General features: G+C 62.5%; 60 protein-coding genes and 1 pseudogene (1 of these 61 running past the window's edge). 56 read left to right on the top strand and 5 right to left on the bottom strand.

Annotation, left to right across the window (positions count from 1 at the left end):
* The 4 genes and pseudogenes from ACSYDW_RS11755 to ACSYDW_RS11740 all read left to right on the top strand — a co-directional run.
* A protein-coding gene (locus ACSYDW_RS11755) for a nitrate/nitrite transporter (RefSeq protein ID WP_438338913.1) crosses the window boundary here: on the top strand, positions 1-152 show its end. It extends 1,072 nt beyond the left edge of the window; only the last 152 of its 1,224 coding nucleotides appear in the window; the start codon falls outside the window, past its left edge; the stop codon is at positions 150-152.
* Between the two features lie 851 nt (positions 153-1,003).
* A complete protein-coding gene (rplJ, locus tag ACSYDW_RS11750; protein WP_438338912.1) occupies positions 1,004-1,555 on the top strand; it encodes a 50S ribosomal protein L10 in 552 nt (183 codons plus the stop codon).
* A 68-nt stretch (positions 1,556-1,623) separates the two neighbouring features.
* Entirely contained in the window at positions 1,624-1,998 is a 375-nt protein-coding gene (gene rplL / locus ACSYDW_RS11745) for a 50S ribosomal protein L7/L12 (protein ID WP_438338911.1), read from the top strand.
* A 193-nt stretch (positions 1,999-2,191) separates the two neighbouring features.
* Positions 2,192-3,247 (top strand): annotated as a pseudogene (locus ACSYDW_RS11740) (acyltransferase family protein); the annotation flags it as partial.
* A 104-nt stretch (positions 3,248-3,351) separates the two neighbouring features.
* On the opposite strand, the gene ACSYDW_RS11735 reads toward ACSYDW_RS11740, so the two are convergent.
* Entirely contained in the window at positions 3,352-3,810 is a 459-nt protein-coding gene (locus ACSYDW_RS11735) for an aminoacyl-tRNA deacylase (protein ID WP_438339081.1), read from the bottom strand.
* Between the two features lie 38 nt (positions 3,811-3,848).
* Positions 3,849-5,042, bottom strand: a complete 1,194-nt coding sequence (locus ACSYDW_RS11730) for an acetyl-CoA C-acetyltransferase (RefSeq protein WP_438338910.1) — start codon at positions 5,040-5,042, stop codon at positions 3,849-3,851.
* 305 nt (positions 5,043-5,347) lie between these two features.
* Between ACSYDW_RS11730 and rpoB the strand changes: the two genes are divergently transcribed.
* The 43 genes from rpoB to ACSYDW_RS11515 all read left to right on the top strand — a co-directional run bounded on the left by rpoB (position 5,348) and on the right by ACSYDW_RS11515 (position 45,680).
* On the top strand, positions 5,348-8,854 hold the full coding sequence (gene rpoB, locus ACSYDW_RS11725; protein ID WP_438338909.1) for a DNA-directed RNA polymerase subunit beta: 3,507 nt from the start codon (positions 5,348-5,350) through the stop codon (positions 8,852-8,854).
* Between the two features lie 186 nt (positions 8,855-9,040).
* On the top strand, positions 9,041-12,934 hold the full coding sequence (locus ACSYDW_RS11720; RefSeq protein ID WP_438338908.1) for a DNA-directed RNA polymerase subunit beta': 3,894 nt from the start codon (positions 9,041-9,043) through the stop codon (positions 12,932-12,934).
* Between the two features lie 199 nt (positions 12,935-13,133).
* Positions 13,134-14,162 (top strand): S66 family peptidase, encoded by a 1,029-nt coding sequence (locus tag ACSYDW_RS11715; protein ID WP_438338907.1) that lies wholly within the window; start codon positions 13,134-13,136, stop codon positions 14,160-14,162.
* A 515-nt stretch (positions 14,163-14,677) separates the two neighbouring features.
* Positions 14,678-15,052 (top strand): 30S ribosomal protein S12, encoded by a 375-nt coding sequence (gene rpsL, locus ACSYDW_RS11710; protein WP_068731493.1) that lies wholly within the window; start codon positions 14,678-14,680, stop codon positions 15,050-15,052.
* On the top strand, positions 15,052-15,522 hold the full coding sequence (gene rpsG / locus ACSYDW_RS11705; protein ID WP_387526457.1) for a 30S ribosomal protein S7: 471 nt from the start codon (positions 15,052-15,054) through the stop codon (positions 15,520-15,522). Before rpsL ends, rpsG begins: the two co-directional genes overlap by 1 nt.
* A gap of 81 nt (positions 15,523-15,603) precedes the next feature.
* Positions 15,604-17,718 (top strand): elongation factor G, encoded by a 2,115-nt coding sequence (gene fusA / locus ACSYDW_RS11700; protein ID WP_438338906.1) that lies wholly within the window; start codon positions 15,604-15,606, stop codon positions 17,716-17,718.
* Between the two features lie 237 nt (positions 17,719-17,955).
* Positions 17,956-19,146: an elongation factor Tu gene (gene tuf, locus ACSYDW_RS11695; RefSeq protein ID WP_438338905.1), complete on the top strand. Its 1,191-nt coding sequence runs from the start codon at positions 17,956-17,958 to the stop codon at positions 19,144-19,146.
* Between the two features lie 207 nt (positions 19,147-19,353).
* Positions 19,354-23,220 carry a hypothetical protein gene (locus ACSYDW_RS11690; protein WP_438338904.1) on the top strand — a complete coding sequence of 1,289 codons (3,867 nt, stop codon included), beginning with the start codon at positions 19,354-19,356 and terminating at the stop codon, positions 23,218-23,220.
* Positions 23,221-23,295: 75 nt separating this feature from the next.
* A complete protein-coding gene (locus tag ACSYDW_RS11685) occupies positions 23,296-23,424 on the top strand; it encodes a hypothetical protein (RefSeq protein ID WP_438338903.1) in 129 nt (42 codons plus the stop codon).
* Positions 23,425-24,005: 581 nt separating this feature from the next.
* Positions 24,006-24,314: a 30S ribosomal protein S10 gene (gene rpsJ / locus ACSYDW_RS11680; protein WP_003803825.1), complete on the top strand. Its 309-nt coding sequence runs from the start codon at positions 24,006-24,008 to the stop codon at positions 24,312-24,314.
* A 19-nt stretch (positions 24,315-24,333) separates the two neighbouring features.
* Positions 24,334-24,984 (top strand): 50S ribosomal protein L3, encoded by a 651-nt coding sequence (gene rplC / locus ACSYDW_RS11675; protein ID WP_438338902.1) that lies wholly within the window; start codon positions 24,334-24,336, stop codon positions 24,982-24,984.
* Positions 24,985-24,988: 4 nt separating this feature from the next.
* The gene (gene rplD / locus ACSYDW_RS11670; RefSeq protein ID WP_438338901.1) at positions 24,989-25,591 is read left to right on the top strand and encodes a 50S ribosomal protein L4; all 603 of its coding nucleotides are present in this window, start codon (positions 24,989-24,991) and stop codon (positions 25,589-25,591) included.
* Positions 25,588-25,890, top strand: coding sequence for a 50S ribosomal protein L23 (rplW, locus tag ACSYDW_RS11665; protein ID WP_071212935.1), 303 nt, complete (start codon positions 25,588-25,590; stop codon positions 25,888-25,890). The genes rplD and rplW overlap by 4 nt, the downstream gene beginning before the upstream one ends.
* Positions 25,891-25,920: 30 nt before the next feature.
* Positions 25,921-26,760: a 50S ribosomal protein L2 gene (gene rplB, locus ACSYDW_RS11660; RefSeq protein ID WP_438338900.1), complete on the top strand. Its 840-nt coding sequence runs from the start codon at positions 25,921-25,923 to the stop codon at positions 26,758-26,760.
* Between the two features lie 12 nt (positions 26,761-26,772).
* Positions 26,773-27,054 (top strand): 30S ribosomal protein S19, encoded by a 282-nt coding sequence (rpsS, locus tag ACSYDW_RS11655; protein ID WP_068731512.1) that lies wholly within the window; start codon positions 26,773-26,775, stop codon positions 27,052-27,054.
* A 57-nt stretch (positions 27,055-27,111) separates the two neighbouring features.
* On the top strand, positions 27,112-27,477 hold the full coding sequence (gene rplV, locus ACSYDW_RS11650; RefSeq protein WP_438338899.1) for a 50S ribosomal protein L22: 366 nt from the start codon (positions 27,112-27,114) through the stop codon (positions 27,475-27,477).
* A complete protein-coding gene (rpsC, locus tag ACSYDW_RS11645) occupies positions 27,478-28,284 on the top strand; it encodes a 30S ribosomal protein S3 (RefSeq protein WP_438338898.1) in 807 nt (268 codons plus the stop codon). It begins immediately after the preceding gene.
* Positions 28,285-28,701, top strand: coding sequence for a 50S ribosomal protein L16 (gene rplP, locus ACSYDW_RS11640; protein WP_438338897.1), 417 nt, complete (start codon positions 28,285-28,287; stop codon positions 28,699-28,701).
* 3 nt (positions 28,702-28,704) lie between these two features.
* Positions 28,705-29,013 carry a 50S ribosomal protein L29 gene (gene rpmC, locus ACSYDW_RS11635; RefSeq protein WP_438338896.1) on the top strand — a complete coding sequence of 103 codons (309 nt, stop codon included), beginning with the start codon at positions 28,705-28,707 and terminating at the stop codon, positions 29,011-29,013.
* Positions 29,013-29,300, top strand: coding sequence for a 30S ribosomal protein S17 (gene rpsQ, locus ACSYDW_RS11630; protein WP_438338895.1), 288 nt, complete (start codon positions 29,013-29,015; stop codon positions 29,298-29,300). The genes rpmC and rpsQ overlap by 1 nt, the downstream gene beginning before the upstream one ends.
* A 355-nt stretch (positions 29,301-29,655) precedes the next feature.
* A complete protein-coding gene (gene rplN, locus ACSYDW_RS11625; protein WP_209998446.1) occupies positions 29,656-30,024 on the top strand; it encodes a 50S ribosomal protein L14 in 369 nt (122 codons plus the stop codon).
* A gap of 2 nt (positions 30,025-30,026) precedes the next feature.
* Positions 30,027-30,371 (top strand): 50S ribosomal protein L24, encoded by a 345-nt coding sequence (rplX, locus tag ACSYDW_RS11620; RefSeq protein WP_438338894.1) that lies wholly within the window; start codon positions 30,027-30,029, stop codon positions 30,369-30,371.
* A complete protein-coding gene (gene rplE / locus ACSYDW_RS11615) occupies positions 30,371-30,940 on the top strand; it encodes a 50S ribosomal protein L5 (RefSeq protein WP_438338893.1) in 570 nt (189 codons plus the stop codon). The genes rplX and rplE overlap by 1 nt, the downstream gene beginning before the upstream one ends.
* A 62-nt stretch (positions 30,941-31,002) precedes the next feature.
* Positions 31,003-31,401 (top strand): 30S ribosomal protein S8, encoded by a 399-nt coding sequence (gene rpsH / locus ACSYDW_RS11610; protein WP_007271041.1) that lies wholly within the window; start codon positions 31,003-31,005, stop codon positions 31,399-31,401.
* Positions 31,402-31,422: 21 nt separating this feature from the next.
* Positions 31,423-31,959, top strand: a complete 537-nt coding sequence (gene rplF, locus ACSYDW_RS11605; RefSeq protein WP_438338892.1) for a 50S ribosomal protein L6 — start codon at positions 31,423-31,425, stop codon at positions 31,957-31,959.
* Between the two features lie 3 nt (positions 31,960-31,962).
* The gene (gene rplR / locus ACSYDW_RS11600) at positions 31,963-32,334 is read left to right on the top strand and encodes a 50S ribosomal protein L18 (RefSeq protein WP_387526421.1); all 372 of its coding nucleotides are present in this window, start codon (positions 31,963-31,965) and stop codon (positions 32,332-32,334) included.
* 29 nt (positions 32,335-32,363) lie between these two features.
* Positions 32,364-33,041, top strand: a complete 678-nt coding sequence (gene rpsE / locus ACSYDW_RS11595) for a 30S ribosomal protein S5 (protein WP_438338891.1) — start codon at positions 32,364-32,366, stop codon at positions 33,039-33,041.
* 3 nt (positions 33,042-33,044) lie between these two features.
* Positions 33,045-33,251 carry a 50S ribosomal protein L30 gene (rpmD, locus tag ACSYDW_RS11590; protein ID WP_209998433.1) on the top strand — a complete coding sequence of 69 codons (207 nt, stop codon included), beginning with the start codon at positions 33,045-33,047 and terminating at the stop codon, positions 33,249-33,251.
* 2 nt (positions 33,252-33,253) lie between these two features.
* On the top strand, positions 33,254-33,709 hold the full coding sequence (gene rplO, locus ACSYDW_RS11585; RefSeq protein WP_438338890.1) for a 50S ribosomal protein L15: 456 nt from the start codon (positions 33,254-33,256) through the stop codon (positions 33,707-33,709).
* Between the two features lie 265 nt (positions 33,710-33,974).
* A complete protein-coding gene (gene secY / locus ACSYDW_RS11580) occupies positions 33,975-35,279 on the top strand; it encodes a preprotein translocase subunit SecY (protein ID WP_438338889.1) in 1,305 nt (434 codons plus the stop codon).
* Positions 35,276-35,848: an adenylate kinase gene (locus ACSYDW_RS11575; RefSeq protein ID WP_438338888.1), complete on the top strand. Its 573-nt coding sequence runs from the start codon at positions 35,276-35,278 to the stop codon at positions 35,846-35,848. Before secY ends, ACSYDW_RS11575 begins: the two co-directional genes overlap by 4 nt.
* Positions 35,849-35,952: 104 nt before the next feature.
* On the top strand, positions 35,953-36,783 hold the full coding sequence (map, locus tag ACSYDW_RS11570; protein WP_438338887.1) for a type I methionyl aminopeptidase: 831 nt from the start codon (positions 35,953-35,955) through the stop codon (positions 36,781-36,783).
* 312 nt (positions 36,784-37,095) lie between these two features.
* Positions 37,096-37,317, top strand: a complete 222-nt coding sequence (gene infA, locus ACSYDW_RS11565; protein ID WP_068731548.1) for a translation initiation factor IF-1 — start codon at positions 37,096-37,098, stop codon at positions 37,315-37,317.
* A 91-nt stretch (positions 37,318-37,408) separates the two neighbouring features.
* Entirely contained in the window at positions 37,409-37,522 is a 114-nt protein-coding gene (gene rpmJ / locus ACSYDW_RS11560) for a 50S ribosomal protein L36 (protein ID WP_071894985.1), read from the top strand.
* A 149-nt stretch (positions 37,523-37,671) separates the two neighbouring features.
* Positions 37,672-38,046: a 30S ribosomal protein S13 gene (gene rpsM, locus ACSYDW_RS11555; protein ID WP_438338886.1), complete on the top strand. Its 375-nt coding sequence runs from the start codon at positions 37,672-37,674 to the stop codon at positions 38,044-38,046.
* A gap of 41 nt (positions 38,047-38,087) precedes the next feature.
* Positions 38,088-38,489: a 30S ribosomal protein S11 gene (gene rpsK / locus ACSYDW_RS11550; protein WP_387526406.1), complete on the top strand. Its 402-nt coding sequence runs from the start codon at positions 38,088-38,090 to the stop codon at positions 38,487-38,489.
* A gap of 169 nt (positions 38,490-38,658) precedes the next feature.
* Positions 38,659-39,666: a DNA-directed RNA polymerase subunit alpha gene (locus ACSYDW_RS11545; protein ID WP_209998403.1), complete on the top strand. Its 1,008-nt coding sequence runs from the start codon at positions 38,659-38,661 to the stop codon at positions 39,664-39,666.
* 85 nt (positions 39,667-39,751) lie between these two features.
* Complete coding sequence (gene rplQ / locus ACSYDW_RS11540) at positions 39,752-40,240, top strand: 50S ribosomal protein L17 (protein WP_438338885.1); 489 nt, start codon at positions 39,752-39,754, stop codon at positions 40,238-40,240.
* Positions 40,241-40,419: 179 nt separating this feature from the next.
* Positions 40,420-41,373 carry a tRNA pseudouridine(38-40) synthase TruA gene (gene truA / locus ACSYDW_RS11535; RefSeq protein WP_438338884.1) on the top strand — a complete coding sequence of 318 codons (954 nt, stop codon included), beginning with the start codon at positions 40,420-40,422 and terminating at the stop codon, positions 41,371-41,373.
* Between the two features lie 342 nt (positions 41,374-41,715).
* Positions 41,716-42,159, top strand: coding sequence for a 50S ribosomal protein L13 (gene rplM / locus ACSYDW_RS11530; protein ID WP_209998382.1), 444 nt, complete (start codon positions 41,716-41,718; stop codon positions 42,157-42,159).
* Between the two features lie 36 nt (positions 42,160-42,195).
* On the top strand, positions 42,196-42,696 hold the full coding sequence (gene rpsI / locus ACSYDW_RS11525; protein WP_387526397.1) for a 30S ribosomal protein S9: 501 nt from the start codon (positions 42,196-42,198) through the stop codon (positions 42,694-42,696).
* 174 nt (positions 42,697-42,870) lie between these two features.
* Positions 42,871-44,217: a phosphoglucosamine mutase gene (gene glmM / locus ACSYDW_RS11520; RefSeq protein WP_438338883.1), complete on the top strand. Its 1,347-nt coding sequence runs from the start codon at positions 42,871-42,873 to the stop codon at positions 44,215-44,217.
* A gap of 119 nt (positions 44,218-44,336) precedes the next feature.
* A complete protein-coding gene (locus ACSYDW_RS11515; protein WP_438338882.1) occupies positions 44,337-45,680 on the top strand; it encodes a UDP-glucose dehydrogenase family protein in 1,344 nt (447 codons plus the stop codon).
* Positions 45,681-45,785: 105 nt separating this feature from the next.
* Here the strand turns inward: ACSYDW_RS11515 and ACSYDW_RS11510 are convergent, their stop codons facing one another.
* Together ACSYDW_RS11510 and ACSYDW_RS11505 are read right to left on the bottom strand one after the other, a co-directional pair.
* Positions 45,786-47,234: an NAD(P)H-hydrate dehydratase gene (locus ACSYDW_RS11510; protein ID WP_438338881.1), complete on the bottom strand. Its 1,449-nt coding sequence runs from the start codon at positions 47,232-47,234 to the stop codon at positions 45,786-45,788.
* Positions 47,235-47,407: 173 nt separating this feature from the next.
* Positions 47,408-47,758, bottom strand: a complete 351-nt coding sequence (locus ACSYDW_RS11505) for a holo-ACP synthase (RefSeq protein ID WP_438338880.1) — start codon at positions 47,756-47,758, stop codon at positions 47,408-47,410.
* Positions 47,759-47,899: 141 nt separating this feature from the next.
* On the opposite strand from ACSYDW_RS11505, the gene ACSYDW_RS11500 reads away from it, so the two are divergent.
* Positions 47,900-48,445 carry a mycothiol transferase gene (locus ACSYDW_RS11500; RefSeq protein WP_438338879.1) on the top strand — a complete coding sequence of 182 codons (546 nt, stop codon included), beginning with the start codon at positions 47,900-47,902 and terminating at the stop codon, positions 48,443-48,445.
* A gap of 202 nt (positions 48,446-48,647) precedes the next feature.
* On the opposite strand, the gene glmS is transcribed toward ACSYDW_RS11500, so the two are convergent.
* Positions 48,648-50,519: a glutamine--fructose-6-phosphate transaminase (isomerizing) gene (gene glmS / locus ACSYDW_RS11495; RefSeq protein WP_438338878.1), complete on the bottom strand. Its 1,872-nt coding sequence runs from the start codon at positions 50,517-50,519 to the stop codon at positions 48,648-48,650.
* Here glmS and ACSYDW_RS11490 point away from each other — a divergent pair.
* From ACSYDW_RS11490 to tsaD, 8 genes are all read left to right on the top strand, one after another.
* Positions 50,518-50,670, top strand: coding sequence for a hypothetical protein (locus tag ACSYDW_RS11490; protein WP_438338877.1), 153 nt, complete (start codon positions 50,518-50,520; stop codon positions 50,668-50,670). The genes glmS and ACSYDW_RS11490 overlap by 2 nt on opposite strands.
* A complete protein-coding gene (gene coaA, locus ACSYDW_RS11485; RefSeq protein WP_438338876.1) occupies positions 50,667-51,626 on the top strand; it encodes a type I pantothenate kinase in 960 nt (319 codons plus the stop codon). The genes ACSYDW_RS11490 and coaA overlap by 4 nt, the downstream gene beginning before the upstream one ends.
* An 82-nt stretch (positions 51,627-51,708) precedes the next feature.
* Complete coding sequence (mscL, locus tag ACSYDW_RS11480; protein WP_438338875.1) at positions 51,709-52,113, top strand: large conductance mechanosensitive channel protein MscL; 405 nt, start codon at positions 51,709-51,711, stop codon at positions 52,111-52,113.
* Between the two features lie 141 nt (positions 52,114-52,254).
* Complete coding sequence (alr, locus tag ACSYDW_RS11475) at positions 52,255-53,442, top strand: alanine racemase (protein WP_438339080.1); 1,188 nt, start codon at positions 52,255-52,257, stop codon at positions 53,440-53,442.
* The gene (gene tsaE, locus ACSYDW_RS11470; RefSeq protein WP_438338874.1) at positions 53,435-54,007 is read left to right on the top strand and encodes a tRNA (adenosine(37)-N6)-threonylcarbamoyltransferase complex ATPase subunit type 1 TsaE; all 573 of its coding nucleotides are present in this window, start codon (positions 53,435-53,437) and stop codon (positions 54,005-54,007) included. The genes alr and tsaE overlap by 8 nt, the downstream gene beginning before the upstream one ends.
* A gap of 3 nt (positions 54,008-54,010) precedes the next feature.
* Positions 54,011-54,691, top strand: a complete 681-nt coding sequence (tsaB, locus tag ACSYDW_RS11465) for a tRNA (adenosine(37)-N6)-threonylcarbamoyltransferase complex dimerization subunit type 1 TsaB (protein WP_438338873.1) — start codon at positions 54,011-54,013, stop codon at positions 54,689-54,691.
* Between the two features lie 38 nt (positions 54,692-54,729).
* Positions 54,730-55,164 (top strand): ribosomal protein S18-alanine N-acetyltransferase, encoded by a 435-nt coding sequence (rimI, locus tag ACSYDW_RS11460; RefSeq protein ID WP_438339079.1) that lies wholly within the window; start codon positions 54,730-54,732, stop codon positions 55,162-55,164.
* Positions 55,165-55,231: 67 nt separating this feature from the next.
* Entirely contained in the window at positions 55,232-56,305 is a 1,074-nt protein-coding gene (gene tsaD / locus ACSYDW_RS11455; RefSeq protein WP_438338872.1) for a tRNA (adenosine(37)-N6)-threonylcarbamoyltransferase complex transferase subunit TsaD, read from the top strand.
* Positions 56,306-56,405: the final 100 nt, after the last annotated feature.

The following is a 56,405-nucleotide window of genomic DNA, read 5'->3' as shown; positions in this document are numbered from 1 at the left end:
TGGGTGCCACCTACAACCCGGTCACGAACAGCTACGGGATCGGCCTGTTCCTGCTGGCGATCACGGCGGCAGTCGCGTTGGTGGTGACCTTGTTCCTGCAGCGCAAATCGTCGGAGCAGGCCAAATCGGCTCCCGCGAACAATCCGGGATAGGTGCTTGACGCACCCGGGAAGAATCCGGAGGCCGCGGGTTTCGGAGAGCACTGTCCGGCCCACCGGCGTGGAACGGCCGCGCGGCATGCGAGTGCAAGGTCGTGTCCAGATTCAGGTTCAGGTCCGGGTAGCCTTGCCACGGAAGCGTTGCGCATCGGTGGGCCCAACCTGTCCGGCAACAGGTTCGACATTCCCTTTGATTGTGGTCAAAACCACAATTTGTCAATTTTGCTCGCCTAAACATCTTGTGTCGGAAGTCTTTGCTGATACTCTTATTACGTTGCAACATGGTTGCGGCAGGTGATCTGATCACCGGTGTTTTTAGCGGAGACCCCAAGCCCCGTTTCAAACATTTATCGCGGCAATGCGTTCCCCCAAGTTGCATTGCCGCATTCGCAGAACCCCGCTTCCGTTATCCCCCAAGTTACGGAACCGGGGTTCTGCCTTTTAATCTTCAGGGCGGAATGTTGACCCTGGGGCAGGGGTCGCGGCGTCTGGCCTGCGGCGTTTGCCGGCGCCGCCGGAATGCTCCACGGAGAAGGGGCTCCGCGGGTCGGTCGGCGGCAAGGCCAGGTGGGAACCTGCGCGCTTGACCTGCCGATTTGGTTCTTCACTCGTCGCGCTGTTAGGCTGGGTAATACCGAAGACCGTCGGTCGAGATTAGCTGCTTATTGTAGTGAGGCTCCGAAAGTCCCACAAAGGACGACCTGCGCAGGTGAACGAAGTGAAATTTTCACATACTTTTGTGTGTTCTTTCCGCCCCGTGCATCCTGCATGGGGCGTTTTTTATGCCAGTACTCCTGGCCGGGTCAGATCGACTGGTATCAGATCTATACCCCGGAAGGAGTGTTATGGCAACGCCGACTAAGGTTTCCGCAGTTGAGGAAATCACCGCCGACTTCAAGGAGTCGACCGCCGCTGTCCTGACCGAATACCGTGGGCTTACTGTTGCGCAGCTCAAGCAGCTCCGCCGCTCGCTTGGTCAGGAGACCAAGTACGCGGTTGTGAAGAACACCTTGACTGGTATCGCAGCAAAGGAAGCCGGCATCGATGCATTCGATGGCCAGCTCGCCGGTCCGACCGCAATCGCCTTCATCAAGGGCGATGCAGTTGCTGCCGCTAAGAGCCTCACGGATTTTGCTAAGGAAAACAAGCAGCTCATCATCAAGACCGGTTACTTCGAGGGTAAGGCCCTTGACGCAACCGAGGTTGCCGCTCTGGCCGCCCTTGAGTCGCGTGAGCTCCAGCTTGCACGTGTCGCTGGTGTACTGAAGGCTCCGGCTTCCGCCGCTGCCCGCACCATCGAAGCACTGCGCGCAAAGCTCGAAGCAAACGGTGGCGCTGCTGAAGCACCCGCCGAGGTTGAGGCACCTGCTGCCGAAGCCGCCACCGAAGAAGCCTAAGCTTTTTCGAACCCCTCACCCAGTAACTTGCGGTGCGCATGTGCCGCGAACGGAAAGGACGCCCTATCATGGCGAAGCTGTCCACCGAAGAGCTTTTGGAAGCCTTCAAGGAAATGACCATCATCGAGCTCTCCGAGTTCGTAAAGACCTTCGAGGAGACCTTCGAGGTCACCGCAGCTGCTGTTGCAGTTGCAGGCCCGGCCGGCGGCGCAGCTGCTGAAGCCGAAGAGCAGACCGAATTCGACGTTATCCTCGAGTCGGCTGGCGACAAGAAGATCGCAGTCATCAAGGAAGTTCGTGCCATCACTTCCCTGGGTCTGAAGGAAGCCAAGGAGGTCGTTGACTCGGCTCCGAAGGCCGTCCTCGAAGGCGCAACCAAGGAAGCTGCCGAGAAGGCAAAGGAAGCCCTCGAGGCTGCCGGCGCAACCGTTACTGTCAAGTAACTCTTCGCACCCTTCGCTGCGGGCCCGTGGAACCGATTGGTTCCACGGGCCCGCGGTCTTTAACCGCAAACAGCATGCCGGCGGAGATTTTTGGCCTCTGCAGCGTGAGAAACCACCCAGTCTCGATCCGCACGCAGTGAACTTTGCTACCGTTGATAACAATACGACAACGCAAATCGAGTAAGGGTGGGGTATGGCTTTGCCTGAATCCGGAACTTCGCTCCTGGATGTCCGGCGCCAAGACAGCGCTGCGACGCAGGCAGTGCCCCAGTCGCGGCGCGCGCCGCGGCTGGCCTTGCTGGACGGGCTTCGGTTCCTTGCCGCTGTCCTTGTCCTGCTCTACCACTACACCGCGTGGCACCACGAGTTCTGGGGAACCCCCGTGGCCAGGGACGCCTGGCCGGTACTTTCTCGGTTCACGATGTACGGCAACATGGGTGTACAGCTCTTTTTCATCATTTCAGGATTCGTGATCCTGCTTTCGGCCTACGGAAAGAGTGCGAGCAGGTTTGTGGGTTCACGGGTAGGCCGGCTGTACCCTGCATACTGGGTCGCGGTGCTTGCCACGGGATTCCTCGTGATCGTCTTGTGGCCGGCACTGGGGGACGGCCGGGGAATGAAGGAACTGCTCGCAAACCTCACCATGTTCCATCCGTTGATGGGGTTGCGGCATATCGATGGCGTCTACTGGACCCTGTGGGTCGAGTTGCGCTTCTACATGGTCATCCTTGTCATGATCATGCTGCGCATGTTGACCATTCGGCTTGTGACGGTATTTGCAGCAGCCTGGCCCCTGCTGGGCCTCGTGGCCCAGCTGACGGGCAACGAGTACGCGGCCAATTGGCTGATGGCCGAGTATGCGCCGCTTTTCGCCGGAGGCATGATGCTCTTCGTGATCTACCGTTTCGGCCACAGCGTCAAGCGATGGGGCATACTGCTTCTCAACGTAGTCCTTTCCGCGTATTTCACGGGCTTGAAGGCTCCGCTTGAGGCGATGGAACTCGTTGGCTACGACGTCGCACCGTGGACCTATTGGCTGATCGTCGTCGGAATGTTTGCCGTAGTTGCGGCGCTGAGCCTGACTCCGCTGCGCAACGTCCAGTGGAAATCCATGGCGATTGCCGGGGCCCTCACTTACCCGGTCTACCTACTCCACCAGGTGTGGGGCTGGTGGCTGATAGACCAGCTGAACCCCATTTTTGGCCAGTACCTGACACTGCCGATCGTCATGGGAACGGTGTTTACCGCAGCGTACCTGGTGCATCGATTCGTTGAGCGGCCTTTGGCCAAGCCGCTGGCTACGGGTACGACGAAGGGTCTGGACTTCCTCGGATCGTGGGGGGAGGAAGCTGCTCAGTCCGGTGCTTCAACGTCGCTGATGTCCGCGACCGTCGCGTTGAGGGCAGAAACCAATTCAGCGGAGTCGACGAATGCCGAATGGCCGTGGGCCCCCGCGCCCAGGCAGATCCTGCCGGAAACCACGCTCGAATCCACGTAGACCGGCCATGGCGTTGTCGCACCCAAGGGAGTGATCGTGCCCCGCTCGTAGCCGGTTGCGGCGAGCGCCACGTCCGGGCGCGGCAGGGAGAGTTTGTTGACGCCAAGCAACGCACGCAGCTTGGGCCATGAAATGGTCCGGTCCCCGGGAACCAAGGCAAAGAAGAATGAACCGTCCTTGTGCTTGACCACGAGTGACTTGACGATTTCATGGACCTCCAGGCCCATCTGCGCCGCTGCCTCTGCCAGGCTTCCTGCCGGTTGCCGGGTCACCACCTCGACCTTTAGCCCTCGGTTGAGGGCATCCTGTTGCATGCGTTCGAGTCCGTCGGCCGGCGACTGGTGTGTCACCGTTATGCCTCCCGTAGCAGCAACAACGCATCGCCCTGTCCGCCGCCGCCGCACAGGCTGACGGCCGCCTTGCCTGAACCGCGGCGCCTGAGTTCGAGTGCCGCACTCAAGGCCAAACGCGCACCCGAAGCGCCGATCGGGTGGCCAAGCGCAATCGCACCACCGTGGATGTTTGTCCTTGCCAGCGGGTATGCGAGGTCCTTGAGTGACTGGCAGGTCACTGCGCCGAATGCTTCGTTGATTTCGATGAAGTCCAGATCGGAAGTCTCCCAGCCGGCTGCCATTAGTGCTTCGGTGATGGCATGGGACGGCTGTGAATGAAGGGAATTGTCGGGACCTGCAACCTGACCGGCCGCGCCCACGGTGGCAAGGATTTCCAGGTTGTGCGCAGTGGCGTACTCACGCGAGGTCAGGACAACGGCTGCTGCGCCGTCCGACAGGGGTGACGAGTTGCCGGCGGTGATGGTGCCGTTCTGGGCGAAGGCAGGGCGCAGTCCGGCAAGGGTTTCAACAGTGGTTCCCGGACGGACCCCTTCGTCGAAGGACACTGTTAGCGGCTCGCCCTTGCGTTGCGGGATGCTGAGCGCCACGATTTCCTCGGCGAAGATGCCAGCCTCGATGGCTGCGGCCGCGCGTTGGTGGGATGCAGCCGCAACCTCATCCTGCTCGGTACGCGTCAAGGCGAGGGCGGCGTTCCCTGATTCGGTGCTGCTGCCCATTGAATTCCCGTCAAAGGCATCGGTCAAACCGTCGTTGGCCACCGAATCGATGGCGGTGATGTTCCCGTAGGTCCACCCTTGGCGGGAACCCGGAAGCAAATGCGGGGCGTTTGTCATGGATTCCTGGCCCCCGGCCACGACGACATCGGCATCGCCGACGCGAATGAGGCGCGCGGCATCGGTAATCGCAGCGAGGCCTGAGAGACACACCTTATTAATCGTGATGGAGTTCACTGTCCAACCTATTCCTGCGGCGACGGCACTCTGGCGGGCAGGGTTTTGCCCGCACCCGGCTTGGACGACATGCCCCATGATGACTGCCTGGACGTCGTCGACGGGAACCCCTGATCGTTCCAGTGCCCCGCGGATGGCTGCCGCGCCGAGCTGGACGGCGCTGAGCGTTGAGAGTTGACCGTTCAGGCGTCCAAACGGAGTGCGGGCCCCTGCGATGATGACCGCGTCACGGTGTGAAGCCATGATCGAATTCTCGCTTTCGGTGGAACGTGGAGTCTTCTTGCTACAAGGTTAGCGCGGAGTGGTTTGCACCACACGGAGGGCCTTTCGTAGTGACGCATCTCTCACCGGTAGGCCGCTTTTCCGGGATGGGTTTGCGAGTTCCATGGTGGACATGGTAGGCCGCATGGTGTAACGTGGAGATTTGCGTCTTCTCTTTTCATCTCCGGCCTTCATATAGCGGTGGGCCTGCTCAACGGTGCTGTTGCGAGTGAAACTCGGGCAGAGAGACGGCGTCGGAAACCTGACGGTCTGTGGAAGGATCCATCTTGGTCGCCTCGAGCACCTCTAATAACCAAACCGCTAGTTCGGCCCGCACCGCGGAATATGCTGGCCGACTTTCTTTTGCAAAGATTCACGAACCGCTGGATGTTCCTAATCTTCTTGCACTCCAGACCGAGAGCTTTGACTGGCTCGTCGGCAACGAGCGCTGGAAGAACCGTCTGGCATACGCCCAGACCATTGGTGACACCAGTGTAGCCACGACCTCGGGTCTGGCTGAGATCTTCGAAGAGATCTCCCCGATTGAAGACTTCCAGGAGACCATGTCCCTGAGCTTCTCGGAGCCCGAGTTCGCTGATCCGAAGTACACCATGGCCGAGTGCAAGGACCGCGACGCGACGTACGCGGCGCCTTTGTACGTTAAGGCCGAGTTCATGAACAACAACACGGGCGAAATCAAGCAGCAGACCGTGTTCATGGGCGACTTCCCGCTGATGACGGACAAGGGTACCTTCATCATCAACGGCACCGAGCGTGTCGTTGTTTCCCAGCTCGTTCGTTCGCCGGGTGCCTACTTTGAGCGCACCCCGGACAAGACCAGCGACAAGGACATCTTCACCGCGAAGATCATCCCGTCGCGTGGTGCATGGTTCGAGCTGGAAATCGATAAGCGCGACCAGGTCGGCGTTCGCCTCGACCGCAAGCGCAAGCAGTCGGTCACCGTTTTGCTCAAGGCACTCGGTTGGACCGAAGGCCGCATCCTCGAAGAGTTCGGACAGTACGACTCGATCCGTGCCACCCTCGAGAAGGACACCACCGATACCCAGGAAGAAGCCCTCCTGGATATCTACCGCAAGCTTCGCCCGGGAGAACCGCCGACGGTTGATGCCGCACAGGCGTTGCTCAAGAACCTCTACTTCGAGGCCAAGCGCTACGACCTGGCAAAGGTTGGTCGCTACAAGATCAACCGCAAGCTCGGTGTTGAAACCCCGCTGGATTCCCCGAACGCCTCGGTCCTGAACATCGACGACATCGTCGCGATGATCAAGTTCCTTGTCGCTCTGCACGCCGGCGAGAAGACCACCCCGGGTATGCGCGACGGCAAGCCCGTCGACCTGACCGTGAGCATCGATGACATCGACCACTTCGGCAACCGTCGCATCCGCGCCGTTGGCGAGCTGATCGAGAACCAGGTCCGCACGGGCCTCTCCCGCATGGAACGCGTCGTTCGCGAACGCATGACCACGCAGGACGTCGAAGCGATCACCCCGCAGACGCTGATCAACATCCGCCCGGTTGTTGCGGCGATCAAGGAGTTCTTCGGAACCTCCCAGCTCTCGCAGTTCATGGACCAGAACAACCCGCTGGCCGGTCTGACGCACAAGCGTCGTCTTTCCGCGCTGGGCCCGGGCGGTCTGTCCCGTGACCGCGCAGGCATGGAAGTCCGAGACGTCCACCCGTCCCACTACGGACGCATGTGCCCGATCGAAACCCCAGAAGGCCCGAACATCGGCCTGATCGGTTCGTTGGCGACCTACGGCCGCATCAACGCCTTCGGCTTCATCGAAACCCCGTACCGCAAGGTCGTCGAGGGCCGCCTCACCGGCGAAATCGACTACCTGACCGCTGACGAGGAACTCGAGAACTTCATCGCACAGGCCAACGCGCCGCTGGATGCAGACAACCGCTTCATCGAAGACGGCGTCCTGGTCCGCGAACGCGGTGGTGGCGGCGAGCCCGTCATCGTGGATCCGTCCGAAGTCGAGTACATGGACATTTCCCCGCGCCAGATGGTTTCCGTGGCAACCGCCTTGATTCCGTTCCTCGAGCACGACGATGCCAACCGCGCACTCATGGGCGCGAACATGCAGCGCCAGGCTGTGCCGCTGCTGGCATCCGAATCCCCGCTCGTGGGTACCGGCATGGAGAAGTTCGCCGCTGTCGACGCCGGCGACTCGGTCATCGCTACCACCGGAGGCGTCGTCTCCGAGGTTTCTGCCGACCTCGTCACCGTCATGAACGACGACGGCACCGAAGCGGCTTACCCGATCATGAAGTTTGCGCGCTCCAACCAGGGCAACGCATACAACCAGCGCGTGATGGTTTCCGAAGGCGACCGTGTTGACTACAACTCGATCATCGCCGACGGCCCGTCCACCGACAAGGGCGAGCTCGCCCTGGGCAAGAACCTGCTGGTTGCCTTCATGTCATGGGAAGGCCACAACTTCGAGGATGCCATCATCCTCTCGCAGCGCATGGTCTCCGACGACGTCCTCACCTCGATCCACATCGAAGAGCACGAAGTCGACGCCCGCGACACCAAGCTCGGTGCCGAAGAGGTTACCCGCGACATCCCGAACGTCTCCGAAGAGATCCTGGCGCAGCTCGACGAGCGCGGCATCATCCACATCGGTGCAGAGGTTGAAGCCGGCGACATCCTCGTTGGCCGCGTCACCCCCAAGGGTGAAACCGAACTGACCCCGGAAGAGCGCCTGCTGCGCGCCATCTTCGGTGAGAAGTCCCGCGAAGTGCGCGACACCTCCCTGAAGGTTCCGCACGGTGAGTCCGGCGTGGTCATCGGTGTCCGCATCTTCGACCGCGACAACGACGACGACCTGCCCCCGGGCGTGAACCAGCTGGTTCGCGTCTACGTGGCACAGAAGCGCAAGATCACCAACGGTGACAAGCTTGCAGGCCGCCACGGCAACAAGGGCGTTATCTCCAAGATCCTGCCGATCGAGGACATGCCGTTCCTTGAAGACGGAACCCCCGTCGACGTCGTCCTGAACCCCCTGGGTGTTCCGGGCCGAATGAACGTCGGACAGGTCCTGGAAATCCACCTCGCGTGGGCTGCCAAGCAGGGTTGGAAGATCGAGGGCGAGCCGGATTGGGTCAAGAACCTGCCGGACCTGCCGCGTGAAGTCGGCTCCAGCAAGGTTGCGACCCCGGTCTTCGACGGCGCCACGGAAAGCGAAATCCGCGGCATCCTCGACCACACCAATGTGACCCGCGACGGCAAGCGCCTGATCGGCAACACCGGCAAGGCCCGTCTGTTCGACGGCCGTTCCGGCGAGCCGTTCCCGGATCCGGTTTCCGTTGGCTACATGTACATCTTGAAGCTCCACCACCTGGTGGACGACAAGATCCACGCACGTTCCACCGGTCCGTACTCCATGATCACCCAGCAGCCGTTGGGTGGTAAGGCACAGTTCGGTGGCCAGCGCTTCGGTGAAATGGAAGTGTGGGCCCTGGAGGCCTACGGTGCCGCATACACCCTGCAGGAACTGCTCACGATCAAGTCCGATGACATCCACGGTCGCGTGAAGGTCTACGAGGCCATCGTCAAGGGCGAGAACATCCCGGAACCAGGTGTCCCGGAATCGTTCAAGGTCCTGATCAAGGAAATGCAGTCGTTGTGCTTGAACGTCGAGGTCCTCGGAACCGACGGCAACACCATCGAAATGCGAGACTCGGATGAAGAAGTCTTCCGGGCCGCGGAAGAACTCGGCATCGACCTTTCCCGGTCGGAACCGAACTCCGTCGAAGAGGTCTAGTTCCAACTCGTGTCCTGTGGTCGGGGGAGCGGTGCCGGTGGCAACACCAGCGCAGCGCTCCTTCGACCGCCAGGAACACCAAGGAACTGGAAATCTTCCAGACCCACGGTGAGCGCCGAGCCTTCGGGTTCCGCGAACACCTCACCACATTAGACTTCAGAAACTTAGAAGAGAGATAAGGACCATATGTCCAGCGAATCCTCATTCGGCCTCATGCGCATCGGCCTGGCAACTGCGGAAGAGATCCGCGGGTGGAGCTACGGCGAGGTTAAGAAGCCCGAAACCATCAACTACCGCACCCTCAAGCCGGAGAAGGACGGTCTTTTCTGCGAAAAGATCTTCGGTCCTTCCCGCGACTGGGAGTGCTACTGCGGCAAGTACAAGCGCGTGCGCTTCAAGGGCATCATCTGCGAACGCTGTGGTGTTGAAGTTACCCGCGCCAAGGTCCGTCGCGAACGCATGGGCCACATCGAGCTTGCAGCTCCTGTGACCCACATCTGGTACTTCAAGGGCGTTCCCTCGCGCTTGGGCTACCTGCTTGACCTGGCACCGAAGGATCTTGAGAAGATCATCTACTTCGCCGCCTACATGGTCACCTCCGTGGACGAAGAGCGCCGTCACGCCGAACTGCCGAACCTCCAGGCGCAGCACGACCTGGAACGCAAGCAGCTGGTCGACACCCGCGACTCCGATATCGCCTCCATCGCCCGCGACCTCGAGGACCAGCTTGCTGCCCTCGAAGCCGAGGGTGCCAAGGCCGCGGAAAAGAAGAAGGCCCGCGACCTGGCCGACAAGACGATGGCCCAGGTGCGCAAGCGCGCCGACGCTGACATCGAACGTCTCGACCAGGTCTGGGACCGCTTCAAGAACCTCAAGGTCGCAGACCTCGAGGGAGACGAAGGCCTGTTCCGCTCGCTGCGCGAGCGCTACGGACTGTACTTCGAGGGCTCCATGGGTGCCGAAGCCATCAAGAAGCGTCTCGAGTCCTTCGACATGGCCGCGGAAGCAGAAATCCTCCGCGACATCATCGAAAACGGCAAGGGACAGAAGAAGACCCGTGCGCTCAAGCGCCTCAAGGTCGTCAACGCGTTCCTGACCACGTCCAACTCCCCGTTGGGCATGGTTCTCGACGCCGTCCCGGTGATCCCGCCGGAACTGCGCCCGATGGTACAGCTGGACGGCGGCCGCTTCGCGACCTCCGACCTCAACGACCTGTACCGCCGCGTCATCAACCGCAACAACCGCCTCAAGCGCTTGTTGGACCTCGGTGCGCCGGAAATCATCGTCAACAACGAAAAGCGCATGCTGCAGGAAGCTGTTGACTCGCTCTTCGACAACGGTCGCCGCGGCCGCCCGGTTACGGGTCCAGGCAACCGTCCGTTGAAGTCGCTTTCCGACATGCTCAAGGGCAAGCAGGGACGATTCCGCCAGAACCTCCTTGGCAAGCGCGTCGACTACTCGGGCCGTTCGGTCATCGTCGTCGGCCCGCAGCTGAAGCTGCACCAGTGTGGTCTGCCCAAGCAGATGGCCCTGGAGCTCTTCAAGCCGTTCGTGATGAAGCGCCTGGTTGACCTCAACCACGCACAGAACATCAAGAGCGCCAAGCGCATGGTCGAGCGCTACCGCCCGCAGGTGTGGGATGTTCTCGAAGAGATCATCACCGAGCACCCGGTGCTGCTGAACCGTGCACCTACCCTGCACCGTTTGGGTATCCAGGCGTTCGAACCGCAGCTGGTTGAAGGCAAGGCCCTTCAGCTGCACCCGCTGGTTTGTGCCGCATTCAACGCCGACTTCGACGGTGACCAGATGGCAGTGCACCTGCCGCTGAGCCCCGAAGCGCAGGCGGAAGCCCGCATCTTGATGCTGTCCTCGCACAACATCCTGAAGCCGTCCGACGGCCGCCCGGTTGCCCTGCCTTCGCAGGATATGATCATCGGTCTTCACCACCTGACCACCAAGCGCCTGGATGCAGTGGGCGCCGGTCGCGCGTTCTCCTCGCCGGCCGAGGCGATCATGGCCATGGACCGCGGCGAGCTGCACCTGAACGCACCGGTCAAGATCCGCGTCACCGGCTTCGTTCCTTCCGAGGAACAGCCGGCGCCGGAAGGCTGGGTCGAGGGCGAAGAGGCACTGATCTCCACCTCGCTGGGCCAGGTCCTGTTCAACGACACCCTGCCCGCCGACTACCCGTGGGTCGAGCAGGTTGCCGGCAAGGACGCACTCTCCGAGATCGTCAACGACCTCGCCGAGCGCTACCCGAAGATTGTCACCGCGGCAACGCTGGACAACCTGAAGGATGCAGGCTTCAAGTGGGCCACCCGTTCGGGCGTCACCGTCGCGATCTCCGACATCACCTCGAACATGGACAAGGCCTCCATCCTTGCCCCGTACGAGGAGAAGGCACGTCGCGTCCAGTCGCAGTTCGACAAGGGCCTGATTGCGGACTCCGAGCGTCGCCAGGACCTGATCGACATCTGGACCAAGGCTACCGACGAGGTCGCCGAGGCCATGAAGAACGGCATGGAAGAGCTGAACACCATTAACCGAATGGTGACCTCGAAGGCTCGTGGTAACTGGCTGCAGCTGCGCCAGATTGCCGGTATCCGTGGCCTGGTGTCCAACCCGAAGGGCGAGATCATCCCGCGTCCGATCAAGTCTTCGTACCGCGAAGGCCTGTCGGTTCTCGAGTACTTCATCGCCACCCACGGTGCCCGTAAGGGTCTGGCCGATACCGCACTGAAGACCGCAAACTCGGGTTACCTGACCCGTCGTTTGGTCGACGTGTCGCAGGACGTCATCGTGCGCGAACTCGACTGCGGCACCAGCCGCGGCCTGAACGTGCCGATCGCCTACACCGACGAGATCGGCACCGTGCGCATGCACGAGACCGTTGAGAACTCGGCGTACACCCGCACCCTGGCCACCGACGTCGTTGACGCCTCGGGCAAGGTGCTGGCAGCCAGCGGTTCGGACGTGGGCGACGTGCTCATCGATGAACTGTTCGCAGCCGGCGTCACCGACATCAAGGTCCGCTCCGTGCTGACCTGCGAGTCGGCAGTCGGAACCTGTGCACTGTGCTACGGCCGTTCGCTGGCAAGCGGCAAGACCGTGGACATCGGCGAGGCCGTGGGCATCATCGCGGCACAGTCGATTGGTGAACCGGGTACCCAGCTGACCATGCGTACCTTCCACACCGGTGGCGCTGCCTCCGCGGAAGATATCACCCAGGGTCTGCCACGTATCCAGGAGCTCTTCGAGGCACGTACCCCGAAGGGTGTTGCCCCGATTTCCGAGGTTGCCGGTCGCGTGTCCATCGAGGACTCCGAGAAGCAGCTGCGCATCGTGATCACCCCGGACAACGGCGACGAAGAAATCGCCTACCCGGTTCTGCGCCGTGCACGCCTGCTGGTCGCCGATGGCGATTCGGTGGCCGTTGGCCAGCAGCTGGTGGCCGGTGCCATCGACCCGAAGCAGGTTCTTCGTGTCCTCGGCCCGCGTGAAGCGCAGAAGTTCCTGGTCCGCGAAGTCCAGGAGGTCTACCAGTCCCAGGGCGTAGGCATCCACGACAAGCACGTGGAAGTCATCGTTCGCCAGATGCTTCGCCGCATCACCGTCATCGAGTCGGGCGAAACCGACTTGCTGCCGGGCGAGCTTGCAGACCGTTCGCGCTTCCAGAGCGAGAACCGCAAGGCCGTTTCCGAGGGCAAGAAGCCTGCATCGGGCCGTGACGAGCTCATGGGTATCACCAAGGCCTCCTTGGCGACCGACTCCTGGCTCTCCGCTGCATCCTTCCAGGAGACGACTCGTGTCCTGACCCAGGCTGCAATGGAAGGCAAGTCCGATCCGTTGCTCGGCCTGAAGGAAAACGTCATCATCGGTAAGCTGATCCCGGCCGGCACCGGCCTGGACCGCTACACCCAGGTGAACGTGGAACCGACCGAGGCAGCGAAGGCTTCGCTGTTCACCGGGCAGTCCGCCTTCTCCACGGGCATGGACTACGACGGCTTGGAGCCGGGCCTGAGCCCGGAATTCCACGCCATCGCCATGGATGACTACGATCTCGGCAACGATTTCCGCTAAGGCATGAGACGGTGCCCCGCCCCCAAGGCGGGACACCGCTGATGTAACACCGCTGGCCGGCATCCCCGTGAGGGGATGCCGGCCAGCGTCGTATCCGGGGGAGGACGGGTCGTGCATCGCCAGGGGAACCGGTCAACCGCCGTTGCCCGTGAAACGTGTCGCAACCCGCGTCCCCAAGGAGGCATGCAAGCATGTAGCAATGAAGATCCGCTATCCGAACCCGTTGCAGCCAGGTGACCTGATAGGCGTCACGTCTCCCTCCAGCGGGGTGGAAGCCCACAATATGGGTCGTCTCGAGTTCGCCGTCGGATTGCTGCGCCAACGAGGCTTCGAGGTCGAGGTCGGCGCATGCATGGACGGTTCCCGTCACACCAGTGCCACGGCAGGGCAACGCGCGGAGGAGCTCATGCGCATGCTGCTCGATCCCCGGATCCGGGCCGTGGTCCCACCGTGGGGCGGGGAGACCGCGATCGACTTGATACCGTACCTGGATTTCGAGGCGATAGCCGCGGCCGAACCCACGTGGTTTGTCGGCTACTCCGACATTTCGACGCTGCTCATGCCCGTCACGCTCCGGTCGGGCCTTGCCACGCTGCACGGGAACAACCTCATGGACACCCCCTACGCCGTGCCTGCGCCGCTGCTTTCGTGGCTGGATGTGGCATCGCTGCCCTCCGGCTCCAGCTTCAGGCAGTCATCGCCGAACGTTCACCGGGTCAATGACTGGGACGACTGGGCGGAAAACCCAGAGGTTGCCGAGCATCAATGGAACGGCAAGGGATCCTGGGTTCGGCTGGACGAAGGACGCAATCCAGTGGATGTCACCGGGCGATTGCTCGGCGGGTGCATCGAGACGTTGGCCAACCTTGCGGGTTCTCGATACCTGGATACGAATCGATTGCTGAGCGCCACGGGGGATTCGCTGATCGTGTACATCGAGGCCTCGAGCATGGGGGCCACGACGATCTGCCGGCACCTACACGGAATGCGGCTTGCGGGGTTCTTCGAACAAGCCAAGGCCATCCTCGTTGGTCGCACTGGTGCACCCGATTCGCCCACTCTCACACAGGACGAGGCAGTGCTCGATGCGCTGGGCGTTCTCGAGGTCCCCCTCATCGGCAATGTCGAATGCGGCCACGTCCCGCCGCAGCTGCCGATCATCAATGGCGCCCTCGGCCGTCTCGTGTTCTGTCCCGGGGAACAGTTCCTGGAACAGGAACTTCGGTGAGCGCTGGCGGTCGGGAACGCGGCGCGAGGCCGTGACTCAGCGTCCGGCTTCAGAACGAAGGCTGACGCGACGAGTGCCGCGTAAGCCCGCCGGTCTGCCGCACGGGGCATCCAGCTCGCGGAGAATGATTGAAGGGAAGACGTGCGTGAAGGAGGCAGCCCGAATGGAAGCGGCCCCGTGCTTCGATCCTCTAGTGGCTGGCAATGATGCTCGGGCGCGGCCCAAGTGGCCCGAACGCGGGCGATTCCCTTGTGTTTAAAGGCAACCGGGGGAGCCTGTGATGAGAGCCATGTCATTAAGGGCCGCGCACTCGTGCTAAGCTTGAGCTAATTGTTTTATAGGTGTGGCAAATGGACACGGTCCGGGTTGCGGGTAGGTTGCGCAACAGATGCCACACTTTCGCACGCCTTGGGTTCAACCCGAAGTCGCTGTGATTAAACGACTATAAACGCAGCGTCTCCAAAGCAGTTTTTTGTGGGCGGCGCCGCAGAACAAAGAAACCGGAGGACACGAAAGTGCCTACTATTCAGCAGCTGGTCCGTAAGGGCCGCTCGCCGAAGGTCAAAAAGACCAAGGCTCCCGCCCTTAAGGGCAACCCGATGCGTCGTGGCGTATGCACCCGTGTGTACACCACCACCCCGAAGAAGCCGAACTCCGCACTTCGTAAGGTTGCACGTGTGCGCCTTGCCGGTGGCGTTGAAGTTACCGCTTACATCCCGGGCGTTGGCCACAACCTGCAGGAACACTCCATCGTGCTCGTTCGCGGTGGTCGTGTGAAGGACCTTCCGGGTGTGCGCTACAAGATCGTACGTGGTGCGCTCGATACCCAGGGTGTTAAGAACCGTAAGCAGGCTCGTTCCCGCTACGGTGCCAAGAAGGAAGGTAAGTAATGCCTCGTAAGGGCCCGGCGCCAGCGCGCCCCCTCGTCTCGGACCCGGTATACGGTTCCCCGCTGGTTACCCAGCTGATCAACAAGGTTTTGATCGACGGTAAGAAGTCGACCGCAGAGCGCATCGTCTACGGTGCACTCGAAGGCGCAGCAGCCAAGAACGGTGCTGACCCGGTTGTCACCCTCAAGAAGGCCATGGATAACATCCGCCCGGCCCTCGAGGTTCGCTCCCGCCGTGTTGGTGGCGCAACCTACCAGGTTCCTGTTGAAGTTAAGCCGGGTCGTTCGACCGCACTGGCACTTCGCTGGCTCGTTGGCTACTCGAAGGCTCGCCGCGAGAAGACCATGATCGAGCGTCTCATGAACGAGATCCTGGATGCGTCCAACGGTCTGGGTGCCGCTGTAAAGCGTCGCGAAGATACTCACAAGATGGCAGAGTCCAACAAGGCCTTCGCCCACTACCGCTGGTAAAAAGCGTTCTATTCAGATGGCGGGATCGATCATTGATCGGTTCCGCCACTGGAATGGACACCACCAACTTAGGGAGACATCGTGGCACAGGAAGTGCTTACCGACCTGAATAAGGTCCGCAACATCGGCATCATGGCGCACATCGATGCCGGTAAGACCACCACAACGGAGCGCATCCTGTTCTACACGGGTGTGAACCACAAGCTCGGCGAAACGCACGATGGTGCCTCGACGACTGACTGGATGGAGCAGGAAAAGGAGCGCGGCATCACGATCACGTCTGCCGCCGTGACCTGCTTCTGGAACAAGAACCAGATCAACATCATTGACACCCCGGGTCACGTTGACTTCACCGTTGAGGTTGAGCGCTCCTTGCGCGTCCTCGATGGCGCCGTTGCCGTGTTCGATGGCAAGGAAGGCGTGGAGCCGCAGTCGGAGACTGTTTGGCGCCAGGCTGACAAGTACAACGTTCCGCGTATCTGCTTCGTCAACAAGATGGACAAGCTGGGCGCTGACTTCTACTTCACCGTGGACACCATCATCAAGCGCCTTGGTGCCAAGCCGCTGGTCATGCAGCTGCCGATCGGCTCGGAGTCCGAGTTCACCGGTGTTGTCGACCTGATGACCATGAAGGCTTTCGTCTGGGAAGGCGACGCCAAGGGCGACGTCACCATGGGTGCTGCCTACGAGGTCCAGGAAATCCCGGCCGACCTTCAGGAAAAGGCCGAGGAATACCGCGCGAAGCTGGTTGAGGACGTCGCCGAGGGCTCTGACGAGCTCATGGAGAAGTTCCTCGAAGGCGAAGAGATCAGCATTGCTGAACTCAAGGCCGGCATCCGCAAGATGGTCATCAACTCGGAGATCTACCCGGTCTTCTGTGGTTCCGCCTTCAAGAACCGTGGCGTTCAGCCGATGCTCGATGCTGTCATCGACTTCCTGCCGAACCCGATGGACGTTGGCGCGACCATCGGCCACGACCCGAAGAACGAAGAGATCGAGCTCAAGCGCGAGCCTTCCGAAGAAGAGCCGTTCTCTGCTCTTGCCTTCAAGATCGCTGCTCACCCGTTCTTCGGCCAGCTCAACTTCATTCGCGTGTACTCCGGCAAGGCTGTCTCCGGCACCCAGCTGCTGAACTCGACGAAGCAGAAGAAGGAGCGCATTGGCAAGCTCTTCCAGATGCACGCCAACAAGGAAATGCCGGTAGACGAGATCCACGCGGGTCACATCTACGCCGTCATTGGCCTCAAGGACACCACCACCGGTGACACCTTGTGCGATCCGGCACACCCGATCGTTCTTGAGTCGATGTCCTTCCCGGATCCCGTGATCTTCGTGGCCATCGAGCCGAAGACCAAGGGTGACCAGGAAAAGCTCTCGACCGCTATCCAGAAGCTTTCGGCTGAGGACCCGACGTTCACCGTCTCCCTCAACGAAGACACCGGCCAGACCGAAATCGGCGGCATGGGCGAACTCCACCTGGACATCCTGGTGGACCGCATGCGCCGCGAATTCCGCGTCGAAGCCAACGTTGGCAAGCCGCAGGTTGCTTACCGCGAAACCATCAAGAAGGCTGTGGAGAAGGTTGACTTCACCCACAAGAAGCAGACCGGTGGTTCCGGCCAGTTCGCAAAGGTCCAGGTTTCGTTCGAACCTCTGGAAGTTGTTGACGGTGTCATCTACGAGTTCAAGAATGCCGTAACCGGTGGCCGTATTCCTCGCGAATACATCCCGTCGGTTGACGCAGGTATCCAGGACGCCATGCAGTTCGGCATCCTGGCCGGCTACCCGATGGTGGGCGTGAAGGCGACCCTCCTCGACGGTGCCTACCACGACGTCGACTCCTCGGAAATGGCGTTCAAGATCGCCGGATCCCAGGTGTTCAAGGAAGGCGCACGCCGCGCCAACCCGATCATCCTCGAGCCGGTCATGGACGTTGAAGTCCGTACTCCGGAAGAGTACATGGGCGACGTTATCGGTGACTTGAACTCCCGCCGTGGTTCCATCTCCTCGATGGAAGACGCCGCAGGCGTGAAGGTTGTTCGCGCAACGGTTCCGCTGTCTGAAATGTTCGGTTACATTGGTGACCTGCGTTCGAAGACCCAGGGTCGTGCCGTTTACTCGATGACCTTCTCGAGCTACGCCGAGGTCCCGAAGGCTGTAGCCGACGAGATCATCCAGAAGTCCCGCGGCGAGTAATCTCGTTCAGGACCAAAAATTGGCCGTGACCCCGGTTTTCGGGTGAATGGCCGCACGGCGGGGCCGGGCGAGAGAAATCACGACCGGCCCCGCCAGGCCAAGCAAAGGAACCTTGATCGGTGCCGGAGCTAACCGCAATTTAAACATTTCACCAAGCCCCCAGTAGACTTGTATAAGTTTCGCCCGCGATCCGAGTGGGCGAGGTACGTCTTCTGTAAACGTTTCTAGGAGGAACCTGTGGCAAAGGCAAAGTTCGAGCGGACCAAGCCGCACGTCAACATCGGCACCATTGGTCACGTTGACCACGGTAAGACCACGTTGACTGCCGCCATTTCCAAGGTACTTGCTGACAAGTACCCGGATTTGAACGAACAGCGCGATTTCTCGCAGATCGACTCGGCGCCGGAAGAGCGCCAGCGCGGCATTACCATCAACATCTCGCACGTTGAGTACCAGACCGAGAAGCGCCACTACGCGCACGTTGATGCCCCGGGTCACGCCGACTACATCAAGAACATGATCACCGGTGCTGCTCAGATGGACGGCGCGATCCTCGTGGTTGCCGCTACCGACGGCCCGATGGCTCAGACCCGCGAGCACGTTCTGCTTGCTCGCCAGGTTGGCGTTCCGTACCTGCTCGTCGCACTGAACAAGTCCGACATGGTTGAGGACGAAGAGCTCCTCGACCTCGTGGAAATGGAAGTTCGCGAACTTCTCTCCTCGCAGGGCTTCGACGGCGACGAGGCACCGGTTGTGCGCGTCTCCGGCCTGAAGGCACTCGAAGGCGACCCGGTTTGGGTCAAGGCCGTTGAGGACCTGATGGATGCCGTTGACAACCACGTGCCGGACCCGGTTCGTGACCGCGACAAGCCGTTCCTGATGCCGGTTGAAGACGTCTTCACCATCACCGGCCGTGGCACCGTTGTTACGGGCCGCGCCGAGCGTGGTACCCTCGCCATCAACTCCGAGGTCGAGATCGTCGGCATCCGCCCGGTCCAGAAGACCACGGTTACCGGTATCGAGATGTTCCACAAGCAGCTCGACGAAGCTTGGGCTGGCGAGAACTGTGGTCTGCTGCTTCGCGGCATCAAGCGCGAAGACGTAGAGCGTGGCCAGGTCATCGTGAAGCCGGGTTCCATCACCCCGCACACCGAGTTCGAAGCCAACGTCTACATCCTGTCCAAGGATGAAGGCGGACGCCACAACCCGTTCTACTCGAACTACCGCCCGCAGTTCTACTTCCGTACCACGGACGTCACCGGCGTTATCACCCTGCCGGAAGGCACGGAAATGGTTATGCCCGGCGACAACACCGAAATGTCTGTCGTGCTGATCCAGCCGATCGCCATGGAAGAGGGCCTCGGCTTCGCTATCCGCGAAGGCGGCCGCACCGTTGGTTCGGGACGCGTTACCAAGATCACCGCGTAAGTTTACTTCGCAGATCTTGACCTGACGGTCTAAGGAGAAGGCCCCCGCTGCTTCGGCAGTCGGGGGCCTTTTCTGTTTTGTTGCCACCTTCGCCCACAAGTGACAGCGGTAAATAAAACGATTGGTTTGAATGGTGTACTCTGGAACGCGACCCGGAGCCGTCGCCGGTTGCCGGTCGGGGAATCGTCCGCGAAAGGTGCCAGCTCCATGACAACGTTGATCGTTTCGGTGGCCGTGTTCTTCATCGGCTTCTATGTCGGGAGGAAAGCCGGCCCTGGGCGGAATGCCCCACAGAACCAGCTGGACGCCGTGGCGTTGGCCCGTGCGTGGCAGGAGGGTTTCGATGCCGCGCGTGCCGTTGCCAATGCCGCTGGCAGCGGTGCGGAACGCGGTGAGAGCGTGCAGCTGCCGGCCGTTGGGGGAGATGCGCCACCCCCGGGCTTGGCTCCGGCCACCGGGTCGAGGGTTCCCCGCGAGCCTGTCCAGTTGCCGGCCAACGGACTTCCGTGGATGGCCGGTGCCGCGGGCCCTGTTCCCGTGCAGGCGCCGCTCCCTGCCACGCCGCCGAGGGTCCCCATCGACCCGCGTGCCCGTGCACTTCGGAACATCAACATCACGCTGTACGTCGCGGCGTTGCTCCTGGTTGCCGCGGCCTCCCTGTTCATCGCCATCGCCCTGCCGCCAACCGCAAAGGTTCTGGGGCTGGCGCTTGTCACGGCCGGCTTCTACTCCGGGGGCTTGGTCATGCACTCTCGCAGCGAACGACTGCGGCCCGCGGCCGCGGCCTTCACCGGAACAGGGCTTGCACTGCTTCCCATGACGGGGCTTGCCCACTATGTGCTGCTGCCGTCCAGCCCCGGGGTTGTATGGCTGGTGACCTCCGTGCTCGGAACCGCCGCCTTCATGTACGCGGCGGGCAAGTTGCAGTCCAAGGTCGTCGCGGCCTTGGGGACGACCTTCATGGTTTCCACGGCATATGCCGGCGGCGCGGTGCTCAACCGCGGCCTGATCTACTACTTCCTCTTCAGCATGCTGCTGGCCGCGGCCATCACGCTGGTGGCGGTTCGCGGTCCACGGTGGAAGGACAGCATCTACCTGCAGTCCTTTACCGCGGCCCACCGCTACTTGGTTCCTGCGACGGCGCTGGCGGCGCTTGCCTCGATCGGTGTCCTCGAGGCGCTCGACTACGTGTGGATCTTTGTCGCGGCCTGCATCTACTACGTCGTCGCATTGGCTGTGGCTGACCCCGCAGAGAGGTTCCGCAACCTCGCAGCCGTCCGCGCTTCGGCGATGGCGGGACTCGTCGCGCTCCTCATCCACTGGGATGCGCCGGCGGATTCGACAATGCGAATCCTCTGCGTGGTGTTCGTTGCGCAAGCGGTCCTTGTCGCGTACTTCGCGCGCCGGTACGAGCAGGCGTTGGTGCGCAAGGCCGAGGTCGTACGCGCCGAAACATGGGCCTTGCTGGCAGCCGGCGCGGCGTGCGCCGTTGCGGCATCCGAAGGGTTCCTGCGGTACGCATTCCTCCCGGCGGGGCTCCAGGAACCGGGAATCAACTGGTCGTTGCCGGTGGTGTTGGTCGGTGCCGCAGTGCTGGCACGCAGGTTCGGCGGCGGGTTCCTGTGGGCCCCGTTGGGGGCCGGAATGCTGGGGCTGCTGGAAACCGGAGTGGGTTCCGCGGGCCTCCAAGCCAGCCTTTTGGTCGCTGCTCTTGCCGCCACCTGGTGGCTGGCACGCCGCGAGAAGACAGCAGGCACCGGTGCACTGGCGTTCTCGGCGAGGTTGGCGGCACCGGTGGCTGTCGGCTCGGCGTTCAGGTTCGCCGCGTTGGGCTGGATGCCGCTGCCCACCTCGACGACTACGACGTTGGACGAGGCCGGCGGCCTAACAGCCTATGCGGCCGGCATCCGGGCCGGGCAGGTGGCTGCCGTCGTCGGCTTCACGCTGGCACTGCTGGTCCTCGTCGCGGTTTCGGCGTTCACGTTGCGACGCGGCGTCCCGGTGGCACGCCCCGGCACAGGCGATCCGACGGGCGAGCGCTTCCAGATGGGGGAGTCGGCGGTCTTTGCCGGCGGCCTGCTGCTGGCCACGGCGTCGAGCTTCCTTGCGGGCGGCCTGCGGGGTGCAGAAGACCTCGAAACGGCAGCACACCGCGGATGGAGCACCAACTTCTGGCTGGACTTCAACTGGGATCCGGTATTCATGTGGCTGCTCCTGGCCTGCGGGCTCGTGGGGGCGACGGCGGTGTTGGGGGTGCGGCTTCGGGCAGGCGGAAAGCCGGCATCGACCGTCAGCGACGATGCCCGACTGTCGCGGGGGCCCCGGATCATGGTGCATGCGGGTGGGCTCGCTGCAATCCTCGGGGCCTTGTTCCTGGCTTCCGGGCTGACACCGGAGTGGCTGCTGGAAGTTGTTGCAGTGCTGTCGCTGGCCTACGTCGCATCCCGTCTGGTGTCGGGTGATTCATCGGTGCCCGGCGCCCTCTACGTGGTGCTGGCCCAGGTTCTCTTCTCCGGTACAGCGTGGCACGTGGCCGGCCGTTTCAACATGGACGGCGACGGCCAACTCGCGTTGCTGGCCCTGACAACGTCCGTGGCCCAGGGCGCCCGTGTCCTGGCGGGAAAGCGCATCGCTGCTGCAGGTTCGGCGCAGCAGCAACTGTGGTTGAGCGTGGCGACGGCTGCGCTTCTCGCCCTGATTCCTGCGGTCTATGTTGCAGGGGGAGAGGGGCACTACGACCAGGCTGCGCTGCTGGTCCAGTTCCTGGGCCTGGTCTTCTTTGCTGCTTCCTTCGCCCTGAAGCGGGGAACGACGGATGTGTTCTTCCATGGGGCGGGGATGCTTGCGGGGCTCGGCGTGCTGGGCCTGGTGATGACACCGCTGCTTGGCGAGGAGCTGCGTGCCGGGGGCTTGCTACCCCGGCAGCTGTGGGGCGAGGGTTCTGCCGGCACTGCCTTGGCGGTGCTGGTCGGCGTCCTCATGGTGGCCGAATTGCGAAATGTGCGCGGTTCGGACCACCGGCTGCTGCGCGGGCTGCTGGGCCTGCTGTTCTTCATCTCGCTCCTGCTCCTCGTGGATGACATGGGAGAAGGATGGAAGGTCGTTGCCGGGATCCTGGGAGTGGCCGGAGGCCTGGTTCTCGCGACGACATGGGGGGTGCCGCTGCTCGTTACGGGATCGGCGGCATTCCTGGTGTACGCGACGGCGCACGGACTCGACTGGTTCCGTGATGCCGCGGGGATCCCAGGACGCGAGCCGCAGGACACGATGCTTGGGCTTTGCCTCAGCGCGCTGTTCCTTCTGATCATGGCGATCTTCGGTGGGAGGTTCTCCGGAGAACGGGCCTCCATCCCAGGCGTGCTCAGGCGAACGGAAGGCTGGTCCGCCGCCCACGCGAGGGTACTCTTTGCGGGAAGTCTCCTGGCCATTGCCTCGGCAGGCCTCCTGGGGCTGGCCGAGGGAACCCGCGTGCCGACCTACATCGGCGCAGCGCTGCTTGTTGGAGCATTGTGCGCAGCCTCCGCGTTGGAGGTTCCGCTGAGGCAGCGGGAAAACGCCTTCGAAATCACGGCGATGTTGGGCGCCGCAATTGCCCAGCGCTGCTGGTGGATTGCCCTTGGCGGGTTCGGGCACTTCGCCTTCGCCTATTACTGGGTGGCTGTCCTGTCGGTGCTGGCAGCATACGAGTTCCGCAGGAAGCGCCAGGGCCGTGCCGTCCCGGCCTTGCTCGCGGCGACGGGACTGCTGTCGCTCACCGGACTCGGCACCATCCTGACCTCGACGCTGGGGCAGCAATTGCTGGTGCTGTTGAGCTTCACGGGACTGCTGGTATTCGGATTGCTCTCCAACCGCAAGATCTTCACCCTCTGGGCGGCAATCGGGATCGGGGGAGCCGTGCTCTGGTTCCTCCGCGGCTACACATTCCTGCTCTTGCTCGTGCTTGCGGCAGGGCTGATCGCCCTGGCGCTGTGGCGCCTCGGCGGCATGAACAAGACGACGCCGGATCCCGGCGGCACGCTCCCGTCCCCCGAGCATGCTCCGGCGCCACCCGATCGTGACGCTGGAGCCGAGTAGTCTGCAGACACCGGTCCAGGAAACCGGATGGCAAGTGCATGGGCAGTAAGCGGCAACGGGGCTAGTGTTGTGTGCATGGAATTCCTGATTGTTGTCGCGGTGCTGGCTGCCGTCGGCGTAGCGTTCCTGTGGGCGCGCAAGCACTTCGCCAAGGAGGTTGCACGCGCAAGGGAAATCCGCCGGGCAAGTCGAGGCGAGAGCTAGCGCAGAGGCCGTCTCCCGGCGGTGATCTTGCTCACCGGCGAACGGGCCCGGAAGCCACGGACCGGCCGATCCTCAAGGGGGAGTCGAGGGCCTCGTGCCCCGTGCTGTCGGGGTTTTCGTCGCTAAGGAACCCTGATGGCGGCCGCACAAGTGACCCATGGGCGGACTTCGGTGCCGCAAATGCTGTCCCTGAAGGAAGGCCACATTTGGTGTTTCGGCCCGGCATCTGCCAGACTAGACAAGTTGTTCATGGGTAATTCCATGGTTCATGCCTGCTGATCGGGAAACCGAGACCGGGGCAATGAGCTTTCAACCGAGATCGTGTCTCACCCGGGATAATGCCCGGGGCTGGGGAGCGATACGACCGAAATTCCTGGAAACATGAACAACACCTCCACGCAAACATGCGGGTTAGTATCGCCTTCAACCGCGACACGCCCGAGCGCGGGGGTCGGGTCTCGGCGGATTGAGGAACCCGGAATTATCCGGATTCAGTTCGATGCGAGGCGTGCCGGTCCGTAAAGGGCCCGTAGGGCACAGTAACTGTACAGAGAGTGCTAATTAGAAAGAGGCATGACGCCATGGCGGGACAAAAAATCCGCATCCGGCTGAAGTCGTATGACCACGAGGTCATTGACGTTTCTGCCCGGAAGATCGTTGAGACGGTCACGCGCGCAGGCGCAACCGTAGTCGGCCCAGTGCCGCTGCCGACGGAAAAGAACGTGTACTGCGTTATCCGTTCGCCACACAAGTACAAGGACAGCCGTGAGCACTTTGAAATGCGCACGCACAAGCGTCTGATCGACATCATCGATCCGACCCCGAAGGCCGTAGATTCGCTGATGCGTCTCGACCTGCCGGCGGATGTCAACATCGAAATCAAGCTCTAGGGGAGGTGGCGAGAAAACTATGACCGCAACCCGTAATGTAAAGGGCCTGCTGGGCACGAAGCTCGGCATGACCCAGGTTTGGGACGAGAACAACAACCTCATCCCGGTAACCGTTGTACAGGCCGACAGCAATGTCGTGACCCAGCTGCGCAACGCCGAACGCGATGGCTACGTTGCCGTTCAGATCGGCTACGGCCAGATCGATCCGCGCAAGGTCACCCAGCCTTTGGCTGGCCACTTCGAGGCCGCCGGGGTTACCCCGCGTCGCCACGTTGTTGAGCTGCGCACCGCCGACGCCGAGTCCTACGCCCCGGGCCAGGAACTCTCCGTCGAAATCTTCGCCGCCGGCCAGAAGGTCGACGTCGTTGGAACCTCCAAGGGTAAGGGCTTCGCCGGTACCATGAAGCGTCACGGCTTCCACGGTGCCCCGGCATCCCACGGTGCTCACAAGAACCACCGTAAGCCGGGCTCCATCGGTGGCGCGTCCACCCCGGGCCGTGTATTCCAGGGCCAGAAGATGTCCGGCCGTATGGGTGCCGAGCGCGTTACCACGCAGAACCTCACGGTTCACGCTGTGGACGCAGAGAAGAACCTGCTGCTCATCAAGGGTGCCATTCCAGGCGCTCGCGGCCGCGTCGTTCTCGTACGCACCGCTGTGAAGGGAGCATAACTAAATGTCTAAGGCACTTAACGTAGAACTCCCTTCGGAGATCTTCGACGTCCAGACCAACGTTCCGCTGCTGCACCAGGTCGTTGTGGCCCAGCTTGCAGCTGCTCGTCAGGGCACGCACAAGGTCAAGGACCGCTCGGAAGTTTCCGGCGCCGGTCGCAAGCCGTTCAAGCAGAAGGGTACCGGCCGCGCCCGTCAGGGTTCCATCCGTGCTCCTCACATGACCGGCGGTGGCATTGTCCACGGTCCGACCCCTCGCGACTACAGCCAGCGCACCCCCAAGAAGATGAAGGCTGCTGCACTGCGCGGCGCCCTGTCTGACCGCGCTCGCAACAACCGCGTTCACGTCATTGAAGCCCTGGTTGCCGGCACCACGCCGTCCACCAAGGAGGCCTTGGCCACCCTGCGCTCGCTGTCCGAGCGCAAGAACCTGCTCGTAGTCATCGACCGCAACAACGACGTAGCAGCACTTTCGTGCCGCAACATCGCTGCTGTGCACGTTCTCTACGTAGACCAGCTCAACACCTACGATGTTCTGGTTTCCGATGACGTCATCTTCACCAAGGCTGCTTTTGAAGCCCTGGTCCAGAAGGAGGAAGCCAAGTGAGCACCTTCTCTAAGGCTCCGCACGATGTGGTCATCGCACCCGTCGTCTCGGAAAAGAGCTACGGTCTGATCGACGAAGGAAAGTACACCTTCCTCGTTGACCCGCGTTCGAACAAGACGGAAATCAAGAACGCCGTGGAAGCCATCTTCTCGGTCAAGGTTGACTCCGTAAACACCCTTAATCGTGCCGGTAAGCGCAAGCGCACCAAGTTCGGATGGGGGACGCGCAAGGCTACCAAGCGTGCGATCGTCTCCCTGAAGGAAGGCTCGATTGACATCTTCGGCGGTCCGCTTTCCTAAGCGGAGACCACTTTAACGAGGAATTAAACTATGGGAATCCGTAAGTACAAGCCGACAACCCCGGGCCTCCGCGGCTCGAGCGTTGCCGACTTCGCAGAAATCACGCGTTCGACTCCGGAAAAGTCGTTGCTTCGCCCGCTGCACAAGACTGGCGGCCGCAACAACACCGGTAAGATCACCACCCGTCACAAGGGTGGCGGACACAAGCGCCAGTACCGTCTGATCGACTTCCGTCGTCACGACAAGGACGGCGTGCCGGCAAAGGTCGCTCACATCGAGTACGACCCGAACCGTACCGCTCGCATTGCGCTTCTTCACTACATTGATGGCACCAAGCGTTACATCATTGCACCGAACAAGCTCTCCCAGGGCGATGCCATTGAAGCCGGCCCGACCGCCGACATCAAGCCAGGCAACAACCTGCCGTTGCGCAACATCCCGGTGGGTACTGTTATCCACGCTGTGGAACTGCGTCCCGGCGGCGGTGCCAAGATGGCTCGTTCCGCAGGTGCATCGGTTCAGCTGGTTGCCCGTGAGGGTCGCTACGCGCAGCTCCGTTTGCCGTCCGGCGAAATCCGCAACGTTGACGTGCGCTGCCGCGCAACCGTCGGCGAGGTTGGCAACGCCGAGCAGTCGAACATCAACTGGGGCAAGGCCGGCCGCATGCGTTGGAAGGGCGTTCGCCCGACCGTACGTGGCGTTGCCATGAACCCGATCGACCACCCGCACGGTGGTGGCGAGGGCAAGACCTCCGGTGGTCGTCACCCGGTCAACCCGAACGGTAAGCGCGAAGGACGCACTCGTCGTCCGAACAAGGAAAGCGACAAGCTCATTGTGCGTCGCCGTCGTACCGGCAAGAACAAGCGATAGGAGCCTGGAAACATGCCACGCAGCCTGAAGAAAGGCCCCTTCGTCGATCAGCACCTGTTTGTCAAGGTAGCTGCTGAGAACGAAAAGGGCACCAAGAACGTCATCAAGACGTGGTCCCGCCGTTCGATGATCATCCCCGACATGCTCGGGCACACGATCGCCGTACACGACGGACGTAAGCACATCCCTGTGTTTGTCACCGAGTCGATGGTCGGGCACAAGCTCGGCGAATTCAGCCCGACGCGGACGTTCCGTAGCCACGTAAAGGACGACAAGAAGGGCAAGCGCCGCTAACCCGCGAGGGTTAGTGAGTGCTTAGCACTTCTTCGAGAAGACGAGAGAAGGAAAGCAATGGAAGCCAAGGCAATTGCGCGCCATATCCGCGTGACGCCTATGAAGGCCCGGCGCGTCGTCAACCTTGTTCGTGGTTTGCAGACGAACGAAGCGCTGGCAATTCTGAAGTTCGCCCCACAGGCAGCTTCTGAGCCAGTGTTCAAGGTTGTTGCATCGGCCGTGGCTAACGCCCGCGCCGCTGCTGATCGCGAGGGAATCGCGTTCAACGAAGACGAGCTGATCATCAGCGAAGCGTTTGTTGACGAGGGTCCGACCATGAAGCGGTTCCAGCCGCGAGCCCAGGGTCGTGCATACCAGATCAAGAAGCGCACGAGCCACATCACTGTGGTCGTCGCGACCCCTAAGAAGGGTGGGGAAAAGTAAATGGGACAGAAGGTTAACCCGCACGGGTTCCGCCTCGGTATCACCACGGACCACGTTTCGCACTGGTTCGCTGATTCCACCAAGGCCGGCCAGCGATACAAGGACTTCGTAAAAGAAGACATCCGTATCCGCGAACTGATGACCACCGGCATGGAGCGCGCCGGCATCGCCCGCGTCGAGATCGAGCGCACCCGCGATCGTGTTCGTGTGGATATCCACACCGCACGTCCGGGCATCGTTATCGGTCGCCGTGGCGCCGAAGCCGATCGCATCCGTGGCGAGCTTGAAAAGCTCACCCAGAAGCAGGTTCAGCTGAACATCCTCGAGGTCAAGAACCCCGAGATCGAAGCTCAGCTTGTTGCACAGGGCATCGCCGAGCAGCTTGCTTCGCGTGTGGCTTTCCGCCGCGCGATGAAGAAGGCAATGCAGTCGGCAATGCGCGCAGGTGCCAAGGGCATCCGCGTTCAGTGCTCGGGTCGTTTGGGCGGTGCAGAAATGTCCCGCAAGGAGTTCTACCGCGAAGGCCGTGTGCCGCTGCACACCCTCCGCGCGAACATCGACTACGGCAAGTTCGAAGCCAAGACCACCTTCGGCCGCATCGGCGTGAAGGTTTGGATCTACAAGGGCGACGTGACCTCGAAGGAACTGGCAGCCCAGGCTGCAGCAGCTCCGGCTCGTGGCCGCGGCGACCGTCCGGGCGGACGTCCGGCCGGTGGCGAACGTCGTCGTCGCAACGACCGCAACACTGCACCGGAAGCAGCAGCAGCTGAAGCTCCGGCAGCAGGCGCAGAAGGAGGACAGGCTTAAATGCTTATCCCACGCCGCGTAAAGTTCCGTAAGCAGCACCACCCCAAGCGGAGTGGCGCAGCAACGGGCGGTACCACGGTAGCTTTCGGTGAGTTCGGTATCCAGGCCCTTAGCCCGGCCTACGTTACCAACCGCCAGATCGAGGCTGCTCGTATCGCCATGACCCGCCACATCAAGCGTGGCGGTAAGGTCTGGATCAACATTTATCCGGACCGTCCGCTGACCAAGAAGCCTGCCGAAACCCGCATGGGTTCCGGTAAGGGTTCGCCGGAATGGTGGGTCGCAAACGTAAAGCCGGGACGAGTTCTCTTCGAACTCTCCGGTGTCAGTGAAGAGGTAGCACGCGAGGCCCTGCGCCTGGCAATCCACAAGCTGCCGTTGAAGGCACGCATTGTGCGTCGCGAAGGTGGTGAATAAGGAATGGCAATCGGATCCAAGGATCTAGCAACCGAAGCACTGGACGGCTTTGATAACGCCCGTCTGGTCGAGGAGCTCAAGAAGGCCAAGGAGGAGCTTTTCAACCTCCGTTTCCAGTCGGCCACCGGTCAGCTTGAATCGCACGGCAACCTGAAGGCTGTCAAGCGCGATATCGCTCGTATCTACACGGTACTGCGCGAACGCGAGCTGGGCATTCGTCCCGAGGTTGTTGTACCGGTAGAGGAAGCCCCGAAGGCTAAGAAGTCTTCGAAGAAGGCCGAAGCTGCTGAAGCAACTGAGGAAGCCAAGTAATGAGCGAGAAGGAGAACGTAGTGGCTGCAGCAGCAGAGCGCGGCGACCGCAAGACCCTCCGCGGGTACGTGGTTTCCGACAAGATGCAGAAGACCATCGTCGTTGACGTTGAGGACCGTGTTAAGCACGCCCTCTACGGCAAGGTCATGCGTCGCAACAAGAACGTGAAGGCTCACGACGAAGAGAACATTGCCGGCATCGGCGACCTCGTTCTGATCGCCGAGACCCGTCCGCTGTCCGCTGACAAGCGGTGGCGCCTGGTAGAGATCATCGAAAAGGCCAAGTAAGCCTTTCGACTCTCGACGCTTAGCGTTTGCCGAGACCCGAAATCCTGTGCTATGCACTCGATTTCGGGTCTCGGCCTTTTTAACGTAGACTAGATAACCTGTGCGCGTTGCATTTGCAGACTATCCACCTCAAGTGCCATGCATAGTGCAGCCGGACGGGCGTATACGGGCCCGAATGGTTGTGCGGCACAGCTCTCGGCTAACGCCTCGGCCCTGCTTCCCCAGCATGAAATCCGGACACCGCTATGCGGTACGGATGGAAGTGTTTGGAGGTGGGGGTAAGTGAAGGCTGGGATGGACCATATCCGTTCCGCAAGGCTCCCTAGGAGAACCAGCGAGACGACAGGAGTAAAAAGTGATTCAGCAGGAATCGCGACTGAAGGTTGCCGATAACACCGGTGCTAAGGAAATCCTTACCATTCGTGTTCTCGGTGGCTCTGGCCGTCGCTACGCAGGCATTGGCGACATCATCGTCGCCACCGTCAAGGATGCTATCCCTGGCGGAAACGTAAAGAAGGGTGACGTCGTCAAGGCTGTCATCGTTCGCACCAAGAAGGAGCGCCGTCGTGCAGACGGTTCCTACATCAAGTTCGACGAGAACGCAGCTGTCATCCTCAAGGCTGACGGCGAGCCCCGCGGTACCCGTATTTTCGGCCCGGTGGGTCGTGAACTTCGCGACAAGAAGTTCATGAAGATCGTTTCCCTGGCTCCGGAGGTACTGTAACCATGGGTGCAAAGATTAAGAAGGGTGACCTCGTTCAGGTCATCAGCGGCGCTGACCGCAACAAGCAGGGCAAGGTGCTGAAGGTATTCCCGGCAGCACAGCGCGTCCTGGTTGAAGGCGTAAACCGCGTCACCAAGCACACCAAGGCCGGCCAGACCGAGCGTGGCACGCAGACCGGTGGCATCGAGGTCGTTGAGGCCCCGCTGCACATCTCGAACGTGGCAGTCGTTGACCCGGAAACCAAGAAGCCGACCCGCGTTGGCTTCCGCGAGGAAACCGTAGAGAAGAACGGCGTCTCCAAGACCGTCCGCGTTCGCTACGCCAAGTCTTCCGGAAAGGCACTGTAATGACTGAAGCAGCTGTGAACATCCAGCCTCGTCTGAAGACCAAGTACACCGCCGAGATCCGCGAAGCACTCACCGCTGAGTTCAACTACGCCAACCCGATGCAGGTTCCGGGCTTGGTCAAGGTTGTCGTCAACATGGGTGTCGGCGAAGCCGCCAAGGACTCCAAGCTCATCGAAGGCGCAGTCCGCGACCTCACCGCCATCACCGGCCAGAAGCCGTTGGTTACCAAGGCTCGCAAGTCGATCGCACAGTTCAAGCTGCGCGAAGGCATGCCGATCGGTACCCACGCTACGCTTCGCGGCGATCGCATGTGGGAATTCCTGGACCGCTTGGTTACGCTGGCACTGCCGCGTATCCGCGACTTCCGTGGCCTGAGCCCGAAGCAGTTCGACGGCAACGGCAACTACACCTTCGGTCTCACGGAACAGTCCATGTTCCACGAAATCGATGTTGATTCCATCGACCGCGTCCGCGGCATGGACATCACCGTAGTGACCACCGCGAAGACCGACGACGAAGGTCGTGCCTTGCTCAAGGCACTGGGCTTCCCGTTCAAGACCGCCAACTAGATCAACTACGTTGCAGGTCCGCGCTTGCGCGGAAACCGTAGCGAGGAAGGGCAGAAGCCCAAATGACAATGACAGATCCTGTCGCAGATATGCTGACTCGTCTGCGTAACGCCAACTCGGCTTACCACGACACGGTTTCCATGCCGTCGTCGAAGCTGAAGGTTCGCGTTGCCCAGATCCTCAAGGAACAGGGCTACATCGCCTCGTTCGTTGAAGAAGCAGCAGAGGTTGGCAAGAAGCTGACCATCACCCTGAAGTTCGGCCCGAGCCGCGAGCGTTCGATCGCTGGCGTCCGCCGTATTTCGAAGCCGGGCCTGCGTGTATACGCAAAGTCCACCAACTTGCCGCACGTCCTTGGTGGACTCGGCATCGCCATCCTGTCCACGTCCTCCGGTCTGCTTACCGACCGCCAGGCAGCCAAGAAGGGTGTAGGTGGGGAAGTCCTCGCCTACGTCTGGTAACGGGAAAGGGAGAAAGAAACCATGTCACGTATTGGACGTCTTCCGATCACTGTTCCTGCCGGCGTCGAGCTCAAGATTGACGGCGACGTTGTCTCCGTCAAGGGCGCCAAGGGCGAACTGTCCCACACCGTAGCAAGCCCGATTGCCGTTGCTCTCGAAGAGAACATCGTCACCGTGTCTCGCCCGAACGACGAGCGCGATTCGCGTTCGCTGCACGGCCTGACCCGCACCCTGATCGAGAACATGATCATCGGTGTCACCGCTGGCTACGAAAAGAAGCTGGAAATCCACGGTACCGGTTACCGCGTTGCACTGAAGGGCTCGACTCTCGAGTTCGCCCTCGGCTTCTCGCACCCGGTTGTTGTTGAAGCACCGGAGGGCATCACCTTCGCTGTAGACGGCAACACCAAGATCACCGTTTCCGGTATCAACAAGCAGCAGGTTGGCGAAGTTTCCGCCAACATCCGCAAGCTCCGCAAGCCCGACCCGTACAAGGGTAAGGGTGTTCGCTACGCTGGCGAAATCATCCGCCGCAAGGTCGGAAAGGCTGGTAAGTAAACCATGGCTATCGGAATCAAGGGTAAGAGCAAGGCTGCCGCACGCGGCCGCCGCCACCTGCGCGTTCGTAAGCGCATCACCGGCACCGAGTTGCGTCCGCGCCTGGTCGTTAACCGCTCGGCACGCCACATGTTCGTTCAGATCGTTGACGACAGCAAGGGCATCACCGTGGCGTTCGCGTCCACGCTTGAAGCCGACTTGCGCGCCTTCGATGGCGACAAGACCGCCAAGGCCAAGCGCGTTGGCGAGCTCGTAGCCGAGCGCGCCAAGGCTGCCGGCATCGAAGCTGTGGTCTTCGACCGCGGCGGCAACAAGTACCACGGTCGCGTGGCTGCTGTTGCTGAAGGTGCACGCGAAGGTGGGCTGGCACTGTGAGCGAAGCAACTAACAAGAAGGAAACTCAGGTGTCTGAAGCTACTGAGGCAGTCGAGACTGCTGCTGCTCCCGCCACGGAGAACGCCGGCGCTCGTCGCGGCGAAGGCCGTGGCCGTGGCGAAGGCCGTGGCCGTGGCGAGGGTCGTGGCCGTGGCCGCGATTCGAAGGACAGCCGCAACGAAGACAAGGACAAGTTCCTTGAGCGCGTTGTAGCTATCAACCGCGTGTCCAAGGTCGTCAAGGGTGGTCGTCGCTTCAGCTTCACCGCACTTGTTGTTGTTGGCGATGGCAACGGTCTCGTTGGCGTCGGCTACGGCAAGGCCAAGGAAGTTCCTGCAGCAATTGCCAAGGGCGTCGAAGAAGCCAAGAAGTCCTTCTTCCGCGTTCCGCGCATCGGCACCACCATCCCGCACCTAGTGCAGGGTGAAGCCGCTGCAGGCGTTGTCCTCCTCCGTCCGGCATCGCCGGGTACCGGCGTTATCGCCGGTGGTCCGGTTCGCGCCGTCTTGGAATGTGCAGGCATCCACGATGTCCTGTCCAAGTCCATGGGCTCGAGCAACCAGATCAACATCGTTCACGGCACCGTTGCCGCACTGAAGGCTCTTGAAGAGCCCCAGGCTGTTGCCGCCCGTCGTGGCTTGCCGCTGGACGAAGTTGTTTCGGAGCAGATGCTTCGCAACATCCAGAACCAGAAGGCAGGTGCGTAAGTAGTGGCAAAGAACATTGTCCCTAGCGACGCTACGCTGGTAATCACCCAGATCAAGTCCACCATTGGTGGCAAGCAGAACCAGCGCGACACCCTTCGCTCGCTCGGTCTGAAGCGCATCGGTCACACCGTGACCCGTACCGCTGACGCCGTGACCGTGGGTATGGTCAACACGGTTCCGCACCTCGTAAAGGTTGAGGAGGCGAAGTAATCATGGCTGAAAAAGAAAACGCATTGAAGGTACACCACCTGCGTCCGGCCGAAGGTGCCAAGAAGGCCAAGACCCGTGTGGGTCGTGGTGAGGCATCCAAGGGTAAGACCGCTGGTCGCGGTACCAAGGGCACCAAGGCACGCTACCAGGTCAAGGCCGGTTTCGCCGGCGGCCAGCTGCCGTTGCACATGCGCCTTCCGAAGCTTCGCGGCTTCAAGAACCCGTTCCGCGTCGAGTTCCAGGTTGTAAACCTGGACAAGATCTCGGAGCTGTTCCCGGAAGGTGGCGAGGTCACCGTTGAGGCATTGGTCGCGAAGGGCGCCGTTCGCAAGAACGAGCCAGTCAAGGTCCTTGGCTCGGGCGAGCTCACCGTCAAGGTCGATGTGAAGGTCAACGCCTTCTCCTCGTCCGCAGCAGAGAAGATCGTCGCAGCCGGCGGTTCGGCTGTAGAGCTCTAAGCTAAGTGATCTCTTGATCGCATAGCTGAAAGAGGGGTTTCAGGAATCCGGAAACGGGTTCCCGGAACCCCTCTTTTTGTCATCTCGATACACCGGCATGTTCCAGCGAGCCCGGGGGAGTGCGTCGAATCCTGTCCGGAATTTTCAGTCTTGCATGGGATTCATTTCACTTTTGCCGCGGCGCATTTGGTTAGTAACGCTAGTCACCCGGTAGAATCGATAGGTCATCTCCGGGTATCCCGGCCACCACCATTCAGGAGGACGCTTGTTTAGCGCCATTGCCCGGGTATTCCGGACGCCTGACCTGCGACGCAAGTTGTTGTTCACGCTCGCCATCATCGCGATCTACCGCGCCGGTGTGTACATTCCTGCACCCGGCGTGGACTACACAAACGTCCAGCAGTGTCTGGCCGCCGGCAACACCAGCGGCGGTCTCTACCAGTTCGTGAACCTGTTCAGTGGCGGAGCGTTGCTGCAGGTATCGATCTTCGCCATGGGCATCATGCCCTACATCACGGCCTCGATCATTATTCAGCTGTTGCGCGTGGTTATTCCGCGCTTCGAGGAACTGCACAAGGAAGGCCAGTCCGGCCAAGCCATCCTGACGCAGTACACCCGCTACCTGACGATCGCCCTGGGCCTGCTCCAGGCAACGACACTTGTCTCCCTGGCACGCAGCGGTACCCTGTTCCCGAGCTGCCAGCTGCCGATCGTTCCGGATCAGAGCCTGATCGTGATTGTGCTGATGATCATCACGCTCACGGCCGGTACGGGCCTGATCATGTGGATGGGTGAACTGGCAACCGAGCGTGGCATTGGCAACGGCATGTCCCTGCTGATCTTCACCTCCATTGCCTCCGGATTCCCGGTCTCCATGGGTGCCATCATCAAGTCCCAGGGCTGGGGCGCCTTCACCGGCGTCGTACTCGTGGGTCTCGCCGTCATCGCCCTGGTCGTTTTCGTCGAGCAGTCACAGCGACGCATCCCGGTCCAGTACGCCAAGCGCATGGTTGGCCGTCGCACCGTGGGCGGAACCTCCACCTACATTCCGATCAAGGTCAACATGGCCGGCGTGATCCCCGTGATCTTCGCTTCCTCCATGCTTGCCTTGCCCGGCATGCTGGTCACGTTCAACACGCGCCAGGACGGAACGCTTCCGGACTGGGCCCTGTGGATCTCGACCCACTTCTCCGGATCCTCCCCGCTGTACATGGTTGTCTACTCGTTGCTGATCGTGGGCTTCACCTACTTCTACGTGGCCATCACGTTCAACCCGACCGAGGTTGCGGACAACATGAAGCAGTACGGCGGCTTCATCCCCGGCATCCGCGCCGGGCGCCCCACGGCCGAGTACCTTGAATACGTGCTCAGCCGCATCACTCTCCCGGGTGCCATCTACCTGGCATTCGTGGCACTGATTCCGTTGATTGCCTTCGTGCTCTTCAACGCCGATCAGAACTTCCCGTTCGGCGGAACCTCGATCCTCATCATGGTTGGTGTGGGTCTGGAAACCGTCAAGCAAATCAATGCGCAAATGCAGCAGCGACACTACGAAGGACTTCTGCGATGACCAGACTCTTGATCATTGGACCGCCGGGTGCCGGCAAGGGCACCCAGGCCGTACGTATCTCGGAGCGCCTCAACGTTGTGGCAATCTCCACGGGCGATATCTTCCGCGCCAACGTCAAGGGCGGAACCCCCCTCGGCATCGAAGCCAAGAAGTACATCGATGCAGGGAACTTCGTTCCCGACTCCGTCACCAACTCGATGGTGCGTGACCGTCTGTCCCAGGAAGACGTCAAGGACGGCTTCCTGCTCGACGGATACCCCCGCACCAGCGCCCAGGTCGACGAGCTTGACTCGATTCTTTCCGACGCCGGCGTCGAACTGGACGCCGTCTTGCAGCTCACCGCCGACGATGAGGAACTCGTTGTCCGGTTGCTCAAGCGGGCGGAAATCGAGGGCCGCGCGGACGACACCGAAGACGTCATCCGCCACCGCCTCGGCCTCTACCACGCGGAAACCGCAGTCGTAGTGAACCGCTACCAGGAGCGCGGCATCGTGCGCCAGGTCGACGGAATCGGCGAGATCGATGAAGTCACCAACCGCGTCCTTGACGCACTGGCCCAGAAGGCCTAAGGCAAGACAGTAAGCAATAAGCCGTGGGGATCCGCACATAGCGTGCAGGTCCCCGCGGCTTTTTGCGATAATGGAGGTAACCAGTCTTCGAAGGGACAATCAACATGGCTTTCGGCCAACCAAAAATCGAGTACAAGACCAACCAGCAGATCCTGAAGATGCGTGAAGCCGGCTTGGTTTTGGCCGAAGCCTTGGATGAGGCGGTTGCCGCGGCGCAAATCGGTGTCACGACGGCACACGTCGATTCCGTGTTCGCAGCAGTTCTGGAACGCCACGGAGCCAAGTCCAACTTCAAGGGCTACCACGGCTTCCCGGCAACCATCTGTGCTTCCGTCAACGAGGAAGTTGTCCACGGCTTCCCGAGCGAGTACGTGCTGAAGGACGGCGATGTGCTCAAGATCGACGGAGGCGCCATCGTCGACGGGTGGCATGCGGACTCCGCCCGCACCGTCATCCTGGGTACCGCCGACCCCGAGGACCAGAGGCTCTCCGACGTCACGCAGGAAGCCATGTGGCGCGGTATCGCTGCTCTTGCCGAGGCCCGCTTCGTCGGACAGATTGGCGATGCCATCGACGACTTCGTTTCCTCCGTGCCGGGGGCGCCGTTGGGCATTCTTGAGGACTACGTTGGCCACGGCATCGGTTCGGAAATGCACCAGGCACCGGACGTGCTGAACTACCGCACCGGCCACCGTGGCGCCCGGGTCAAGCCGGGCATGTGCCTGGCGATCGAACCGATGCTCGTTCGCGGTGACCTCGAGACCAAGGTGCTCGAGGACGACTGGACGGTAGTCACGGTTGACGGCGCGCGAGCCTCCCAGTGGGAACACAGTGTTGCAGTGCACATGGGCGGCATTTGGGTTCTGACGGCGCACGACGGGGGAGTAGCTGGTCTTGCTCCCTTCGGAGTGACACCGTCCCCGATCGTGCCTTAGCAAGCGGATCAGCGAAGTGGGCCGGCGTTCTTGAACCCGTCCCACTTTTGTCCACGTGAGTTCCTCCGACCCGGCACGTCGTCGCGTTTACGGACTTGTGTGCCTGCTTCGACCCGTCGCGGGTGTGGGCAAACTAACTAAAGTGCGGACCCGAGGGGATTTCCCTTTAAGCCACCCACCGCGTAGGCTTGACTGTTGGTTGTCTGTTCCTTGGTGCCCAAAAGCAATTGCTCGGGTTTCCGGGTGAACGACGGCCAGAACCATAAACCTGTCGGTGATAAATGTTGCCGACAACAAAAGTTAGCGGAGGATATGGCCAAGAAAGAGGGTGTCATCGAGGTAGAAGGCACCGTATCAGAGGCGCTGCCCAATGCGATGTTCCGTGTTGAGCTGCCCAATGGACACGTTGTGCTTGCAACTATCTCGGGAAAGATGCGCCAGCACTACATCCGAATCCTCCCGGAGGATCGCGTAGTGGTGGAACTCAGCCCGTACGACCTCAACCGCGGCCGTATCGTGTACCGCTACAAGTAAAGACTTTTCATTGTCCAGGTTCCCCTCGGGGAATCCGGGCGACGAAGGTAGTTACGCTCCACTGAAACCGCAACCGCCAAAGGAGTAAGCCGTGAAGGTTAACCCTAGCGTGAAGCCGATCTGCGATAAGTGCAAGGTGATTCGACGTAACGGTCGAGTCATGGTGATCTGCGAAAACCCACGCCACAAGCAGCGTCAGGGCTAATTTCCCTCACGGGAAACCCCTGCGCGTAGTAATGAAATCGGCAGTACAGCATCCAAACGCGCGATGCATCCCTCGGCACGGAGGCCGGGGCCTGGGTAATCAGGATGTACTGCTTAAGACCTCCGCACATCGAAAGGTAGACATAGCATATGGCTCGTCTAGCTGGCGTAGACATCCCACGCGAAAAGCGTGTGATCATTGCGCTCACCTACATCTACGGCGTGGGCAAGACCCGTGCAGAACAGACCATTGCCGAGACCGGGATCAACCCGAACACTCGTGTCAAGGATCTGACCGACGCTGAGCTGGTTCAGCTGCGTGACTTCATTGAAGGCAGCTTCAAGGTTGAGGGTGACCTCCGCCGTGAAGTGGCAGCTGATATTCGCCGCAAGGTTGAAATCGGCTCCTACGAAGGCATCCGCCACCGCAAGGGCCTGCCGGTCCGCGGTCAGCGCACCAAGACTAACGCCCGTACCCGCAAGGGCCCGAAGCGTACCGTCGCCGGTAAGAAGAAGTCCCGCTAAATCTAGCGGTCGACTAAGCCAAATTTCTCGTAGGAGTAAGAATGCCCCCCAAGACTCGTGGAGCGGTACGCAAGCCGCGTCGCAAGGACAAAAAGAATATCGCGCTGGGACAGGCGCACATCAAGAGCACCTTCAACAACACCATCGTTTCCATCACGGATCCGACCGGTGCTGTAATCTCCTGGGCTTCGGCCGGCGAGGTTGGATTCAAGGGCTCGCGCAAGTCGACTCCGTACGCTGCTCAGATGGCCGCCGAGGCCGCTGCAAAGCGCGCACAGGAGCACGGCATGCGCAAGGTTGACGTCTTCGTCAAGGGCCCGGGATCGGGACGCGAAACCGCGATCCGTTCGCTGCAGGCTGCTGGCCTTGAGGTTGGGTCCATCCAGGACGTTTCCCCAAGCGCTCACAACGGTTGCCGCCCGCCAAAGCGTCGCCGCGTCTAATTGACTGTCTGGCTTTCCTGCCGCCGTGTTCATCATCCTCAGGGTTTTGACACGGCGGCAGGATCGCCACGGCAAGCCAGACCGAACCAGACGAACGCCGACGAGGCTTACGTCGTTTCCACCCCCTGTGTTGCGTCATATAGCGGACGCTCGCTGAAAGGAAATGTAAGTGCTTATTGCACAGCGCCCCACCCTGACCGAAGAAGTCGTAGCGGAGAACCGCTCCCGTTTCGTAATTGAACCGTTGGAGCCTGGCTTCGGCTACACCTTGGGTAACTCGCTTCGCCGTACCCTGCTCTCCTCCATCCCTGGTGCAGCTGTCACCAGCGTTCGGATCGACGGAGTACTGCACGAGTTCACCACCGTAGCCGGCGTGAAGGAAGACGTCACCGAGCTGATTCTTAACATCAAGAGCCTCTCGGTGTCCTCCGAACATGACGAGCCGGTCGTCGCCTACCTGCGCAAGCAGGGCCCGGGCGTCGTTACCGCAGCCGACATCACCCCGCCAGCTGGCGTTGAATTCCACAACCCGGACCTGCACATCGCGACTTTGAACGCGAAGGGCAAGTTCGACATGGAACTGACCATCGAGCGTGGCCGTGGCTATGTTTCTGCCTCGCAGAACAAGAACGCGGACGCCGAGATCGGTCGTATCCCCGTGGATTCGATCTACTCGCCGGTAATGAAGGTGACCTTCCGCGTGGAGGCCACCCGTGTTGAACAGCGCACCGACTTCGACAAGCTCATTGTCGATGTTGAAACCAAGGATTCGATTGCCCCGCGCGATGCTGTTGCATCCGCAGGTACCACCCTGGTTGAACTGTTCGGCCTGGCACGCGAGCTGAACACCGCCGCTGAAGGCATCGAGATCGGCCCGTCCCCGACGGACGCCGCACTCGCAGCCGACATGGCGCTGCCGATCGAAGACCTCGAATTGACCGTTCGTTCGTACAACTGCCTCAAGCGTGAGGGCATCCACTCCGTGGGTGAACTCGTTGCTCGCTCCGAGGCAGACCTGATGGACATCCGCAACTTCGGTGCGAAGTCCATCGACGAGGTCAAGGCGAAGCTGATCGATCTGGGTCTGGCCCTGAAGGATTCCCCTCCGGGCTTTGATCTGGCCGCACGTGCCGCAGCCATTGGCGACGATGACGTCTACGGTGACGAAGAAGTCTAAGACTTCTTAGCTACCCGCTACAGAACTTAAACCTTCGCGCCCGGGCTTTCCCGGGTCGCGAAGGCCACCATATTAGGAGAACACTATGCCTACCCCGCCAAAGGGTCCGCGTCTCGGCGGCAGCGCAGCTCACGAGCGTTTGATGCTCGCGAACCTGTCCGCGCAGCTGTTCGAGAACAAGTCCATCACCACCACGCTGACCAAGGCCAAGCGCCTTCGTCCGCACGCTGAGCGTCTGATCACCTTCGCAAAGCGTGGCGACCTGGCCTCGCGTCGCCGCGTCCAGGCAGTCATTGCCTCGCGCAGCCGCACCAACAAGTCGATCGTTCACGAATTGTTCGAGAACATCGCACCGCTTATGGCTGAGCGCCCGGGTGGCTACACCCGCATCACCAAGATCGGCAACCGCAAGGGCGACAACGCCCCGATGGCTGTTATCGAATTGGTCATGGAGCCGGTTTCCCCGAAGCAGGCCGTTGTGAAGGAAGCCGAAAAGGCTGCCGCAAAGGCTGCTCCGGTTGAAGAGGTCGTAGAGACCGAAGCAACCGAAGCTGCAGAGGAGAACAAGGCCTAGTCCTTGTCTGCTCGGCAATAGCTGAATCATTGGCCCGGTGCACTTATGCACCGGGCCAATGTTTTAATTCAATATCCAACGCCTCGGCGCGGTCGGCGAGCACTCGATATGTAGACCGAGGCGACGTGGTTTGCGGTTGCACCGCGGAACCGCGTGGCAACCGAACCGGGAAAGCGCCAATGAGCACTACAGAGTCGAACATCAACCACCCTGCCTTGGCGCCAGTGGATGGCCTTTCCGAGCCCGCCACGGTGCGCATGTGCCTGCGCTTGGGGTACGACGGCAGCTCGTACAACGGCTGGGCGTTGCAGCCCGGTCTGCCCTCGGTGCAGGGAGCCCTTGAGGATGCATTGGCGATGCTCATCCGCCGCCCGGTCAGGACGACCGTTGCCGGACGCACCGACGCCGGGGTTCATGCCCGAAACCAGATGACACACTTCGACCTCACGGAGACGGAGTACGCAGGCCTGGCGCGCGGCGCCAAGCTGGAGCCGGGCCATGCCCTGGTGCGCAGGCTTCGCGGAGTCCTGGGGCGCACCGGCGGAAGCATCCTCGTGCACGAGGCATACCGCGCCCCCGTGGGGTTTGACGCCCGTTTCTCGGCGCTGTGGCGCCGCTACTCCTACCGCATAGCCGACGGACCGGACCGGTTTGACCCGCTGACCAGGGCCTACACCATGTGGCACAAGAAGGACGTCGACGTAGAGCTCCTCAATGCCGAGGCCGCAAGCCTGCTGGGTCGGCATGATTTCCTGTCCTTCTGCAAACCCCGCGAACGAGCAACCACCATTCGAACGCTTACCGAGTTCAGCTTCGAAAGGGACGCATCCGGGATCATCGTGGCCCACCTGAAGGCCGATGCCTTCTGCCACAACATGGTCCGGGCCATGATCGGCGCGTGCCTGACCGTCGGGGACGGGCGCGAGAAACCCGGCTGGGTGGCCCACCGCCTGGAGGCCGCCGTTCGAGACGCGAAGAGCTTCCTCGCCGATCCACGTGCGTTGGTGTTGGAGGAAATCGCCTATCCAGACGACGTGGACGAGATCGCGTCGCGCGCCGAGCTTACCCGCACCAGGCGCAAGCCCCACGAAATCACCACCGACCTTCCGGAACTGCGCGACACAGGAGTTTGAAGGCTGCCTCCCGGACGCCACGAATGCTTCCGCCAGCCCCGCCACAGGGGCAACGTAGCGGGGCTCACGCCACGCACTTTGGTAGAGGTGGGTTTAATCCGATAGACTATTGGCTGTTGTGCGTGTCCTTTGTTCGACACAACCTTCTTCGCGTGACGGCTCAGTTGCAGAGCCACTGGTCTGCGGGGATTGCGAACATTCATGGACGGCCGGTCTTTTCAGTCCTCACCTGGCGAACTGGTTACAGCGCATCGAAACACGGCGCATTCTATGGATTGTGGATCTCACAGCCGCATTCCAGGGATGTGCTTGACCAGTAACCAATAAACAAAGGCAATTACAGTGCGTACGTTCACTCCAAAGCCGGCCGACCAGACCCGTCAGTGGCACATCATTGATGCCTCGGACGTTGTCCTTGGTCGCCTCGCCGTCCAGGCCGCAACCCTGCTGCGCGGCAAGCACAAGGCTACCTTCGCCCCCCACATGGACATGGGCGACCACGTCATCATCATCAACGCCGAGAAGGTTGCCCTCACCGGCGCCAAGCTCGAAAACAAGCGCGCTTACCGCCACTCGGGCTTCCCGGGCGGCCTGAAGTCCGTTACCTACGCCGAACTTCTTGAGAAGAACCCGGTTCAGGCTGTGGAGAAGGCCATCAAGGGCATGCTTCCGAAGAACTCCCTGGCTGCACAGCAGCTGTCCAAGTTGAAGGTCTACCGCGGTGCAGAGCACCCGCACGCTGCACAGCAGCCGACGACCTTCGAAATCACCCAGGTCGCGCAGTAGCGCTGGGCCCCGAGAAGAATACTTTAGGAGATTATCGTGGCTCAGAACACTGAAGAGATCACCGAATTCGAGGGTGAAGCTCCGGCTTCTTACACCTCGGAGTCCGCATCGGCAGAAGCCGTTGTTGTCAAGGAACGTCCGGCACTGACCGTTGCAGGCGCAGCTGTCGGCCGTCGCAAGCAGGCCATCGCCCGCGTGCGCGTTGTTCCGGGCACCGGCCAGTGGACCCTCAACGGTCGCACGCTGGAAAACTACTTCCCGAACAAGCTGCACCAGCAGGATGTCAACGAGCCGTTCAAGCTCCTCGAACTGGATGGCGCCTACGACGTCATCGCACGCATCCACGGTGGCGGCCCCTCGGGCCAGGCCGGCGCTCTGCGTCTGGGCATTGCCCGTTCGCTGAACGAAATCGACCGCGACAACAACCGCGCGCCGCTGAAGAAGGCCGGCTACTTGACTCGTGACGCACGCGTCATCGAACGCAAGAAGGCTGGTCTCAAGAAGGCCCGCAAGGCTTCGCAGTTCTCCAAGCGCTAAACCGCTTGCCTCGGGCAGTTGCCCGAGACGAAGGGCCCAGGGATTTTCCCTGGGCCCTTCGCCCGTTTAAGGGACCGTGGTGTGGCAAACATCGCTGGCATATCGGGTATTGAGTTGATGCCGACGCACGAAGATACCGGCCGCGCGGGACTTGTGGCCCTATGATGGATGACGATGGCAAGGTTATTTGGGACAGACGGTGTCCGCGGAAAAGCAAACGAACTCTTGACCCCGGAATTGGCGATGGCGCTTTCGCAGGCAGCCGCGATGGTTCTGGGGCATGAACAAATAAGCGACGGGCGAAGGCCCCTGGCAGTGGTGGCCAAGGATCCCCGGATCAGTGGCGACTTCCTTTCGGCTGCCATCGAGGCGGGGCTCGCTTCCTCCGGCGTCGACGTGCACGATGCCGGAACGCTGCCGACACCGGCCGCCGCGTACCTTGTGGCGGACCTGGGTGCGGATTTCGGCGTGATGATTTCCGCCTCGCACAACCCGGCGCCGGACAACGGCATCAAGTTCCTGGCCCGTGGAGGCAAGAAGCTGGACGACGCCTTGGAAGACGCGATCGAGGCGGCCATGGACAAGCCCAAGTACCGTCCCCTCGGTGGGGACGTGGGGCGCGTTGCCCGCTTCGCCGATGCCGAGGACCGCTACATCATGCACCTTCTGCAGTCGCTGCCGAACCGCCTGGACGGGATGAAGATCGTCCTTGACTGCGCGCACGGCGCTGCAAGCGGCTGCTCTCCCGAGGTGTTTGCCGCGGCCGGCGCCAAGGTGATCGTCATCGGGGCTGAACCCGACGGCATCAACATCAACGACGGGTACGGATCCACGCACCTGGAGAACCTCCAAGCCGCAGTGGTCGAGCACCAGGCGGACCTGGGAATCGCACACGACGGCGACGCCGACCGCTGCCTGGCGGTCGACCACGAGGGGACCGTCGTCGACGGCGACCAGATCATGTCGATCATGGCGACCGCCATGAAGGACCTGGGCGTGCTGAAGGACAACACCCTCGTCGCCACGGTGATGAGCAACCTGGGGCTGAAGATCGCCATGCGCGAAGCCGGGATCACCGTCAAGGAGACCGGCGTGGGGGACAGGTACGTGCTGGAGGGCATGCGCGAAGGCGACTACAACCTCGGCGGCGAACAGTCCGGCCACGTGATCTTCGCCGACTACGCCACGACCGGCGACGGCGTGCTGACCGGCCTGCAGATCGCCGCCCGGGTCAACGCCACGGGCAAAACGCTGAAGGAGCTTGCCGGCGCGATGACGGTGCTTCCGCAGATCCTGATCAACGTCAAGGGCGTGGACAAGGCGGCAGCGCCGTCGAACGCGGTGCTTGCGGACGCCGTTGCCGCGGCGGAGGCCGAGCTTGGCGAATCGGGTCGGGTGCTGTTGCGCCCCTCGGGCACCGAGCCGGTGGTCCGGGTCATGGTGGAGGCGACCTCGCAGTCGGTCGCCGAGGACATCGCCAAGTCGTTGGCGGATGTCGTTTCACGCGAGCTGGCGCTCTAGAAAACCACGCTGTTCCGTGTGGCCGGGGGGAGCGGACCGAGGTCCCTCCCACCCGGCCACACGCATAAGACCGTGCCGCAGGAAGCGAGCACAAGACTTGGAAAGGGTGTCCCACGGGCATGACGTTGAAAATTTCGGTGGTGGGCACCGGGTACCTCGGGGCCACACACGCCGCATGCATGGCAGAGCTGGGTTTCGAGGTCGTCGGCCTGGACATCGACGAGGCGAAGATCGCCTCGCTGGCCCTGGGCCAGCTGCCCTTCCACGAGCCGGGCTTGCCTGAGCTGTTGCGCAAACATGTGGCATCGGGCAGGCTGCGCTTCACCACTGACTACGACGAGGTCGCCGCCTGGGCGGACATCCACTTCGTCGGCGTCGGAACGCCCCAGCGCGCGGACGGGCACGGAGCGGACCTGCGCTACGTCGATTCCGCGGTTCGGGAACTGGCCCGCAGGATCCGGGGCGAGGCCCTGATCGTGGGCAAGTCGACGGTGCCGGTGGGCACGGCGCGGCGCCTGGCGGCGTTGATCGAGGCCGAGGCGCACCCGGAGGCCCGGATCGCCCTGGCCTGGAACCCTGAGTTCCTGCGCGAGGGCTTCGCCGTGGCCGACACCATGACACCGGACCGCCTGGTGATCGGTGCGCAAGACGCCGGGGCCGTGCAGACGCTGCGAGAGGTCTACGCCACGGCGCTGGCCGCCGACACCCCGCTGATCGTCACCGACTTCGAGACGGCCGAGCTGGTGAAGGTTGCTGCCAACGCGTTCCTTGCCACGAAGATCTCCTTCATCAACTCCTTCGCGGAGGTCACCGAGACCATCGGCGGGGACATCACGACGCTTGCGGACGCGTTGGGACACGACGTGCGCATCGGGCGGAAGTTCCTCAACGCCGGTGTCGGGTTCGGCGGGGGTTGCCTGCCGAAGGACATCCGGGCGCTGCAGGCCCGCGTCAGCGAACTCGGCCTGACCCACACCATGGGGTTCCTGGCCGAGGTCGACGAGATCAACCTGCGTCGCCGTGAACGCGTGGTGCGGTTGACGCATGCGATGCTCAACGGGGAGCTGGCCGGCAAGAAGATCGCCGTCCTGGGCGTGACGTTCAAGCCGGACAGCGACGACGTGCGCGACTCGCCGGCCCTGGACATCGCCGTGCGGCTCTACAACGCCGGAGCCGAGGTGTCGGTCCACGACCCCAAGGGCAGCGCCAACGCCGCGGCCCGCTTCCCGCGCCTCGACTACGCCCCGGGTCTCACCGAGGCCGTCGCCGGTGCCGACGCGGTGCTGCTGCTGACCGAATGGGAAGAGTTCAGGAAGCTGACGCCGCAGGATCTCGACCCGCTGGTGGCTTCACGGCGCATCATCGACGGCCGCAACGTCCTGGACCGCGCGACGTGGGAAGCCGCCGGGTGGGAAATCGTCGGCATGGGCCAGCACTACGCCCCCTTGGACGCACAGCCCTGATCGGGCCCTGCCTTCCGGAACGACGACGGGCCCCGGTCCCGCTTCCAGGTGGAGCGGGGCCGGGGCCCGTCGGTTTGCCTGCTGCGTGAGGCGTTGGGGCGCGTCTCAGAGCCCCAGGTCGCGGGCTGCGGCCGGAAGCGCCCTGAGCAGTTCCGCGGCGCCGAGCGTGCCTTCCAGCGCCGCCAGCGCGCCGGCGTGTGCGTGGATGAGGGCCCCGCTTGCCGCGATGTCGGTCAGCCGGTGCATGGCGTGGGACCCCGAGGATTTCGGCGGCAGGCTGCTGGCTGCGGCAAGTGTCCCCAGGAGTCCGGTCAGCACATCCCCGCTGCCGGCCGTTGCTAGTTCCGGCGTGCCCGCGTGCACGATCAGCGTGTAGCCGTCGGGTGCCGTGCAGATCGTCGCCGGGCCCTTGAGCAGGATCACGCAGTCGTAGGCGACGGCCGCCCAGCGGGCCCATCGCAGGGGGTCCTCGGCGATGTCCGACGCACCCACCCGGACCCCTGCCTTTGAGAGCAGGGAATGCAGTTCGCCGCCGTGGGGGGTCAGGATCCGCAACTGGTGGTTTTCCCCCGGCTCAACCATGCCCAGCGCCCCGGCATCGAGCACGCAGGGGGTGTCGGCGGCCAGGATCTGGGCCAGGGTCTTGCGGTTCTCCGGGGTATCTTCCAGACCCGGGCCGGCCGCCCAGGCGCCGATGCGCTTCGCGTTTTCACGGTCGTTGCGCCGGCTGTGGGTGAGCAGTGATGTGAGCTCGTGCTGCGTGAGGGGAACAGCCTCGGGAACCGCGGCGGACAGGGCCGGCGCTACCTGCTCGGGAACCATGCTCCGCAGCAGTCCCAGGCCGCTGGAGGCGGCGGCCCGTGCCGCGAGCACCGCGGCCCCGGGGTAGCGCTGGGAGCCGGCCAGCAGGCCCAACACGCCCCTCTGGTACTTGTGCTGGCCGGGCACCCGCCAGCCGGTGGGGCGGTTGAGCAGCACCCCAAGGTCCTCGCCCTGCACCACCCAGGCTTCGGGAGCCGGCAGGGTCTCGCGCAGCCCGATGTCCACGACGTTGATGCGACCCGAGACAAGGTGGCCCGCTCCCACGACCAGGCCCGTCTTCAGGGCGCCGAAACTCACGGTGCGGTCCGCGGCGATGACACCGGGGGAGACGGCCCCGGTGTCTGCGTCGACTCCGCTGGGCAGGTCGCAGGCCAGCACGGGTACGCCGGCCGGGATCTCCGGCAAGTTCGCGCCGGGACGCAGACCCGTGCCGTAGACGGCATCGATCACCAGGTCGCAGTCCTCAAGCAGCAGGGGAAGCTGCGAGGCGTCGGAAGTGCGCCCGCCGGCCCGGGTGAAGGCCTTCATGGCCTCGGGGTGGGCGCGTTCCTCGAGCAGCACGGCGGTGCATTTGACCCCGCGCTTGGCCAGGGTGGCCATCGCGTAGAGCCCGTCGCCGCCGTTGTTTCCGGGACCCACCAGGCCGATGACCCGAGATCCGTAGAGTTTCCCCGGATGCTCGCGAAGCATCAGCACCGCGTGGTGGGCCAGCGCATCCGCCGCCAATCGCATCAGCCGGAAAGCCCCGGACCCACGTACCAGTGGGATTTCTGCCGTACGTACCTGGGAACCTCTGTACACGGGAATCATAGTGACAGACTACCGACTCTGCCCGGCCCGTGTCCTATTCGTTGCTGCGTGCCTGCCGCAGGAAGCCCGTTCCCACCACCAATCTTGTGGGGCGCTCAGCGCTCTGCAACCACCATGGCCGTGGCAAGGTCGCCGTCGTGGCTCATGGAAAGGTGCCAGTAGAGGATGCCCTTGGCCTCGGCTACTTCGGCGACGGAGCCGTCCAGCAGCACCTGGGGGTCTCCCGCTTCGTCCTTGACGATCTGGCAGTGCTGCCAGTTCATCCCGGCCGGAGCACCGAGTGCCTTGGCGATGGCTTCCTTGGCTGCGAAGCGGGCCGCCAGCGACCGTACGTGCAGGTCGCGTTCCGCGGGGACGAACAACCGTTCGATGAGTGCGGGCGTGCGCTCCAGCTGCGCTTTGAACCTGGATACCTCAACAACATCAACACCAATTCCCACGATCATGCACTTGAGTGTATCCGCGAAGGCGATGCCGGACCGAAACAGCCCTTGACCTTTCGCGACCCGTGGACGAGTCTTGGCTGGTGTGCAGCGGAGTGGCCGGCTCCATCCGCCGGCGGGGACCAGCGTTGCCTGGAGGGCGAAATGACCAAGGACACCGTGGCCTGCGCGTTGCTGCGTGACGGCTTTTCCCGGGTCATGGAGGGGACAGGCGACCTGCTTGCCTCCGCCGGAACCGAGCTGCTGAGCTTCAGGCCCACGCCGGGCACCAACCACATCGGGTGGCTCATCTGGCACCTGACCCGAGTGCAGGACGACCATCTCGTCCACCTTGCCGACAACCTGTGGCCGGGGGACCCCATGGAGCAGTGCTGGATTGCAGAGGGGTGGCAGTCGGGCTTCGGATTGCCCTACGGCGTGCTTGACACGGGATACGGCCACAGCCGCGGGCAGGTCGATGCCTTCGGGATGTTCGACGCCGGACGACTGCTTGGTTACTGCCGTTCGGTGCACGGACTCACGGAAACCGTGCTCGACAGGCTGGAGGCCGGCGATTTCGAGGTGGTTGTCGACCGGCGGTGGGATCCGCCGGTGACCGCTGGGGTCCGGCTCGTCAGTGTCCTCTCGGAGACCACCAAACACTTGGGCCAGGCCGAACTCATCAAGGGAATGTTTGCCGGCCAGCGCTGATCCGCTCATGCGCAGGAGTGAAACCGGTAGATAATTCCACTGGTTGAACAGTCTCCTGCTATTGGATGCGCGATTGTCGGAACCTCGACCGCAACCGTGCTCCGTGGCGGGCCGGCATGGTTTGGGGGAGGGGCCGGTTAAACAGCAAGGGTGTTGGTTTCGTACCCTCGCGGGAACGGAACCAACACCCTTGCGGTGAGTGCTACTCGACGGTGACGGACTTTGCCAGGTTGCGCGGCTGGTCGACGTCAAGGCCCTTGGCCGAGGCCAGCTCGCAGGCGAAGAGCTGCAGTGGAACCGTTGCCAGCAGCGGCATCAACAGGGTCGGGGTTTCCGGAACGTAGAAGACGAACTCGGAGAACGCGCGCACCGATTCGTCGCCTGCCTCGGCGATGACCAGGGTCTTGGCGCCGCGGGCACGGACTTCCTGGATGTTGGAGACGACCTTGGAGTGCAGCGAATCGCGGCCGCGCGGGGAAGGAACCACGACAAAGACCGGCTGCCCTTCGTCGATCAGCGCGATCGGGCCGTGCTTCAGCTCGCCAGCGGCAAACCCCTCGGCGTGGATGTAGGCGATTTCCTTCAGCTTCAGTGCACCTTCCATGGCGACGGGGTAGCCGACGTGGCGACCCAGGAAGAGCACGGAGTTGGCCTCGGCCATGGAACGCGCGAGGGCCTTGATCTCCTCGCCGCGGTCCAGGATGTCCTGGATCTTGGACGGGATCTTGCCGAGGTCGGCAAGGATGTCCTTGATCTGACCCGAGAACAGGTTGCCGCGCAGCTGAGCCAGGTACAGGCCCAGCAGGTAGGTGGCGGTGATCTGCGCCAGGAAGGCTTTGGTGGAGGCCACTGCGATTTCCGGTCCGGCGTGCGTGTAGAGCACTGCATCGGATTCGCGGGGAATCGTCGACCCGTTGGTGTTGCAGATCGACAGCGTCTTGGCGCCCTGCTCCTTGGCGTAGCGGAGGGCCATCAAGGTGTCCATGGTTTCGCCGGACTGCGAGATGGAGACGATCAGGGTGTTCGCGTCCACGATCGGATCGCGGTAGCGGAACTCGTGGGACAGCTCGACCTCGACGGGAATGCGGCACCAGTTTTCGATGGCGTACTTGGCTACCGAACCCGCGTAGGCGGACGTGCCGCAGGCGAGAACGACGATCTTGGTGACCTTGGCGAGTTCCTCGGGGTCGATGCGCATCTCGTCGAGGGTCAGGCGGCCGAAGGCGTCCGAGCGGCCCAGCAGAGTGTCGGCGACGGCTGCCGGCTGGTCGTTGATTTCCTTCTCCATGAAGGAGGCGTAGCCGCCCTTCTCGGCGCTCGCTGCGTCCCAGTCGACCGAGAATTCCTTGCCCTCGGCCGGGTTGCCGAAGAAGTCGGTGATGCGGTGGGATTCCGGGGTGATGGTGACGATCTGGTCCTGGCCAAGCTCCACCGCACGGCGAGTGAAGTCGATGAACCCCGAGACATCCGAGCCCAGGAAGTTCTCGCCGTCGCCCAGGCCGAGAACAAGCGGGGAGTTGCGGCGCGCGGCAACGACAACGCCGGGGTGGTCCGCGTGCACGGCCAGCAGGGTGAAGGCGCCTTCGAGCTGGCGGGCGGTCAGCTCCATGGAGCGGGTGAGGTCGCCCTCGCCTGCGCCGCGGTACACGGAACCGAGCAGGGCAGCAGCAACCTCGGTGTCGGTGTCGGAGAGGAACTCGATGCCCTCAGCGAGCATCAGCGACTTCAGTTCCGCGAAATTCTCGATGATGCCGTTGTGGATCAGCGCCAGCTTGCCGTTGTCGGCCTTGTGCGGGTGCGCATTGAGGTCGGTGGGGCCGCCGTGCGTTGCCCAACGAGTGTGTCCGATGCCCGTGACTGATTCCGGCAACGGGTTCTCGTCGAGGTTGGCGATGAGGTTGGCGAGCTTGCCGGCCTTCTTTCGCGTGTCTACGCCGTTTTCGGTGACGACGGCGACACCCGCCGAGTCGTAGCCACGGTACTCGAGGCGACGGAGGCCTTCAACAATGACGTCGAGCGCGCCGTGAGAGGCCGTACGTTCTGGGTTACCTGCATATCCAACGATTCCACACATGAAAAAAGACTACATGCCGGGAACCACCGAAATGTTCATTTTCGCCGTGAGTGAGCGCAGCATCCGTATGGGCTTTGCCATGCCGGTCCGGCGCATCCATTCGTGGAAGTTTGGGTTAAGAGGGGCTTTCTTGGCACAATTCAAGGCGTGAATGGACAGCGTACGGTCGACTTCGGTGCGACACCCTTCGTGGAATTGGACCGTCAGACATGGGCGCGTCTGTCCAACGAAATGCAGCAGCCGCTCGACGAAGCTGACCTGCAGCGGCTTAGTGGCTTGGGCGAACAGCTGAACCTCGAGGAGATCCGCGAGGTCTACTTGCCCCTCTCGCGGTTGCTGAACCTCTATGTCCAAGGTGCTGCTTCACTTCACCAGGCCACGAACACCTTCCTTGGCGAGAAAACCAGCCGCACCCCGTTCGTGATCGGCGTCGCCGGATCCGTTGCCGTAGGGAAGTCGACCACCGCGCGCGTGCTGCAGGAGCTGCTGCGTCGCTGGCCCGACACCCCTGACGTGCAGCTGATCACCACCGATGGATTCCTGTATCCAAACGCAGACCTTGAAAAGCGCGGGATCATGCACCGCAAGGGGTTCCCCGAATCCTATGACCGCCGACGGTTGCTGCGTTTCGTTTCCGAAGTGAAGTCCGGGGCCCCCGAGGTCCGTGCGCCGTGGTACTCGCACCTGACCTACGACATCGTTCCGGACCGCGAAGTCGTGGTGCGTTCTCCGCAGGTGCTGATTGTCGAGGGGCTCAACGTACTCCAACCGGCGCGTCCACGCATGGACGGAATCGCGGGACTCGCGTTGAGCGATTTCTTCGATTTCTCGGTGTTCGTCGATGCGCGCACCGCCGACATCGAAGAGTGGTACATCAGCCGGTTCATGAAACTGCGCTCCGGCGCGTTCTCCGATCCCGCATCGTACTTCCACCGCTATGCGAACCTGAGCGATGAGCAAGCCAGGGAAACCGCGCACGGAATCTGGAAGCGCATCAACGAACCGAACCTGCGCGAAAACGTCATTCCCACGCGCGGGCGGGCCCAGCTGGTGCTCAGCAAATCGGCGGACCATTCCATCCGCAGAATGCTGCTGCGCAAGATCTGAATTGGCGGCCCGCGAGCCGAATTTTGGGGAAACTGCGGGTCAAACCATTAAAAGTGCCCGTGTTCTGTGAAAAGCTGGGCTCATGCTTAAGGGATTCAAAGATTTCATCATGAAGGGCAACGTCGTCGACCTTGCCGTAGCCGTTGTCATTGGCGGGGCGTTCGGCGCCGTCGTCACCGCCTTGGTCGACAAGATCATCATGCCGCTGATTGCAGGTCTCGTAGGCTCACCGAATTTCGATGCCTTCTTGGTATGGACTATTCGACCGGGCATCGAAGTGCAGTTCGGTGCCTTCCTCACCGTTCTCGTGAACTTCCTGCTGGTGGCAGCTGCGATCTACTTCGTGGTCGTGGTCCCCATGAAGAAGCTCAATGACATGCAAAAGGCCAAGTTCGGCATCGAGGAAGAAGAAGTGAAAGCCCCCGTGGATCCGCAGCTGGCGCTGCTGGCCGAGATCCGGGACGAACTCAAGAGCCGGACGAACTAGTCCGGCCCAAACCCGCACTCTCCAACGCCCCGTTGCCTCGTCCAAGGCAGCGGGGCGTTTTCGTGGCGGTGCTGGCGTGTCGGCCCACATGAAGCAACCATGGGGCGAAGGTGGGATAATCATTCGGTGAGTGCTCAATCAATTGAACAGCCCGAGAACCAGACCCACGACCGGAAGCCGGCAGCGACATCGAACTGGGAGCGCCGAGCGATCGTCGACCTCGCGAACGTGCGCGAAAACGTCAAGCGCGTGTCCGAACTCGTTGCCCCCGCAAAGATCATGGCGGTCGTCAAGGCCGACGGGTACGGGCACGGTGCCGTCGCCGTGGGCCGGGCAGCACTTCAGGCCGGTGCAACGTGGCTGGGTTGTGCCCACGTCACCGAGGCGCTGAAGCTCCGCGAGGCCGGGCTCAACGCACCGCTGCTCGCCTGGCTCCACACCGAAGGCACTCCCTTCGAGGAGGCGATCGCCGCGAATATCGACATCGCCGTCTCGGGTTGGGAACTCGACTACGTGGCCCGTGCCGCGGAGGCTGCCGCGCAGCCCGCCCGGGTCCACCTGAAGATCGACACCGGCTTGGGCCGCAACGGCAGCTCGCCGGCCGACTGGGACGCACTCCTGGGACGCGCCGCAAGCTACCAGGAAGAGGGGCTCATGCGCATCGTTGGCGTGTTCTCGCACCTCGCCGTCGCCGATGAGCCAGAGCGTCCGGAAACAGACGAACAGCTCGCTGCCTTCGGTGAAGCCGTGGCGCTGGCAGAGGACGCCGGCTTCGACCTCGAGGTGCGCCACATTGCCAACACCCCGGCCATCCTGTCGCGCCCCGACGCGCACTATGACATGGTCCGGCTGGGACTGGGCCTCTACGGCCTGAGCCCCTTCCACAACGAAAGCCCCGAGAGCTTCGGCCTGCGCCCGGCCATGCGACTGGTGAGCCGCGTGGCGAACGTGAAGCGCGTGCCTGCGGGCCAAGGCGTCGGGTACGGACTGCGCTACCACACGACCGAAGACACCTACCTGGGGTTGATCCCGATGGGTTACGCCGACGGGGTTCCCCGCGCCGCCAGCAACGCACCCGTCAGCATCAACGGCACGACCTACCGGGTGCGCGGCACCATTGCCATGGACCAGTTCGTGGTGGACCTGGGCCCGGATATCGACGTCGATGAGATCCTCGGTGCGGAAGTCGTCCTCTTTGGCGAAGGCGGCCCGCAGGTCACCGAATGGGCCGACGCCGCCGGAACGATCAACTACGAAATCGTCACGCGCATCTCCCCGCGCGTGCCCCGCCAGTTGGTGGAAGGCACATGGGGTGAATCGGGTGAGTGAACCGGTGGCCGGGGGAGCGGCCCTCGAGGCACGGATAGAGGTGCGGGACGTCGCCGAGACGCAGGATTTCGCTCGGCGCCTGGGCGGGTTGCTGCGGGCCGGTGACCTCCTGGTGCTTGCCGGCGAGCTGGGTGCCGGCAAGACGACGTTTACCCAGGGCCTGGGCCTTGGTATCGGAGTGCGTGAGGGCATCATCTCGCCCACCTTCGTCCTGTCTCGTGTCCACCCTTCACTTGCCCAGGGACCGGACCTTGTTCATGTCGACGCCTACCGGCTCGAAAGCGCGGGGGAGGTTGACGACCTCGACCTGGAAAGCAGTATGGCGTCGTCGGTCACGGTGGTGGAATGGGGGCGGGGCAAGGTCGAGCAGCTCAGCGACTCCCGGCTCGATATCACCTTGGAGCGCGCGGGCTCCTCCGATACCGGTGGGGAACTGGTCTTCGACTTCCACGAAGGCGAGGACGAGGAACCACGCACCATCGTGATTGGTGCCTACGGGCCGCGCTGGGAACGGGACCTTGCGCTCGCCGACCTCCTTCAAGACTTCGAAAATTCAAGGAAATAGACAGTGTATCTACTGGCAATCGACACTTCGGCCAATGCGTCGGCGGCGCTTCTGGACGTCGCCGATGCAGCGGACATCCGCATTGTGGGGTCCTTCACCTCGGACTCCGGCAATGACCATGCAGAGGTGCTGGCCCCGGCCATCGAACACCTGCTGAAGCATGCAGGCGTCGATGGGTCGGGACTTGCCGGCATCGCCGTCGGTGTCGGGCCGGGTCCGTTCACCGGACTGCGCGTGGGGCTTGCCACGGCCCGGACCTTGGGCTTCGTCTGGAACATCCCGGTCCACGGAGTCATGAGCCTGGACGCCGTCGCACTCCAGGCCGTTGCGGAAGGCACCGACACGGAATTCGTCGTTGCCATCGACGCGCGCCGCAAGGAACTTTACTGGGCCCGCTACGCTCCCACGGGCCGGCTGCTGGCAGGCCCGTTCGTCACGGTCGCCGAGGAGATCCCGGCGCTCCCGGTGTACGGAGCTGGAGCCGGGCTCTACGCGGAACGGCTCCGCGCCGTCGGCGCCGTTGTGGTGGAGGGCTTCGAGGACCTGCACCCCAATGCCGAGGCGATCGGCACCCGTGCCGCACGCCAGCTTACCGCGGGGGAGCAGCCGCTGAGCACGGAGCCGCTGTACCTGCGTGAATCGGATGCCAAGGTCCCCGCTGTCATGAAGGGCAAGCTGCTGTGAGCGAAACCGCGCCAGCCCACGGGCTGCACACCAGGGCCATGCGCCACGACGACCTGGCAGCTGTTTGGGCCCTGGAAACCGAGCTTTTCCCCGTCGACGCCTGGCCGCTTTCGATGTTCGAGGACGAACTGTCCCTGACGGAGACCCGCGACTACTGGGTGGTTGAGGACGAGGGACGCATCGTGGCCTACTGCGGGCTCATGTGCGTGCTGCCGCTCGCCGACGTCCAGACGATCGCCGTGGTCCCGGCCTACGAGGGGCGAGGGATCGGGACTCACCTGCTGCGGACCATGGTTGCGCGTGCCGTCGAGCAAAGCGCAACCGACCTGTTGCTGGAGGTCAGGGCGGATAACCCGCGTGCACAGGGTCTCTACGAACGGCACGGCTTCGAGGTGATCCACCGGCGTCCGCGCTACTACCGTGACGGGGTGGACGCGATCATCATGCGCAAGGTCCTGTTCCTTTCCGAATAGCACGGCGGTGCCGTCCGGCACCGGCCCCCTTCGACTACCCCGGGTCAGGAGACCTAGAATTATGGCTATGGCTGTTTCCAATCCCCTTGTTCTTGGCATTGAATCATCCTGCGACGAAACAGGGGTGGGGATCGTGCGTGGCACGGAAATGCTCGTCAACGCCGTCGCCTCCTCCATGGAAGAGCACGTGCGCTTTGGCGGTGTGATCCCCGAAATCGCGTCGCGGGCGCATCTGAACGAGTTCGTTCCGACGCTCGAGGCGGCGCTCTCGGCAGCCGGGGTTTCCCTGGAAGAAATCGACGCGATCGCCGTCACCAGCGGCCCGGGCCTTTCCGGAGCCTTGATGGTGGGCGTTGCCGCGGCGAAGGCCCTGGCGCTGGCCAGTGGAAAGCCCCTCTATGCGATCAATCACCTAGTGGCCCACGTCGGTGTCGGTGTGCTGGACGGCGGGAAGCTCCCGGAGAACCTCGGCGCGCTCCTGGTCTCCGGAGGCCACACGGAAATCCTGCAGGTCAACTCGCTTTCCGACGACGTCAGGTTGCTTGGTGCGACAATTGACGATGCCGCCGGGGAGGCCTACGACAAGGTGGCCCGCCTTCTGGGACTGGGTTACCCCGGAGGTCCCGCCATCGACCGGATCGCCAAGGAAGGCAATCCCAAGGCCATCCGCTTCCCGCGCGGACTGACCCTCCCCAAGTTCGTGGGAACCGCCGAGGAGCCCGGAAAACACCGCCACGACTTCTCCTTCTCCGGTTTGAAGACCGCCGTGGCCCGTTGCGTGGAACAGTACCAAAAGCGCGGTGAAGAGGTGCCGGTCGCGGACATCGCTGCCTCGTTCCAGGAAGCCGTGGTGGACGTCATCACCTCGAAGGCCGTGCGGGCCTGCCAGGAGCACGGGCTGACGAACCTGTTGCTCGGGGGAGGCGTTGCGGCCAATTCCCGGCTGCGTGAACTCCTTGCCGCGCGCTGCGCGTCGGCGGGGATCGCGCTTCGGGTGCCGCCCATCGGCCTGTGCACCGACAACGGGGCCATGGTTGCCGCGCTGGGGTCCCAGCTGGTTGCCGCCGGCATAGGCCCGACCGGGTTGAAGTTCTCCACCGACTCCGGCCAGCCGGTCAGCCTCATCTCCCTGCCCGCCTAGCCGGGCCCGTCGCCCATATGGGCGGCACATGCTGGAGGGGTGGGGGGGGGGGGGGCCCCCCCCCCCCCCCCCCCCCCCCCCCCGCGCCGGGGGGGGGGGG

It is taken from the genome of Paeniglutamicibacter selenitireducens, assembly GCF_051550675.1.
In the GTDB taxonomy this organism is placed as follows: domain Bacteria; phylum Actinomycetota; class Actinomycetes; order Actinomycetales; family Micrococcaceae; genus Paeniglutamicibacter.
This window is presented reverse-complemented; position numbering and strand designations above follow the sequence as displayed.

What these genes read in the sequence shown, in the direction of transcription:
- rplJ (WP_438338912.1), top strand. Translation starts at nt 1,004, where the DNA reads ATGGCAACGCCGACTAAGGTTTCCGCAGTTGAGGAAATCACCGCCGAC.
- rplL (WP_438338911.1), top strand. Translation starts at nt 1,624, where the DNA reads ATGGCGAAGCTGTCCACCGAAGAGCTTTTGGAAGCCTTCAAGGAAATG.
- ACSYDW_RS11735 (WP_438339081.1), bottom strand. Translation starts at nt 3,810, where the DNA reads ATGCAACAGGATGCCCTCAACCGAGGGCTAAAGGTCGAGGTGGTGACC.
- ACSYDW_RS11730 (WP_438338910.1), bottom strand. Translation starts at nt 5,042, where the DNA reads ATGGCTTCACACCGTGACGCGGTCATCATCGCAGGGGCCCGCACTCCG.
- ACSYDW_RS11720 (WP_438338908.1), top strand. Translation starts at nt 9,041, where the DNA reads ATGTCCAGCGAATCCTCATTCGGCCTCATGCGCATCGGCCTGGCAACT.
- ACSYDW_RS11715 (WP_438338907.1), top strand. Translation starts at nt 13,134, where the DNA reads ATGAAGATCCGCTATCCGAACCCGTTGCAGCCAGGTGACCTGATAGGC.
- rpsG (WP_387526457.1), top strand. Translation starts at nt 15,052, where the DNA reads ATGCCTCGTAAGGGCCCGGCGCCAGCGCGCCCCCTCGTCTCGGACCCG.
- ACSYDW_RS11690 (WP_438338904.1), top strand. Translation starts at nt 19,354, where the DNA reads ATGACAACGTTGATCGTTTCGGTGGCCGTGTTCTTCATCGGCTTCTAT.
- ACSYDW_RS11685 (WP_438338903.1), top strand. Translation starts at nt 23,296, where the DNA reads ATGGAATTCCTGATTGTTGTCGCGGTGCTGGCTGCCGTCGGCGTAGCG.
- rpsJ (WP_003803825.1), top strand. Translation starts at nt 24,006, where the DNA reads ATGGCGGGACAAAAAATCCGCATCCGGCTGAAGTCGTATGACCACGAG.
- rplC (WP_438338902.1), top strand. Translation starts at nt 24,334, where the DNA reads ATGACCGCAACCCGTAATGTAAAGGGCCTGCTGGGCACGAAGCTCGGC.
- rplD (WP_438338901.1), top strand. Translation starts at nt 24,989, where the DNA reads ATGTCTAAGGCACTTAACGTAGAACTCCCTTCGGAGATCTTCGACGTC.
- rplB (WP_438338900.1), top strand. Translation starts at nt 25,921, where the DNA reads ATGGGAATCCGTAAGTACAAGCCGACAACCCCGGGCCTCCGCGGCTCG.
- rpsS (WP_068731512.1), top strand. Translation starts at nt 26,773, where the DNA reads ATGCCACGCAGCCTGAAGAAAGGCCCCTTCGTCGATCAGCACCTGTTT.
- rplV (WP_438338899.1), top strand. Translation starts at nt 27,112, where the DNA reads ATGGAAGCCAAGGCAATTGCGCGCCATATCCGCGTGACGCCTATGAAG.
- rpsC (WP_438338898.1), top strand. Translation starts at nt 27,478, where the DNA reads ATGGGACAGAAGGTTAACCCGCACGGGTTCCGCCTCGGTATCACCACG.
- rplP (WP_438338897.1), top strand. Translation starts at nt 28,285, where the DNA reads ATGCTTATCCCACGCCGCGTAAAGTTCCGTAAGCAGCACCACCCCAAG.
- rpmC (WP_438338896.1), top strand. Translation starts at nt 28,705, where the DNA reads ATGGCAATCGGATCCAAGGATCTAGCAACCGAAGCACTGGACGGCTTT.
- rpsQ (WP_438338895.1), top strand. Translation starts at nt 29,013, where the DNA reads ATGAGCGAGAAGGAGAACGTAGTGGCTGCAGCAGCAGAGCGCGGCGAC.
- rplX (WP_438338894.1), top strand. Translation starts at nt 30,027, where the DNA reads ATGGGTGCAAAGATTAAGAAGGGTGACCTCGTTCAGGTCATCAGCGGC.
- rplE (WP_438338893.1), top strand. Translation starts at nt 30,371, where the DNA reads ATGACTGAAGCAGCTGTGAACATCCAGCCTCGTCTGAAGACCAAGTAC.
- rpsH (WP_007271041.1), top strand. Translation starts at nt 31,003, where the DNA reads ATGACAATGACAGATCCTGTCGCAGATATGCTGACTCGTCTGCGTAAC.
- rplF (WP_438338892.1), top strand. Translation starts at nt 31,423, where the DNA reads ATGTCACGTATTGGACGTCTTCCGATCACTGTTCCTGCCGGCGTCGAG.
- rplR (WP_387526421.1), top strand. Translation starts at nt 31,963, where the DNA reads ATGGCTATCGGAATCAAGGGTAAGAGCAAGGCTGCCGCACGCGGCCGC.
- rplO (WP_438338890.1), top strand. Translation starts at nt 33,254, where the DNA reads ATGGCTGAAAAAGAAAACGCATTGAAGGTACACCACCTGCGTCCGGCC.
- ACSYDW_RS11575 (WP_438338888.1), top strand. Translation starts at nt 35,276, where the DNA reads ATGACCAGACTCTTGATCATTGGACCGCCGGGTGCCGGCAAGGGCACC.
- map (WP_438338887.1), top strand. Translation starts at nt 35,953, where the DNA reads ATGGCTTTCGGCCAACCAAAAATCGAGTACAAGACCAACCAGCAGATC.
- infA (WP_068731548.1), top strand. Translation starts at nt 37,096, where the DNA reads ATGGCCAAGAAAGAGGGTGTCATCGAGGTAGAAGGCACCGTATCAGAG.
- rpsM (WP_438338886.1), top strand. Translation starts at nt 37,672, where the DNA reads ATGGCTCGTCTAGCTGGCGTAGACATCCCACGCGAAAAGCGTGTGATC.
- rpsK (WP_387526406.1), top strand. Translation starts at nt 38,088, where the DNA reads ATGCCCCCCAAGACTCGTGGAGCGGTACGCAAGCCGCGTCGCAAGGAC.
- rplQ (WP_438338885.1), top strand. Translation starts at nt 39,752, where the DNA reads ATGCCTACCCCGCCAAAGGGTCCGCGTCTCGGCGGCAGCGCAGCTCAC.
- truA (WP_438338884.1), top strand. Translation starts at nt 40,420, where the DNA reads ATGAGCACTACAGAGTCGAACATCAACCACCCTGCCTTGGCGCCAGTG.
- glmM (WP_438338883.1), top strand. Translation starts at nt 42,871, where the DNA reads ATGGCAAGGTTATTTGGGACAGACGGTGTCCGCGGAAAAGCAAACGAA.
- ACSYDW_RS11515 (WP_438338882.1), top strand. Translation starts at nt 44,337, where the DNA reads ATGACGTTGAAAATTTCGGTGGTGGGCACCGGGTACCTCGGGGCCACA.
- ACSYDW_RS11510 (WP_438338881.1), bottom strand. Translation starts at nt 47,234, where the DNA reads ATGCGATTGGCGGCGGATGCGCTGGCCCACCACGCGGTGCTGATGCTT.
- ACSYDW_RS11505 (WP_438338880.1), bottom strand. Translation starts at nt 47,758, where the DNA reads ATGATCGTGGGAATTGGTGTTGATGTTGTTGAGGTATCCAGGTTCAAA.
- ACSYDW_RS11500 (WP_438338879.1), top strand. Translation starts at nt 47,900, where the DNA reads ATGACCAAGGACACCGTGGCCTGCGCGTTGCTGCGTGACGGCTTTTCC.
- ACSYDW_RS11490 (WP_438338877.1), top strand. Translation starts at nt 50,518, where the DNA reads ATGAAAAAAGACTACATGCCGGGAACCACCGAAATGTTCATTTTCGCC.
- glmS (WP_438338878.1), bottom strand. Translation starts at nt 50,519, where the DNA reads ATGTGTGGAATCGTTGGATATGCAGGTAACCCAGAACGTACGGCCTCT.
- mscL (WP_438338875.1), top strand. Translation starts at nt 51,709, where the DNA reads ATGCTTAAGGGATTCAAAGATTTCATCATGAAGGGCAACGTCGTCGAC.
- rimI (WP_438339079.1), top strand. Translation starts at nt 54,730, where the DNA reads ATGCGCCACGACGACCTGGCAGCTGTTTGGGCCCTGGAAACCGAGCTT.
- tsaD (WP_438338872.1), top strand. Translation starts at nt 55,232, where the DNA reads ATGGCTGTTTCCAATCCCCTTGTTCTTGGCATTGAATCATCCTGCGAC.